This window comes from Saccharopolyspora montiporae, from assembly GCF_015209505.1.
GTDB lineage: Bacteria > Actinomycetota > Actinomycetes > Mycobacteriales > Pseudonocardiaceae > Saccharopolyspora > Saccharopolyspora montiporae.
On record NZ_JADEYC010000041.1, the window covers coordinates 1 to 48,859 of the forward strand.

Sequence of the window (48,859 nt, forward strand, 5' to 3'; positions counted from 1 at the left end):
CAGCACCGCTTGGTGCTTCATCCGCCGCATGTGGTCGAGCGTGACGATGTCCTTGTTGCCGGTGGCGGTGATCAGCACATCGGCCTGTCCGATCACGGTGTCCAAACGCGCCACCTGGTAGCCCTCCAGCTGGGCCTGCAGCGCGTTGATCGGATCGGATTCGGTGACGATGACCCGGGCACCCTGGCCGCGCAACGCCTCCGCCGAACCCTTGCCGACGTCGCCGTATCCGCACACCACGGCGACTTTGCCGCCGATGAGCACATCGGTGGCGCGGTTGAGGCCGTCCAGGAGCGAATGCCGGATGCCGTACTTGTTGTCGAACTTCGACTTGGTGACCGAGTCGTTGACGTTGATCGCGGGGAAGAGCAGATCCCCCTGCGCCGCCAACCGGTAGAGCCGGTTCACGCCGGTCGTGGTCTCCTCGGTGACCCCACGGATCTCCGCCGCCGCCCGCCGCCACTTCTGCGGGTCGGTGTCCAGGGCGGCGCGCAGCCGGTGCAGGAACGCCTTGAGCTCGTCGGGGTCTTCCTCGGCCGGCGGTGGTACGACGCCGGCCGACTCGTACTGCACCCCGCGGTGCACGAGGAGGGTCGCGTCGCCGCCGTCGTCGAGGATCATGTTCGGTTCCCGGCCGTTCGGCCAGGTCAGCATCTGCTCGGTGCACCACCAGTACTCGTCCAGCGTCTCCCCGCGCCAGGCGAATACCGGCACACCGCGCGGTTCGTCGGGTGTGCCGTAGCGCCCCACCACCGCTGCGGCTGCTGCAGCGTCGTCGGTGGAGAAGATGTTGCAGGAGGCCCAGCGGACTTCGGCGCCGAGCGAAACCAGCGTCTCGATGAGCACGGCGGTCTGCACCGTCATGTGCAGCGACCCGGAGATCCGCGCACCCCGCAGTGGCTCGACCTCGGCATATTCGCGCCGAAGCTCCACCAGGCCCGGCATCTCGTGCTCGGCCAACCGGATCTGCTCGCGTCCCGCGTGCGCGGCATCGAGATCCGCAACGGCGAAGTCGATCCCGTTGCGCGTCTGCCGTTCGGTGCTCATGATCACGCCCTTCCGCATCGGTGCATGCGCATGCCGCGTTGCCGCGCAACGGTACGCTCCGTGCACGTTCGATCGCTTTCCGCGCTCGATCCCGCGGTACGGCGCGGCGAAACCCGGGACAACGGGGCCTCCGGGAGATCACAATCGGGGGCGGAACTCGCCAGATGTCGATCAGCGGTGGACAATCGCCACGGCGGCGGACAACCCGAATGCGCAGGAGGATCCAGTGCAGGTACCCGGGCCCGACACCCGCGTGGTGGAGCTGCGGGTGCACGGCGTTCTCGGCACCACGCCGGACGAGCTCACCGATGCGGTCGCGTCGGTCGACGTCGCCGGAGACGGGGTGGGGCGACTCGTCCGTCCCGCGGACCGGCTCCGGCGGCCGGTTCCCGGTCCGGTACTGGCCACCGGTGATCGCTCCGTGCCGCGCATCGTGGAGGGCTACGTCTGGGGCGGCATGACCTCGGGCGGTTCGGCGAAAGCCACCTGGGCACTGCTCTTCCCGTTCGCACTGGCGAACGTGGCCGCATGGATGCTGCCGCCCGCGCGGTCGGACAGCCGCACGAGCCTGGTGTTGTCCTCCGTGCTGCGCGGCCTGATGCGGGTTTCCGCGCTGCTGCTGACCATGCTGTTCGTCGCGCAGTTGTCGGTGGTGACGCTGGATCTGGTCGCAGCGCAGTGCCTCGGTCCCGGCGCGCAGTGCCTGTCGTTCGTGCCGACCGCGGTGCGCGAGCTCGACGTGCTCCGTTCGCTGCTCGCGCTCGCTCCGGTCGGCTTGGTCGTCCTGCTCATGCACCGGCTGTCCAGCGTGTCCTGGCGCGTGGCCGCGGAGAAGGACGACGCACCGCACCACTCGGCCCTGGCCCCGATGCTGCCGGGGACCAACGTGGTCGCCGATCCGGATACCCCCGCGCTGCGCGCGATGCACGTGATCGCAGCACTGTCCACTGTGGCTCTGCTGGCCCTCGGCGGGCCGTTGACCCCCGCGGCCGATCCGCGCTGGTGGTGCGCCGCAGCACTGCTCGTGGTCGCGGTGGTGGGCACGGTGCTGCACGACGATCCGTCCGCCAGGCGGCATACCCTCCCGGAACAGGCGTTGCGCGCGGCGTTCGGACGCATTCCCCGCCGGGCACTGATGTCGGCGGCTGCCGCGGTACTGACCGCAGCTGCGGTCCTGCCCGGCGAACTGAGCGGCCCCCTCCCCGGCTCGGGATCCACTGTGGACCTGATCACCGCGGCGCTGGTGGTGTCCTGCCTGGCGGTCTGCATCGTGCTGCTGCCCGCGGCACTGCTGGCCCGGCCGAGCTGGAAATCCAGCCCGCGGAACCTGCGCCCGTGGGCGGGCGGCTGGATGAGCGCCCCGGTGCTCATGTCGGCCGGCCTGCTCGGCACCGGGTTCGGCGCGGGACTCGCACTGAGCGTGCGCCGCGCGCTGAACGAATCCGGGCTGCAACTGCCTGCCGCCTACGACGACGTCGCGGTCTTCTGGGGCTCGACGACCATCCTGCTGATCGTGGCCGCCGTGGCCACGATCCCGTGGGTCGTGCTCGCCCGGCGTCGCGCGGCACGCGGCGAGGGCGTGATCCCCGATGAGGTCGCGCTGCTGCATGCCGGGCGACCACAGGACCAGAGCGCCGCGGCGGACGCCTGGAAGTGGGCCGGTCTGCAGCGCCGGTACTCGCACCTGGTGCTGCTGGTGGTCTCCGGAATCCTCGCGGTGAGCACCGTCCTCACGGTGGTCGCGCGCATCATCGGCCTGCCCCGGGTGACCTGGTCCGATTGGCTCGTCGGCGTCGGGGTGGTCGGCCTTGCCTCGCTGGCCATCGGGCTGCTGCGGTTGGTGTTCCTGGCCGCCACGAAACGGGAAGCGGCCCGATACCTGGGCGTGCTGTGCGACCTGGCGCTCTTCTGGCCGCGCGAGGCGCACCCGGTGGTACCGCCGTGCTACGCGCTCAAGGTCGTCCCCGAGGTGGCCGACCGGGCGGCCGAGCACCTGGCCGACCCGGACACCCGGGTGGTGATCGTCGGGCACAGCCAGGGCAGCCTGCTCGCCGCGGTCGCGACCGCTCGGCTGCTGGAGTCGCTGCCCGAGGCCGACCGGCAGCGGGTGGGCCTGGTGACCGCGGGTTCGCAGCTCCAGTGGGCCTATTCCCGGGCATTCCCCGGGGTCGTGCCGCACGACTCGCTGCGCGATCTGGCCGGAGCGCTCGGCGGGCGCTGGCGCGCGCTGTGCCGCGGGACGGATCCGATCGGCGGGGGGGTCACCAGCTGGAATCGCCAGGTGTACGGCGGGATGCTGCTCGGCGTCGGATTCCGGCCCGACGGCACGGAAGGGCCGCTTCCCGCGGCGACCCGCGGCCCGACGGGAGCCCTCGTGCTGGGCTCCGACCACTGGCTCCCGGACCCGCAACGGGGTCCGTTCGAGTGCCGCCGCTGGGTTCCCGGCGTACTCGGGCATGCGGACTATCGCGGCGATCCGGAATGGGACCGCGCGGTAGCGATGGCCGCGGGCCTGGAGAGCCCCAGCCGATCCGCCGCCCTGCCGCTGCACTCGGACAGCCCGACCACCCAGCTGTGCGCGACTTCCGCAGAGGAGGCCGCTGCCCAGGCGCAGCCTGCCGTGCACGGCGGGGACGGCGGAGCGCTGCCGGTGGACGATCTGCGGCGCTCTCCCCAGGAGGACGGTGCCGCCGACGCCACCGACGAGCCGACCGACAGTGGCTCCCGCGAGGCAGGCGCCACGGAACCGCATCGACCCGGCCCCGCGGTACTGCCCGAGATCACCGAACCGCGCGGACGCACCGCCCCGTGGGAGCGCGGCCTGTCCCTGCGCACCTCGCAGGACCGCTGACCGGGGCGCCCGCCCTGCGGCTGTTCGACCGCACGGCCACGCCGACCGGTCGTGAGCACGCCCCTGCGCACCCGCACGGTCGCCTCGACCCTGAGGCGAGGCGACCCAGCACGGTATGCAGGCGGCGCGGCCAGGTATGCAGGCGGCGTGGCCGGGTATGCAGGCGGCGCGGCCGCGGGATCGCCATGCGCTGTGCCCACTCGTCATGAGATCCATGATCCGGAGCTCTACCCGCGATTTCATCACTCGACGTGGCGAACTTTTGTTCGAATGAGCGGGCGAAAAGGGAGCGGCGCCTCCACACCGGGAAGCCCCGCTCTGCCACGACACCGGCGCCGCACCGTTCGGACCTGCGCACGCACCGGTACCACCCGCGAGCGCGCGCCCGCCCCGGCCGGCCCGGGTCCCTCCGGAACCGGCCGGGGCGGTGCGGGATCAGGACTGCTCGTCGGAGACCCCGCCGCCGGAAGCGACGTCCCCGCGCTCGGCCTTGGCCAAACGCGAGTTCCGGTGGCCCCACGCGAAGTAGACGACCACACCGAGGGCCATCCACGCCAGGAACCGGACCCAGGTCAACGCGGTCAGGTTCAGCATCAGCCAGATGCAGGCCAGGATCGCCAGGATCGGCACCAGCGGCACGAACGGCACCCGGAAGCCCCGCGGCAGGTCCGGACGGGTCCGCCGCAGCACGATCACACCTGCCGAGACCAGAACGAACGCGAACAGCGTCCCGACGTTGACCATCTCTTCGAGCTTGTCGGCGGGGAAGAGGCCCGCCGCGATCACCACGACAGCACCCACCAGGATCGTGGCCCGCTTCGGCGTACCGCGCTCCGGGTCGGTCTTGGCCAACGAGCGGGAGACCAGCCCGTCGCGCGACATCGCGAACAGGATCCGGACCTGCCCGAGCAGCATCACCATGACCACGGTGATCAGACCGATCAGGGCACCGACGGAGATCAGCGCGGCGGCCCAGGTGATCCCGTTCTGTTCGAAGGCGGTGGCCAGCGTGGACTGCGTGCCGTCCTCGGTCGTCGCCAGGTCCGTGTAGTGCGACATGCCGGTGATCACCAGCGCGACACCCACATAGAGCACGGTGACGATGGCCAGCGAGCCGAAGATCCCGCGCGGGGCGTTCTTCTGCGGGTTGCGCGTCTCCTCCGCGGTCGTGGCGACCACGTCGAACCCGATGAAGGCGAAGAAGAGCAGCGAAGCGCCCGCGAGCAGGCCGAACACGCCGAAGTTGCTGGTCTCACCGCCGAGCAGCAGCGAGAGCAGCGACTGCTCGATGGCCGGATCGGTCTCGGTGGACGACTCGGCGGGCGGGATGAACGGCGTGTAGTTGCCCGGGTCGATGAAGGCGATGCCGAACACGATCACGAAGACCACGACGGCGACCTTGAGCGTGGTGATCACCAGGCTCACCCGCGCGGAGAGCTTGGTACCCAGCGCGAGTAGCACGGTCAGCACCGCGACCAGCAGCACCGCACCCCAGTCGAACTGCAGCCAGCCGAGGTCCCAGCTCGTCGAGGTGCCGAAACCCAGCAGGCCGAGCACCTGCTCCAGGTAGGTGGACCAGCCCTTGCTGACCGCTGCCGCGGCGACCGCGAATTCGAGGATCAGGTCCCAGCCGATGATCCAGGCGACGAACTCGCCGAAGGTGGCGTAGGAGTAGGTGTAGGCGCTGCCCGCGACCGGGACCGTGGAGGCGAACTCCGCGTAGCACAGCGCCGCGAGCCCGCAAGCGATCGCCGCCAGCACGAATCCGAGCGAAACGGAGGGCCCGGAGATGTCCCCGGCGGTGCGCGCGGCGAGCGTGAAGATGCCCGCACCGACCACGACCGACACACCGAAGACGATCAAGTCCCAGGTGCCGAGATTCTTCCGGAGTTTGGTGTCCGGCTCGTCGGTCTCCAAGATGGATTGCTCGACCGACTTGGTTCGCCACAGCCCAGTACCTGGCACTGCCGCCTCCCTCATTCGTCCCAAAGGTGGACCGCACCCTAGCGGGGCAGTGTTGCAATCCCGACTCCCGGACCGAGCTCGCCCGCGGACTTCGTTAACGCCTTGTGATGCACAGGCTCAAAAGTGTCAACGCACGGTGCAGTTCGCACTCCGAGTCGCCCCAAAGATTGCTCGACTGCCGCGCGAACCCTAATCAACCGGCTCCGAGCAGCACGAACGCGGTCCGGTCGGCCACTCGACGTACCCGCTGCGGGTCGGTGCGTGATCAACCGGTGCGCGGATGCCCCAGCGCCCCCGCCGCGGCGCGAAACGCCTGGGCGGTTCCCTGCTCGTCGAGCTCGACGGGCGCGGTCAGCACCGCGGGGTCACCTGCGGGCAGCCAGACCGACTGCCCGCGGCTGAGCAGCACCTCGCGCTCACCGCCGCCGGGAACGTCCCGCACGAAGCGCAGCGTCCCCTTCGTGCACAGCAGGATCTGCGGGCCAGCGGAATCGATGCGCACCGCAGCGGATTCGGCGGGCGACCAGTCCAACCGGGACAGTTCGAACTCCTCCGCCGGTGTCCGGTAGACGGTCCGGTTCGCGTCCAGCGACTCGCCCTTGAGCACCCGCATGTCCCCGCAGGCGAAGTCCAGCACCCGCAGCAGTTCCGGCACGTCCACGTGCTTCGGGGTCAACCCGCAGCGCAGGATGTTGTCCGAGTTGGCCAGGATCTCCACCCCGGTGCCGTGCAGGTAGGCGTGCAGGTTGCCCGCGGGCAGGAAGATGGCTTCGCCCGGCTGCAGGACCAGCCGATTCAGCAGCAGGCTGGCCAGCACACCGGCATCGTCCGGGTACGCCTCGCCGAGTTCCAGCACGGTGCGGCACTCCAGCGCGAACTCGCCGCGGGCGCGGACGTGCCGCACGCAGGCATCCAGCAGCTCCGGCAGGATCTCCTGCAGGCGGTGCGCGGGCAGCGTGATCCACGTGGTGAACAGCGCGCGCAGGCCGTCGGCGTCGGGTTGCGCGGCCAGCAACGCTCGATGCGCCCGCAGGCTGGGCACCCCCAGCTCGTCCAACAGCCGCACGGTGCGCTGGGCGTCCCGGAATCCGGCCAGCGCGTGGAATTCGGTCAGCGCGCAGATCAGCTCCGGCTTGGCCGTGGGATCCGGGTAGTTGCGGTGCGCGGCGGTGCGCGGAATCCCCGCGTGCTCTTCCCTACCGAACCCCTCGGACGCCTGCTCGGCGGAGGGATGCGCCTGCAGGCTCAACGCCTCGTCGGCGGCGAGCACCTTGAACAGGTACGGCAGCCGACCGCCCCAACGCTGCACGCACTCCTCGCCCAGGTGGTGCTCCGGATCGTCGGCCAGCAGCGCGAGCAGCGACTCCTCGCCGCCGTCGCCGCGCACGACCTTCGACGGGTCGCCCGGGTGGGCACCCATCCACAGCTCCGCCTCAGGATGCGGGGTGGGGACTGGTCGGCCGAGCAGATCGGCAATAGCGGTACGCGAGCCCCACGCGTAGGGGCGCACCGCGTTCCGCAGTAGCTCCACAGTCCTTCTCGCTTCCTCGTCGTGCGCGTGCCGTCACACCGGTGTCCAGCAAATCAGCCGCCCACCGGTGCGGGCATCGGGGGCGCCCGCCGGCACTCCCCGTGGCGGAACGGTGGCTCAGCGCATCGCCATCGCCGACCGGCCGGGCCCGCCGAGCGTGCCGGCGGCCAGCCCCAGGTATACCGAAGCGAGATCGAACCTCGTGGCCACGACGGCGGCTCTCGCGACCGGATCGTTGCCGACCGGGTCGGCGGGGGCCACCAAGTCGGCCCCCGGGAAGTCCCGCTCGGCGGCCTGCACCCGACGCTCGGCGGCTTCACCTGCGCCGACGGCGATCAGGCACACGCGGTACGCGGCGCCGCCCTCGCCGGGATCGGCGAACAGGTCGGCCTCCGACCCGCCGGATGCGGCGGCGCGGTGCAGCGCGGGCTGCTTGGTCGCTTGCGCGTAGGAGGTGTCCTGCCCGGCCACCGCCGCGTGTGCGGCCAAGGCGAACGCCGCGTGCCCGGCCACCGCGGCACCGGGCTCGTCGGTACCGCACAGCAGCGGGGTCCGGTCGGCCAGGCGCAGCGCCAGGGTCTTGGCGGGATTGGACAGGGATTCGTGGCTGAGGTGCGCCCGTTCGGCCTCGCGGTCGAGCTCGTCGGCCAGCGCCCCCAGATCCGCGTCGACCAGGTTCAGCGCGCCGAACACGCCCAGGCCCGCGGCGAGGACATAGCCGAAGGACAGCTCCGGCGGGACGGATACCCGCGGGGGCAGCAACCGGGCGCGACCTTCACCGGCCGCGGCCACCGGGCCTTCGTCCGGGGCGGCCAGCACGACCGAGGCGCCTCTGCGCGCGGCGGTGGCGACGTCCTCGGCGAGCTGCTGGTCACCGCCGTCGTGCGCATGGGCGAAGACCACGTCCAGCGCGCCGACCCACGCGGGCAGTACCTCGGTGACCAAGACCGGGACCGGGCAGCGGGGGCCGGCCAGCGCGGCCAGCAGCCGGCACGCGGCCGGGCCGACACCGGGGCGGGCCAGCAGCACCACCGCGCGCGGTCTGCCGTCGGCGAGACCGTCCAGACCCGCGTCGGAAATCGCTTCGGCGGTCGAGCGCACCTGCGCGCCGGCCAGGGCGGCCGCACGCAGCAGGCCGCGCACATCGGCGTCGGCGAGCCGGCCGGGATCGTCGAACAGCGTGTCGTCCAGCACGCGGATCATTCCTCCCCGGAGGTTCCCTGCGCCGGTCCGCCGACGGCCTCTTCGAGCAGCAGCACCGGGATGCCGTCCCGGACCGGAAACGACCGCTGGCACTCCACACAGGTCAGGTAGTCGGCCTGCGGATCATCGTCGGTACCGGGGCGCAGCTGGGCGTGCGCCGGGCACGGGCAGGCCAGGATCTCCAGCAGCTGCGGTTCCAGGTCAACGGCCACTCTTCCTCCCAAACTCACCGGGTCGGCTCCGGCGGCACTGCTGGCCGTCGCCGAGCGTCAGCCCCGCACCACGGCGAGGACCTCGTCGCGGAGCGCGGCCATCGCACCAGTGTCCTCCGCCTCGACGTTGAGCCGGAGCAGCGGTTCGGTGTTCGACGGACGCAGGTTGAACCACGCACCGCCCGCAAGTTCCACGGTAAGCCCGTCCAGCTCGTCGACACGAGCGCCGTTTCGGTCACCGAACTCGGCGGCGACCGCGCGCATCCGGGCCTGCTGGTCGTCGACGGTGGAGTTGATCTCCCCGGAGGCCGCGTACCGGTCGTAGTCGCTCATCAGCTCGGACAGCGGCTGCTGCTGCCCGCCGAGCGCGGCGAGCACGTGCAGGGCCGCGAGCATCCCGGAATCGGCTCGCCAGAACTCGCGGAAGTAGTAGTGCGCCGAGTGCTCACCGCCGAAGACGGCGCCGGTATCGGCCATCGTCTGCTTGATGAACGAGTGCCCGACCCGGGTGCGCACCGGCTTGCCCCCGTGCTCGGCGACGATCTCCGGCACGGCACGGGACGTGATGAGGTTGTGGATGACCGTCGCGCCGGGTTCCTTGCCCAGTTCACGCACCGCGACCAGCGCGGTGATCGCGCTCGGCGAAACCGGTTCGGCCCGCTCGTCGACGACGAAGCAGCGGTCGGCGTCGCCGTCGAAGGCCAGTCCCGCGTCCGCGCCGACCTCGCGCACCTTGGCCTGCAGATCGACGAGGTTGGCCGGGTCCAGCGGGTTGGCCTCGTGGTGCGGGAACGTGCCGTCGAGCTCGAAGTACATCGGCACGATCTCCACCGGGAGCCCGTCGAACACGGTGGGCACGGTGTGTCCACCCATGCCGTTGCCCGCGTCCACGACCACCTTGAGCGGGCGGATGCCGGTCAGATCGACCAGGCCGCGCAGGAAGTCCGCGTACTCCCCGACCATGTCGCGCTGGGTCGCCGCGCCCTGGGCACCGAGGAATTCCGGCACGCCCTGCGCGACGAGCTCGCTGATCTCGGACAGCCCGCTGTCCTGGCCCACCGGAGCGGCACCTGCCCGGCAGAACTTGATCCCGTTGTACTGGGCCGGGTTGTGGCTGGCGGTGAACATGGCGGCGGGCAGGTCGAGGTGGCCGGACGCGAAGTAGAGCAGGTCGGTGCTGGCCAGGCCGATGTCGATCACGTCAACGCCCTGCCCGAGCACGCCGTCGGCGAACGCCTGCGCCAGACCGGGCGAGGACTCGCGCATGTCGTGCCCGACCACCACCGCCGGACCGCCGACCAGCCGGGTGAAGGCGGCGCCGATCTCGGTCACCACCTCGGCGTCCAGACCATCGCCGACCACCCCGCGGATGTCGTACGCCTTGACGATCCCCGACAGGTCCCGCACGCCTTGCCCTCCTGACATCGAGTCTCCCGCGATGAGGTCGCCGAGCCTACCCGTGATCGATTCGGCGAGGGGCCCCGCGGCGTTCGTCACGACGCGCACCGCCGGCCGGGTCACTCCTCGCCCGGGTCGGGCAGTGCCCGCAAGTGCCCGCGGCGGCTGCCGCCCGACGTACCGGCATCGGCGGGTTCCACCGGCCGGTCCGCTCTGCCCGCTTCCCGGACGGCTTCGGCCAGCGCCGTCAGGTCGTCATCGGACGGCTCCGGCATCTCGAACTCGCCTTCGTGTCGCACGACCTCCCACCCCTTGGGCACCGTGAGCCGTAGCGCATGCGCCTCGCACAGGTCGTAGCTGTGCGGCTCGGCATACGTGGCCAGCGGGCCGACCACCGCGGTGGAGTCCGCATAGGCATAGGTGAGCGTCGCAACAGCCGGGTTCACGCACCCGGTCCGCGAGCACCGCCTCACGCTCCGCACGACACGCACGATAGCGCCCCCGGTCCAGCGGGCGCCGCAGGCACGCGGAATCGGACGCGGCCGGCCGGGTACGACACCGCCGGAACGGCTTGTCCCCGAAGCGGGCGATGAGGCGTACCCTCCAGCCCGTGGTGACCGCACGTGGATCTCGGCGCCGAAGCCGCCTCCGGCGCGACCGCCGGGGCCGCGGCCTGCGCGGACCGCTCTACCCCTCGTCGGTACCGGTGTCGCGCAGCCGCTCCGAGCGGTTCGACGCGCTGGTGCTGGAGGCTCTGGAGCCGATCGAGCAGCGCTGGCACGCCGAGCTGACCGAGCTCGACGTCGCCGTGGACGAAGTGCCGGAGGTCGGCGCGACCGCACCGGAGAAGGTCGTCTGGGACGACGATGTGGTGGTCGACGCGAACGTCCCGCTCGCCCGGCTGGTGCCCGCCGGCGTGGACCGGCGCGGCCTGCCCACGCGGCCCCGGATCGTGCTGTACCGGCGTCCGCTGGAGGCCCGGGCCCGGGACGGCGCCGATATGGCCGACCTGCTGCACGACGTGCTCGTCGAGCAGATCGCGACCTACCTGGGGTTGGATCCGGGCGTCGTCGACGGCCAGTGAGGCCCGCGCCGGCTGACCCGGCCTCATCGGGAACCCGTGCTGCGCCGTGCGGGCGGCAGCGCCCCGACGACCGCGAACAGCAGCGCACCGGCTTGCACGGCCAGCAGCGCGGTCCGCGGGCCCTCCGCGTAGCCGATGCGCACCTCCGCGGCGCGTTCCGGCAGCGGGACCGCGACCTGGTTGCCCCACGCGTCGGCGAGTCCGACCGGCCGGCCGTCCACCAGCGCGTACCAGCCCGGCTGCTGCTGGGCGCCCAGCACGAGGGCGCGCCCCTCGCCGCCCGCGGTCACCCGCACCGTCACATCCGGGGGCAGCGCGTCGACGGGGAGCGGTGCCGCCTGCGGGGGCGGAGCGTGTCCGGTGCGCGCCTGGCGGGTCAGATCGGGTCCGAGCAGCTGCACGCGGGCCGCGCCGTCCGGCAGCTGCAGGACCCCGCCCGGCCGTTCCCGCACCAGCTCGCGGGCCCGTTCGGGCAGGTTGAAGCCGTCCGGGACGCGGAGGAACTCCACCCCGCGCGCAGTTGCCGCGCGCACGCCGGCGAGCACCCGCCCGTCGTCGGCTGAGGTCAGATCGCTCGCGACCCCGCGGACCCACTGCGCAGCGCCCGGGGCCGGGACGAGGTCGTCGTCGCCGAACCGCCCGGCGGCACCGTCGCCGAGCCGCGGCGGGTGCTGGTCGAGGGCCAGCACCGAGCCGGGCAGCTCCGGTTGCGGGGCTGCGTGCAGCGGGCCGGTGAGCGCGGCGGTTCCCGCGGCTGCGGCGAGGACCGCGAGCACTCCCGCGGCTGCGGCCCTGCCCCACCGAGCTTGCACCGGTCGGGTGGCCAGCAGTGCCCAGCAGCAGCCGGTCGCTGCCAGCACCAGCGGCGTTCCGGTCCACGCCGCACTGGCGGGACCGCCGGCGAGCGGCTCCACCGGGATCGCGGCCACCAGCAGGGCCAGCGCGATGCCCGCGGCGGCCAGGGCCAGACCGGGCAGCTGGGGACGCAGCGGTCCGCGAACGGCGGCGACGAGGGCAGCGATCAGCAGCAGACCGCCGAGGAGTGCGGGCACCGACCCGTCCGGGCTCAGCAGCAGCGGCCAACCACCGGCTGCGGGCTCCACCGCGGACGCTCCCGGTCCGTGCAGCAGCAGCCGCGGCTGTTCCAGCACGACCAGCGGCCAGGGCAGCAGGCAGGCGACCGGGAGCAGCACGAGCACGGCCAGGCCCGCGATCCGGCGGCGGAACCGGTCCTCCCGACCGGGCACCGCCACGAACGCGCCGAGCATGAGCACCACCAGCACCACGTGCGCCAGCGGGGCGAACGCGCCGAGCAGCGCCAGACCCAGGGCGGTCAGGCATGCCGGGCCGAGCCACAGCCCGCCGGCGCGGGTCCGCCGCAGCACCCGGGCGATCCCGGCCAGCAGGACCGGCAGCAGCACGTGCACGACGACCACGTCCAGGCGTCCCTGCCCGGCCGACAGCGCTGCGGCGGGCAGCAGCGCGTACGCACCGGCGACCAGCGATCGGCGGACCCGGCCACCGCCCAGCGGCCGCGTCGCCAGATACGCGCTGAGTCCGGCGAGCGGCACCGCCAGCAGCACCAGCAGTCCCACCGCGGCGGGCGGGCCACCGAGCACCGCGCCGAGCAGGCCGAACACCAGCAGCCCGGGTGTGGCCGGGGATGCCGCGCCGCCGCCTGCCGGATGCCAGGCGGCGAGGTAGCTGCCCCAGGTCTCGACCAGATCGCCGATGGGCAGCAGCCGCCCGCCCTGCGGGGTGCCACCGCGCAGCACCTCCAGGAACCAGCCCCCGCAGGTGAGCACGCCGAACACCAGCAGCACCACGAGCAGCACGGCGGGTGGATCGACCAGCAGGCCGCGCAGCAGCCGGCGCGCGCCCGCGCGGACCAGCCGCGGTTCGCGCGCGCCCTCCCGCGGGCCGGGTGCCGGTCGGCCGGGATCGGCCAGCACGACGACCGGATCCCCGGGCCGTCGCAGCGACGGGACCCCGCGCCGGCGGTGGGCCGGTACCTGCGTGTCGGGTGCGAGCGCGGTTTCCGGCACCGGGTCCAGCAGTGCCGGATCGCGGCGCGCGCGTGCCGCGGCGAACCGTTCGAAGATCCGCCTGCGCGTCCACCGCAGCCGGTCGAGCGGGCCGACCAGCAGACCGCGCACCGGTCGGCGCTCCGGGATCGCGGTGGACCGGGCGGCCCGGCCCGGGCGCAGTCCGAATCCGCCGCGCAGCAGGGTGACGAGCAGGGCTGCTTCCGCAGCCGCATCGGCAGGCCTGCGGGCCAGCAGGAATCCGGGCGCACGCAGCAGGGCCGACAGCAGCAGCCGCAGCGCGGCCAGCGGGAGGACGCGTGCCGGGACGTCGAGCAGCAGGGTGCGGGCACCGTCGGAGCGCCGGGTGCGCGGGCGGCTGCCGTCCGCCCGGGCGCTGCGTTGCGCGCGGGCGCGCGGGGCGAGCAGCACGGCGTTGCCGTCAGCGTTGATCCGCCAGCCGAGATCGACATCGGCCGCGTCGCCGCGCAGCGCGGGATCGTGCCCGCCGATGCGTTCGTAGACCTCGCGGCGCAGCAGCACCCCGGCGGATGCCACGGCCAGCAGTTCGGTGTCCGGGGACTCCTGCCCGCGCAGCAGCACGGGGTCCACTTCGGACGGAGAGGCGCCGGTGCGCACCCGGCCGCCGCGGTCGATGGACAGTCCGGCGTCGAGCACGAACCGCGGGTCCGCCGCGTCCAGCACGAGCGGTCCGATCGCAGCGGCGTCCGGTTCCCGCTCGGCGGCGGCGAGAAGTTCGCCGAGGCACCCCGATTCCGGGGCGGTGTCCGCGGTGAGCAGCCACAGCCACTCCTCGCGGACCTCCTCTTCCCGGGTCGCGGCGGCGATCGCCTCGCTGACCGCCGCCGTGACCGGTCCCGATGCGGTGAGCACCTCGTCGACGAGCTCCTCGGCGACCGCCTCGTCGAGCAGCCGCGCGGTCTCGGCCGATTCCCCGGTGCGCACGGCCAGGACCCGCGCGGGACCCGCGGCCGACCCGCGCAGCGCATCCAGCGCCTGCCGTAATCGGGTGTGCTCGTCAGCGCAGACCAGCACGGCCAGAACCGAGGCGGTCGCGGCCAAAACGCCCTCCAAGATCGCGTCGTCGCACACCGGACGGTAGTGCACGCGCGATCCGGGCCCGGACCCCGCGCAGCGGCAGCGCGCGGATCCGAGCGCGCTTCAGCCCGCGCGCCGCTTGAGCTTGCGCCGCTCCCGCTCGGAAAGTCCACCCCAGATGCCGAAGCGCTCGTCGTGCTCCAGCGCGTACTCCAGGCACTCGGAGCGGACTTCGCACCCCGCGCAGATGCGCTTGGCTTCCCGCGTGGAACCGCCCTTTTCCGGGAAGAACGCTTCCGGATCGGTTTGCGCGCACAATGCGCGCTCCTGCCATTCCTGCTCCTCGTCGCCCATTTCGAACAACTCGGACAGGACGTCGATTTCCGCGACGGCGGCGTCCCCACGCCCCGAAAAGCGGTCCTCTCCTGACTCCCACATTCGTTTTTCCCCCGATTCTCCCGTTCCCACCGGCCCTCCCCAGGACCGGAACAGGATGCACTCCTGGCCGCGCTCGGTTCGCGTCGTCGCCGCACCGAGCGCGCATCGACGGCAAACGGCCGTCGCCGAACGGATTTCCGCTTCAGCCCGCGGAGGATCCGATCGACCGATATCTCAGCCGGAACTCCCGGACCCGACCGGCGACCACGGGGATCGCGCGCACCGACCGCGCACCTGGCGAGCGCTCCGGGCAGCGAATGACATCGCTGTGATTACACCTGTGTAGCTCCTTGCGGTCAAGCGGAGACCTTCCGTAGAGGGACAATTCGCGACCCGCCGCCAACCGGTCCCGCGCCGGGCGCACGTTCAGCGCACCGGCGTGCTCCTTGTGGCGGTACGAGCTCATGATCAATGCATACCACCCCGCAGCCGACCTCGCCGCGCGAAGGACCATGGACACTGGGGAACGTGACGACTGCTGCGACGCGGGTGAGCCCGCTGTTCTTGTCCCTGGTCGGCGCGACCGCGCTGGGTTGCGTGCTCGCCACGTTGGAGCCCCAACCGGCGCGCATCGCCGGAGTCGTGCTCATCGTGATCGGTGGCTGGGCCACGTCGCTGTGCCTGCACGAGTTCGGCCACGCGGTCACCGCCTTCCGCGGCGGCGACCGCTCGGTGCGCGCGAAGGGCTACCTGACGCTGGACCCGCGGCGCTACACCGACCCCGCGCTGAGCCTGGTGTTGCCGCTGCTGTTCGTCGTGCTGGGCGGGATCCCGCTGCCCGGCGGCGCGGTCTGGATCGACCAGCACGCGCTGCGCTCGCGGCGCACCCGCTCGCTCGTCTCGGCGGCCGGACCGCTGACCAATCTCGTGCTGGGACTGCTGCTGGCGCTGGTGGTGAGCGTCGCGAACCTGCCGATGGCGTTGGCGGCCGGGCTGTCCTACCTGGCTTTCCTGCAGGTGATCGCGTTCGTGCTGAACATCCTGCCCATCCCCGGGCTGGACGGGTACGGGGTGATCGAGCCGTGGCTGTCCCGACAGGCGCAGGACTTCGGGCGCCGGGCGCGCCCGTGGGCCCCGCTGGTGCTGGTCGGCGTGCTGTTCCTGTCGCCGCAGCTCGGGCTGTCGTTCATCACCCAGGGCTTCTTCGGCATCGCCTACGGCGTGTTCGGGCTGGTCGGCGGAGATCCGCTGCACGCCAGCCTCGGGATGAGCATGTTCCGCTTCTGGCTGTGAGCCGCACCGCACCGCTCCCGCCCAGGGCCAGGTACGCCTGCCCCGGCGGGTAGCGGGCGTGCGAGGATCGAACACGTGAAGGTCGTAGTTCTGGTCGGCGGGGTCGGTGGCGCCCGGTTCCTGCTGGGTGCGAAGACAGCGCTGGGTCTGCCCGCGCGCGGCGAGCCCGCGGACGGGTCCGGTGAGCACGAGGTGACCGCCGTCGTCAACACCGGCGATGACGTGTGGCTGCACGGGTTGCGGGTGTGCCCCGACCTGGACACCTGCATGTACACGCTCGGCGGGGGCATCGACGAGGCGAAGGGCTGGGGACGGCTCGACGAGACCTGGTCGGTCAAGGAGGAGCTGGCCGCCTACGGCGCGGAACCCGGCTGGTTCGGGCTCGGCGACCGGGACATCGCCACGCACCTGATCCGCTCCCGCATGCTGCGCGCCGGGTATCCGCTCACCGCCGTCACCGAGGCGCTGTGCGACCGGTGGCGCCCGGGCGCACAGCTGCTGCCGGTGACCGATGAGCGGGTCGAGACGCACGTGGCGATCGAGGACCCCGAGCTGGCGGAGCAGCGTGCGGTGCACTTCCAGGAGTGGTGGGTGCGCTACGGCGCGGAACCGGACGCGCGGGCCATCGCCCCGGTCGGTGCGGACGAGGCGAAACCGACCCCCGCGGTGCTGGACGCGTTGGCGCAGGCCGACATCGTGCTCATCGCCCCGTCGAACCCGGTGGTCAGCATCGGGACGCTGCTGGCGGTGCCCGGGTTCACCGGCGCACTGCGCGAGGCCCCGGCACCGGTGATCGGGGTGTCACCGATCATCGGCGACCGGCCGCTGCGCGGGATGGCCGACAAGTGCCTGTCCGCGATCGGGGTGGACACCACGGCCGAGGCGGTGGGCAAGCACTACGGCGCGCGGTCGACGGATCCGGAGGGCCTGCTGGACGGGTGGCTGGTGCACACCGGCGACACCGCCGAGGTGCCGGGCGTGCAGGTGCGCGACGTCCCGCTGCTGATGTCCGATGTGGACGCGACCGCCGACATGGTGCGCGCCGCGTTCGACCTCGCGGGGGTGCGACCGTGACCGACCACGCCGCCGCGGGCGACCTGCAGCTGTTCGCCGTGCGGGGACTGCCCGAATTCCGGGACGGTGACGACCTGGCCGCCGCCCTGGCCGAGGCCGCGCCGTGGCTGGCCGACGGGGACGTCGTCGTGGTGACCAGCAAGATCGTGTCCAAGGTGGAGGGACGGATGGTCACCGCCCCCGCCGATCCCGAGCAGCGGGACACGCTGCGCAGGCAGCTGGTGCTGTCCGAGGCCACCGAGGTGCTGGCCCGCAAGGGGCGCACGCTGATCACGCAGAACAAGCTCGGCATCGTGCAGGCCGCGTCCGGGGTGGACGCGTCCAACGTGCCGCAGGACCAGATCGGGCTGCTGCCGGAGGATCCGGACGCCTCGGCGGAACGGCTGCGGGCCGGGCTGGCCGAGCTCCTCGGGATTCGGGTGGCGGTGCTGGTGACCGACACGATGGGCCGCGCGTGGCGGATGGGTCAGACCGACGTGGCCATCGGCGCCGCCGGTACGAGCGTGCTGCACGGCTACGCGGGAGCGGTGGACGCGCAGGGCAACGAGCTGGCGGTCACCGAGATCGCGGTCGCCGACGAGATCGCCGCGGCCGGCGACCTGGTGAAGGGCAAGCTCGGTTCGACGCCGGTCGCCGTGCTGCGCGGGCTGCCTGGCGAGGACGACGGCAGCACAGCCCGCGACCTGGTGCGCACCGTCGACGAGGACCTGTTCTACCTGGGCACCGAGGAAGCGCTGGACCGCGGTCGGCGCGAGGCGGTGCTGCTGCGCCGCTCGGTGCGCGAGTTCACCGCGGACCCGGTGGATCCGGAGGCGCTGCGCCGGGCGGTCGGGACCGCGCTGACCGCGCCCGCGCCGCACCACACCCGGCCGGTGCGCTTCGTCCGGCTGCGTGACCGTCCACTTCGGACGAAGCTGCTGGATGCGATGCGCACCGCGTGGCTGGAGGACCTGCGCGCCGACGGTATGTCCGAGCAGGCCGCCCAGCGCCGCACCGAGCGCGGCGGGCTGCTCTACGCGGCCCCCGAGGTGCTGCTGCCGTTCCTCGTGCTCGACGGGGCGCACGACTACCCGGATGCGCGGCGCAGCGCGGCCGAGCGGACCATGTTCACCGTCGCGGGCGGGGCGGCGGTGCAGGGCCTGCTCGTGGCGCTGGCCACCGAAGAGCTCGGCTCCTGCTGGGTCTCCTCCACGCTGTTCTGCCCCGACGTGGTGCGCACCGAACTGGACCTGCCCGCGAACTGGGAACCGCTGGGCGCGGTGGCCGTCGGCCACCCGGTGCAGGCCGCGTCCGGCCCGCGCGAACCTCGGGACCTCGCCGACGGGCTGGTGGAGCTGTGAGCGCCCCGTCCGGCGTCGATCTGCACGGCGATGCGCAGCGGGTGCTGTCCGGCTGGCGGCCCGCGGACCGGCAGCAGCAGGCGCTGCGCGAAGCGTTCGGCGCGCTGCTGGCCGCGCGGGCGGACGCGTGCTCGCGCTCCTGCGCGCCCGGGCACCTGACCGCCTCGGCGATCGTGCTGGACGCGGACGCCGAGCACGTGTTGCTGACCCTGCATCCGCGGGTCGGGGCCTGGCTGCAGCTCGGCGGGCACTGCGAACCCGAGGACTCCTCGCTGGCCGGTGCCGCGCTGCGCGAGGCCACCGAGGAGTCCGGCATCGCGGGGCTGGAGATCGTCCCGGATCCGGTGCACCTGGACGTGCACGGCATCACCTGTTCGCTGGGTAGTCCGACCCGGCACTTCGACGTCCGGTACGCGGTGCGCGCTCCGCGCGGGGCGACCGCGGTGCGCAGCGCCGAGTCCGACGATCTGCGCTGGTGGCCGGTGCGGGACCTACCCGCGGACTCCGACCTGCGCGAACCGGTGGCCGCCGCGCTGGCCGCCGCTCAGATCGACCGGTAGTCGCGGGCCGGCATCCGCGGCCCGTAGCGCGGCCGGCTCGCCCCCGCGGCCTTGAGGTAGCGCACGGCGCGGTGCCGGTGCCCGGTGTAGGGCTGCAGCACGTCGAGCATGCCCGCGTCGTCCAGCGATCCGCCGGTCAGCGCGAGCCCGACGATGGTGGGCAGGTGGTAGTCCCCGACGCTGACCGCGTCCGGATCACCCCACGCCCGCTGGGCCACCTCGGCCGCGGTCCACGGGCCGATACCGGGCACGTGCTGCAGCAGGGCGCACCCGTCGGTGCCGCCGAGCTGCACGGCGCGCTCCAGCCGGCCGGCCACCGAGGCCGCGGCCAGCAGGGTGCGCCTGCGGGCGCCGTCCACACCCGCCCGGTGCCACTCCCAATCGCGCACGGCGCGCAGCTGCTGGGCGTCCGGCGGTACCCGCAGGCCCTGCGGCACCGGCCCCGGGGCGGTGCTGCCGAACCGGTGGCACAGCTGGCGCCAGGAGCGCCAGGCCTCGCGGTTGGTGACCTTCTGCTCCAGCACCGCGGCGACCAGCACGTCCCACACCCGCCCGCAGGCCCCCTGCGGGACCGCGCGGCAGGCGCGCTGCCCGCGGGCGACGATGTCGTGCGCCGGCTGGAATCCGGACGGGTCGTCGGCCGCCCCGAGCAGCGCGGGCAGGCCGTCCAGCACCAGGTGGGCACCGGGTCCCCAGGCGTGCGCGCGCACCTGCCCGCCGCGGGCGGACACCCGCAGCGACGCCGGTCCGGTGCGGGTGGTGCTGGCCCACCACAGCGCACCGCGGTCACCGACGTGCCACGTCGGGTCGCCGGTGCCCCGGCGCAGCGGTGCCAGCACGGCGCCCAGGTCCAGCGGCCCGGGCGGTGTCCACGTGCGGGACAGCCCGTCCTCGGTCGGGACGGTCCCCTCGTTCGGGACGCCCCCGGTCATCTCAGTCAGCGGAGAACCGCACCCCTCCCGGCGGCAGCTCGACACCCGGCCACACGCGCGCTCCGTCCAGCAGTTCACATCCGGCGCCGATGCGCGCACCGTCCCCGATGACGGCGCCGCGCAGCACCGCGCCCGCGCCGACCTCGGCGCCGGCCCCGAGCACGCTGCGCTCCACCACGGCTTCGCCGGCGACGCGAGCCGCGTCGAAGAGCGTCGAGCCGTGCACGGCGGCCCCGGCCTCGACGACGGAACCGGCACCGACGGTACTCCCGCCGTCGACGACGGCGTCCGCGTCCACCCGCGCCCCGGGCAGCAGCAATGATTCGCCGGGCGCACCGGGCAGCGCATCGGACGGGGCGATCCCGCGCACGAGATCGGCGCTGCCGCGCACGAACGCCGCCGGGGTGCCCAGGTCCAGCCAGTACGACTCGTCCACGTAACCCTGCAGGCGCGCCCCGGAGGCCAGCAGGCCGGGGAAGGTCTCCCGCTCCACCGAAACCGGCCGCCCTGCGGGAATGTCCTCGATCACCTCGCGCCGGAACACGTAGCAGCCCGCGTTGATCTGGTCGACCGGCGGATCGTCGGTCTTCTCCAGGAACGCGGTCACCCGCCCGTCGGCATCGGTGGGCACGCAGCCGAAGCTGCGCGGGTCGGCGACCCGCACCAGGTGCAGCGTGACGTCGGCGGCAGCGTCGCGGTGGGTGCGCACCAACTCCGGCAGATCCACCCCGCACAGGATGTCGCCGTTGAACACGAGCACGTCCGGTTCGCGCAGCCGGTCGGCCACGTTGCGGATCGCGCCGGCGGTGTCCAGCGGCTCGTCCTCCACCACGTACTCGATCTCCAGGCCCAGGTCCGCTCCGTCGCCGAAGTGCTCGGCGAAGACTTCGGACTTGTAGGAGGTGCCGAGCACCACGTGCTCGATCCCGGCGGCGCGGATCCGGGAGAGCAGGTGGCTCAGGAACGGCACGCCCGCGGTGGGCAGCATCGGCTTGGGCGCCGACAGGGTCAGCGGGCGCAACCGGACTCCGCGCCCCCCGACGAGGACGACCGCCTCGGCCCCGCGCACCGGCGCGGGCGGAGGCTGCGGATCGGCGGTCATGGGCGGTGCGCCTCCTCTACCTGACGGACTTCCGGGACGAGAACCCATTGGGGGGAATACTGTGGCAGGTGCACCGGCATAATGGACAACGGGTTCCCGGTTCGCGCCGTCGCACGCCCACCCGCGAAATCGCCGAAGGACTTGAGAGGGCATCCCTATGGACCCGCGTCATCGAGCCGACGAGGCACTTGCTCGCGCGCGGGCACGCGGTGCGTTCGTCGTCACCCCGGACAACGCCACCTCGCCCATGGACGCCGCCAGCACCGTGCGCATACCGCGCGAGATGATCGCCGGGTCCGAGGAGACGACCCCGCCCACCGACACCTTCCCGGTCCCCGGCGGCGCGCAGCACGGTCCGGAGCCCGTCCTGGGCGGCTGGCCGACCGAAGACTACGGCTTCGAGGGCAATTACGGGTTCGACGGCTCCGGCCCACTGGGCTCCCGGCTCAACCCCGGCGAGTGAGACGTTCCGCGCGCCCGGTCGAAGGACGCCTCAGTTCCGCCGACCCGCGCGGACCTCGGCTCGGGCGCGGACTTCCAGCGCGGCGCGCAGTCCCGCGCGCAGCGGAGCCCAGGCGGCGCCCGGATGCCGGTCGGCCAGGTAGCGGTAGGCGCTGCGGTGGTGCTCGTGCAGCATCCGCTCCGAGGAACCCGAGGTCGCGTGCCCGCCGATGTGCATGATCTCCGCGGAGGGCACGTACACGTTGAGCCAGCCCGCCCGGCCGAGCCGATCGCCCAGGTCGACGTCCTCGAAGTACATGAAGTACCGCGGGTCGAACCCGTCCACCGAGTCGAACGCCTCGCGGCGCAGCAGCAGGCAGGATCCGGACAGCCAGCCCGCCGCTCGCTCGGTGATCGCGGCCTCGGACTGGCGGTAGGCGCGGGAGAACGGGTTCGACGCCCACACCTTGCTCAGCAGCGCGTGGCCCGTCCCGCGGCCCAGCGACGGCAACAGCCGCGCCGAGGGGTAGATCTCCCCGTCCGGTTCGCGGATCAGCGGACCGAACGCACCGCCGCGCGGCCAACGCTGGGCTGCGGCCAGCAGTTCGTCCAGGCTGCCCGGGCGCCATTGCAGATCGGCGTTGGCGACCACCACCCAGCCGTACTCGCCGCCCAGCTCGGCCACACCGCGGTTGGCCCCGCCGCCGTAGCCGAGGTTGCCGCCGGTGGGCACCAGCTGCACGTTGTCGTGCTCGGCCGCGGCGCGCTCCGGTGCGCCGTCGGTGGATCCGTTGTCCGCCAGCACGACCCGCACCCCGCGTTCGGTGGCGTCGTCCAGCGTGCGCAGGAACTCCTGCAGCGTCTCGCCCGGGGAGTAGGTCACGATGACGACGGCGATCTCGTCGCCGTAGGTGCGCGGCTCGGTCACGTCCGCCGATTGTGCCGAACGCCGCCGCGCGCCCTCCGCCGGGGACCGGCGGTGATCATCGGTGGAGTTCACCTGGAGCCGGTGCGCCGCGGAGACGGTGCGCGCCTACCGGATAGCGGACGGGTGCGCCGCCGGGTCAGCGGAACTCGTGCAGTGCCACGCCGAGCGCTTCGCGCCAGGGGCGCAGCGGGGTGAGCCCGGCTTCCCGCCAGGCCCGGTCGGACAGCACCGAGTAGCCGGGGCGCGGTGCGGGGCGCGGGAACTGGGCGCTGCTGCACGGCTGCACCCGCTCCTCGTCCAGGCCGCTGCCGGCGAACACCGCGCGGGCGAGCTCGAACCAGCTGGCACTGCCGGTGTTGGTGCAGTGCAGGACGCGCTGGTCGGGACCGTGCCTGCGGGCGATCTGCCCGGCCAGTTCGAGCAGTCCGCGCGCGAGGTCGGCGGCCCAGGTGGGCGTGCCGACCTGGTCGTCCACCACGGACAGGGTCTCCCGCTCGGCGGCGAGCCGGAGCATGGTGCGCACGAAGTTCTGCCCGCCCGCGCTGTAGACCCAGGCGGTGCGCACCACCCAGGCCCGGGCACCGGAGTCCAGCACCGCGTGCTCACCGTCCAGCTTGGTCCGGCCGTAGGCGGTCTTCGGGCCGGTCTCGTCGGTGGGCTCGTACGGGCGGTCGGCGTCACCGGGGAAGACGTAGTCGGTGGACACGTGCACCAGACCGGCACCGCTGTCCCGGCAGGCCGCGGCGACCTGCGCAGCACCGGTGGTGTTGATCCGCTCGGCCTGCCGCTGGTCCTCCTCCGCGGCGTCGACGGCGGTGAACGCGGCCGCGTTGACGACCACCGGGCGCAGGCCGGCGTCCTTGGCCGATGCGGTGAACGAGCTGACCGCGTCGCCGACCACCTCGCCATCGGTGACGTCGAGCTCCCCGGAACCGGGTGCGTGCACCAGCGCGCCGGGGACACCGCGCAGCACGCGGGCGAGTTCGGCGCCCAGCTGGCCACGTCCGCCGGGGACGAGCACCGCCAGCCGCTTCACCGCGCGCCTCCCGCGGTGTCGGCAGGGCTTCCCGCGGTGTCGGCAGGACTTTCGGCGGCCCGTTTCAACGGTTCCCACCAGGAGCGGTTCTGTCGGTACCAGTCCACGGTCGCGGCCAGTCCCTCGGCGAAGTCGACGGCGGGCGCGTAGCCGAGCTCGCGGACGATCTTGGTGTGATCGACCGAATAGCGGCGGTCGTGCCCCTTCCGGTCGGCGACCGGCTGCACCGCGGACCAGTCCAGCCCGAACACGCGGAGCAGGTGTTCGGTGAGCTCCCGGTTGGTGAGCTCGGTACCGCCGCCGATGTTGTAGACCTCGCCGGGGGTGCCGGATTCGGCGACCAGCTGCACGGCGCGGCAGTGGTCGTCGACGTGCAACCAGTCGCGCACGTTGCCGCCGTCGCCGTAGAGCGGGACGGGCCGGTCGTCGAGCAGGTTCGTGATGAACCGCGGCAGCATCTTCTCCGGGTACTGGTACGGACCGTAGTTGTTCGAGCAGCGGGTGATGCACACCGGCAGCCCGTGCGTGCGGTGGTAGGCGCGGGCCAGCAGGTCCGAGCCCGCTTTGGCCGCGGAGTACGGCGAATTCGGTTCCAGCGCGTGCTCCTCGGGCCAGGACCCGGTGTCGATGGAGCCGTAGACCTCGTCGGTGGACACGTGCACGAACCTGCCGACCCCGGCGTCCAGGGCCGCGCGCAGCAGAGCGTCGGTGCCGACGAGGTTGGTCATCACGAAGGCGTCGGACCCCTCGATCGACCGGTCCACGTGCGTTTCGGCGGCGAAGTGCAGCACCACGTCCACCCCGCCCATCGAGCGGGCGAGCAGGTCGCGGTCGCAGATGTCGCCGTGCACGAACTCCAGCCGCGGATCGGCGGCGACCGGATCGAGGTTCTCCCGGCTGCCCGCGTAGGTGAGCTTGTCCAGCACGACCACCTTCGCGTCGGCGAAGCCCGGGTAGGCTCCGGCGAGCAGTCGCCGCACGTAGTGCGAGCCGATGAACCCGGCCCCACCCGTTACCAGAATCCGCATCGTGGCCGCTCCCGCCGAGATGGTCCGCGCACCCGCGTCCGGGCACACGGCAGTCTGCCACGAGTCGGACGAGCTCGGTCAGCCCTCCTGTGACAACTGAGAGTAACCGCACTGCTTCACTCGTATGAGTGAAGTCACCACTTACGCAGGGACCTGACCCGGCCGCAGAGGATCACCGCTAGCCTCCCGGGACAGGACCAATATCACTGGACAACCGTGTAACGCTCGCAAAACGCCCAAGGAGGATCCGGCGTGGAGGAACGGCCGAGGCCAGGTAACGGCCGGGGGCAGCCCGGTAGACCGGTCCCGCCGCGTGGCCCCGGCAACACGCCGCGGCCACCGGCCGGCGGCCCGAACCCTCCGCAACCGCCGCGTCCCGCAGGGCGCCCAGGTGGCGCACCTCCGCCGAGCGGGCGCGGCCAGCAGCCCCCGTCCGGCAACGCCCCCCGCGGCGGCGAGCCCGCCCGGGAGAACGAGCCGCGCGGCGGCGAGCACCGGAGTCCGGACCGGCAGAGCAAGCGGGCAACCGCGCAGGGCGCCGGCGCATCCGGCCGTTCCGCGGCCAGAACGCCGGGCGCCGCACCGGAACCTCCGCAGGACGACACCTGGGCGCGCCGCCGCAGCGGGCGCCGCGGCCGCTACCTCGGCCGCACCCTGGTCGCCCTGCTGTCGGTGATCGTGCTGAGCACCACGGGCTACGGCTGGGCGATGCTGCGCGGGTTCGAGGGCAGCTCCACGTCCGGCAGCGTGCTCGGTGGCGGGCTCAACGCGCCGGACGGCGCCACCGACATCCTGCTGATCGGCAACGACTCGCGCACCGACGCGCAGGGCAACCCGCTGCCGCCGGAGGTCCTGGAGAAGCTGGGCGCCAGCGACGACGAGGGCGGCGACCTCACCGACGCGATGATCCTGGTGCGCATCCCCAACGACGGCAAGAGCGCCAGTGCGATCTCCTTCCCCCGCGACACGCTCGTCGACCTGGACATGGGTATGGGCGAGACCAAGCTCACCGAGACGCTTAACGCGGGCAAGGCCGAAAAGCGCGCCGAAATGGAGGAGTCCGGCGAGACCGACGACGCCAAGCTGGAGGAGGAGTCCCAGGACGCGGGCCGCCAGCTGCTGGTGCAGACGCTGGAGAAGATGTCCGGGGTCACCATCGACCACTTCGCCGAGGTCAACCTGCTCGGCTTCTACGAGGTCACCAATGCGGTGGGCGGTGTCGAGGTGTGCCTGAACGAGCCCACCCAGGACGACGCGTCCGGCGCGGACTTCCAGGCCGGAAGGCAGACCGTCCAGGGCACCGACGCGTTGGCGTTCGTCCGGCAGCGCAAGGGCCTGGTGAACGAGCTGGAACGCGGTGTGCGCCAGCAGGTGTTCATGACCGGCCTGTCGCAGAAGATCCTGTCCTCCGGCACGCTGGCCAACCCGGCGAAGCTCTCCGCGCTGATCGACTCGATCCAGAAGTCGGTGACCCTGGACGAGGACCTCGCGGGCAACATCCTGGAGTTCGCGGAGCAGATGCAGGGTGTGGCCGGTGGCGACGTGGAGTTCGTCGGCGCCCCGGTGCACCTGGTCGGCGAGTCCGGCGAAGAGGACGTGACGCTGAACATCCCGGAAATGCACCAGTTCGCCGAGGACCTGCTGCTCCCGCCCGCCGAACGGCAGCAGAAGGAGCAGCAGCGCGAGGCCGCCGAGCAGGCCCGCGCGCAGACCACGGTCAGCGTCTACAACGCCTCCGGGGTCAGCGGGCTGGCCGCGAACGTGCTCGACGAGCTGTCCACGCAGGGCTTCACCGCGGGCGGCAGCGAGAACGCCGAGGCCACGAACTCCGTCGTTTACTACGCCCCCGGTCAGCAGCAGGCGGGCCAGGACCTGGCCACCGCGCTGGGCGGCCTGCCCGCCGAGGAGAGCCCGAACCTGACCGCGGGCAGCGCCGAGGTCTACCTCGGGGAGGACTACCAGGGGCCGGGTGCGCAGAGCTTCGCCCCGCAGCAGGGCGTGCAGCTGGACGGTGCCCAGCAGGGGCCGGGTGCGCTGCAGGGGCCGTCCCCGGCACCGATGCAGTCCACCGATGCGGAATCCGAGCGCTTCACCGCCGACGGCATCCCGTGCGTGAACTGATCCACCGTCGGGGTCCGCAGGACGAACCGATCGTCGCCGACGGCGAGATCCCCTGCGTCAACTGACGTTCCGCCGCGCCCGGGGCCGGGCGCACGCGGTCCCGGGCCGTAGGCTCGGCGCATGACCGTCACGCAGGCACTGCTCGGGCCGCTGCTGAATGCGTCCGCCAAGCCGCTGATCACGTACTACGACGACGCGACCGGTGCGCGGATCGAACTGTCCCGCGCCACCGCGGCGAACTGGGCCGCCAAGACCGCCAACTGGCTGGTCGACGAGCACGACCTGGAACCGGGCACCCGGGTCTCGGTCGCGCTGCCCGCGCACTGGCAGACGGTCGGCGTGCTGCTGGGCTCCTGGTGGTGCGGGGCGCACGTGGTCGACGATCCGCAGGGCGCCGAGGTGGCCTTCGTGCCCGCCGACCGACCCGCCGCACCGGGGGCGTTCACCACCGCCGTGGTCGGTCTGGACGCGCTGGGCGCCCCGGTGCGCGACCTGCCCGCCGACGCCGTGGACTACGTCTCGGACATCCGGGTGCACGGCGATGAGTTCCACCCGCTGGCACCGGTTTCCGGAACGGATCCCGCCCTGCTCGACGGCTCGGTCGACGAGGTGGTGCAGCGGGCGCGGACCCGCGCGCAGGAGCTGGAGCTCACCGCGGCGGACCGTGTTCTGTCCACAGCGGACTGGGACCTGCCCCGCGGCGCGGTGGACGGCCTGCTGGCGGTGCTGGCCGCCGGGGCACACCTGGTGCAGTGCGCGAACCCGGACCCGGCGCAGCTGCCCGCGCGCCGCGAGGCGGAGAAGATCACCCGGGAGCTCGGCGCGTGATCCGCGGGGTCACACCTGCTGCGGTTCGGCCACGCGGGACCGGTTGCCGGACAGCAGCGCGGTGTCCAGCGCGTAGCGCGGGGAGCTGAACCCGAGCGCGAGGCTCACCACCGCCAGCACCAGCACGTACTCGAAACCGCCGTCGGTGACGTAGAAACCCGCACCGGTGTGCGCGATCGCCCAGGCGCCGAGCATCACCGCGGCCAGCAGCACACCGGCCACCGGCAGCAGCGCACCGAGCACCAGCGCGATGCCACCGAGGCCCTCGACCAGCATCGCGAACCACGCGGCGGCGGTGGGCAGCGGAATGCCCATCTCCGCGAAACCGGTTGCGGTGGCGCCCATTCCATTGGTGACGAGTTTCTGGTAGGCGTGCGCCAGGAAGGTGGCGCCGATCACCACGCGGGCGAGCAGCAGCGTCAGCTCGCGCAGCTGCGGCATCGGGAGCTTCTCGGACATCGGGGACCTCTCGGGTCGGGAGAACGGCAGCGCCCACTTTACGTGAACCTTCAACTATTTACCCCGCACGTGAGGTGCATTACGCCGCGACCTGACCTACCCGCGGGTAACATACTGCCGTGCTGGATGACGACGCTCTGTTCGTGCAGGACGGCGAGACCTTCCTGCCCACCGACTCGGCCGGCAATCCCTGGGGCGAGCTGACCGGCGGCGGACCGGTGGCCGGGCTGCTGGCCAGGGCCTTGGAACGCGCCGCCGGGGATCCGGACCTGTTCACGGCGCGGCTGACCGTGGACCTGATGCGCCCGGTACCGCGCGTCCCGCTGACCATCAGCACCCGGCCGCTGCGCACCGGCAAGCGGGTCAAGGTCTGGGAAGCCGTGCTCAGCACGGGCGACCACGTCGTCACCCGCGCGGTCGGCCAACTGGTCGCCCGCACGAACGTGGACGGCCCGGAAGCCGGACCGGTCCCACAATTCGCCGGCCCCGACGACGTCGCGGACGGGCGCCTGATCCCGCCGGAGCTTGAACTGCGCGAAGGCGTGCACGACATCGTGCAGGCGCGCTGGGTCGACGACCAGGTATCCGGGCCGACCAGCCGGGTGTGGCTGCGGATGCCGCTGCCGCTGCTGGCCGGTGAGTCGATCAGCCCGCTGGCGCATGTGGCGGTGCTGGTCGACTGCATCAGCGCGGCCAGCCCGCTCGGCGAGATCTTCGGCCCGTGGATCAACACCGACATCACGCTGTACCTGCACCGCGAGCTGGAAGGCGAGTGGCTCGGCCTGGAGATCGAGCGTGACCTGCAGCCCACCGGGATCGGGGTCGTGCGCTCCCGGCTGCACGACCGGCGCGGCCCCATCGGCACCGCGGGTGAAGCGGTCGTGGTCAGCCAGTTCGGCTGATCCGGCGCTAGACCTGGCCGCGGAGGTGCTCGTGCTTGGCCAGGACCGAGGACTCCAGCTCGGCCTGAAACGAGCTCATCGCCGCGCGCAGCCGCGTGCCGAGCTCGCCGCTATCGGCCGACAGCGTGCGCACCGCCAGCAGCCCCGCGTTGCGCGCACCGCCCACGGACACCGTCGCGACCGGAACCCCGGCGGGCATCTGCACGATCGACAGCAGCGAGTCCATGCCGTCCAGGTACTTGAGCGGCACCGGAACACCGATCACCGGCAGCACGGTCGACGCGGCGACCATCCCGGGCAGGTGGGCGGCGCCCCCGGCACCGGCGATGACCACCCGGATCCCGCGCTCGGCGGCGCGCGCCGCGTAGTCCAGCATCCGCTGCGGGGTCCGGTGCGCCGAGTAGACGCCGACCTCCCACGGCACGTCGAACTCGGTGAGCGCCTGACCGGCCGCCTCCATGACCGGCCAGTCCGAATCGCTGCCCATGATCACGCCGACCAGCGGGTGTCCGTCCGTCACCTGTGCTCCTCCTCGCGATCGACGCGCGAGCCCGGGAATGCCCCGGGGCTCGGAAGTATCCGTCTTCGCCGGCCAGCTCGACCCGCGCCAGCCCGGAACCCGCCCCTAGTGGATCTCGTGGCCGTCCGCCCACTCGGCGTGCGACAGCCAATGCGCGGCCAACCGGGCCTGCTCGCGGATCTCGTCCATCCGGTCGCCGAGCAGGTTGACGTGGCCGAGCTTGCGGCCCGGCCGCTCGCCCTTGCCGTAGAGGTGCACCTTCGCGTGCGGATAGCGGGCGAACAGGTGGTGCAGCCGCTCGTCCACGCTCATCGCCGGTGTCTCCGGCGCACCGATCACGTTGCCCATCACCACCGCGGGCGCCGTCGGCTCGGTGCTGCCCAGCGGGTAGTCCAGCACCGCGCGCAGGTGCTGCTCGAACTGCGACGTGCGCGAGCCGTCGATCGTCCAGTGCCCGGAGTTGTGCGGGCGCATCGCCAGTTCGTTGACCACCAGGCCGGAGGCGGTCTCGAACAGCTCCACCGCCAGCACGCCGGTCACGTCCAGCGCATCGGCGATCTGCAGCGCCATGTCCTGCGCCTGCCGGATCAGGTCCGCCGAGGCGTCCGGCGCGGGCGCGAGGGTCTGCACGCAGATCCCGTCCTGCTGCACCGTCTCCACCAGCGGCCAGCAGGCTCCCTGGCCGAACGGCGACCGGGCCACCAGGGCGGCGAGCTCCCGGCGCAGCGCCACCCGCTGCTCCACGAGCAGCACGGCCCCGCTCTCCAGCAGCTCGGCGGCGGTGCTGCGCGCCTCGTCCGGGCCGTCCAGTACCCAGACCCCGCGGCCGTCGTAACCGCCGCGGGCGGTCTTGAGCACGCACGGCCAGCCGTGCTCGGCACCGAACTCCAGCACATCAGCGACCGAGGTGACCTCGGCGAACGGCGGCACCGGAACGCCCAGCTCGGCTAGCTTGCGACGCATCACCAGCTTGTCCTGCGCGTGCAGCAGCGCGTCCGGCCCCGGCTGCACGGACGTGCCGGACGCGGCCAGCACGCGGAGCAGGTCGCCGGGCACGTGCTCGTGGTCGAAGGTCAGCACGTCGCAGCCCTGCGCGAAGTTCTTCAGCGCGTCCAGGTCCGTGTGCTGCCCGATCTCGACCCGCGGCGCCACCAGGGCCGCCGAATCCTCGGGCGAGGTGGCCAGCACCTTCAGCGACTGGCCCAGCGGGACGGCCGCCTGATGGGTCATCCGGGCCAACTGGCCGCCACCGATCATGCCGACGACTGGGGTTCCGGTGCGCTGGTCCACCCGTCCAGCTTAAGTTCCGCAGCGCGCCGCTCCAGCGCGAGGGTCGCCCGCCCGGACCGGTGCGCGGAACGCAGATCCTCACTCGGCCGGGCGTGTCGCCGGGGCCAGCTGGTCCAGCAGCCGGAACGGATCCGCCGGGAACTCCGCCTCCCACGCGGTCACCTGCGCAGCACCCAGCGATCCGTCGGCGGCGAAGCGGTGCCGGATCCGCGCCAGGGCGAGTTCGCAGCGCGGTCGCAGCCCCGGTTCCCGCGGCGCGAGGACCGCCGCCGCGGACGGCCGCACCAGCGCCGCGGTCTCCCCGCCGCAGAACACCGCGCCGAGCACATCACCGACCAGCACCATGCCCGGCGAGCGGACCGGCCCGGAGCACGGGTCCAGCGAGAACACGACCAGCGCGTGCGACTCGGACACCGCTCGACCGCGCACCCGGGCCGCCCGCTGCACTTCGGCGAGCCGCCCGCCCAGGTACCCGGCGGTGGCCAGCCCGGTCAGCGGATCCCGGACCTCGCCGCCCACCACCTGCGCCAGCAGCGCCTCGGACCAGCCGACCGACAGCGCCCGCACCATCCAGGACGGCACCCCGTCCGGATCGGCCGGCGCGGGACCGGCTCGCTCGTCCGCCGACACCGCGTGCAGCGCGGCCACGTCCTGCAGCGCGGACCGCAGGCCCACCCCGGCTGCGGCGCGGGCCGCGCCCAGCCCCGCCAGCACGTCCGCGAGCTGCTCCCCGGCCACCACCGCCGCGCAGACCTCCTCGACCGCTTCCGCGTCCCAGTCGCTCGGGAACGGCCAGCCCGCGGCCAGGCTCGCCGCCCACCAGCGCGACCGCAGCGCCCGGCGGCCACCCCGGGAAGCGGGTCCGTCGCACGCAGTCGAACCGTCCCGCACGGCCCCTCCCTTCATCGATCCTGCGCGAGGGGGACGCACCGGGCACTGGTCCATGACGGTGCGGGTCGTGGCGCAGCCGGAGCGCCGTAGCTCACAATGATCGGCGGCAGCGGGATGATCATGGTTCCCGGATCCGGTGCGCGGCGGCCCGGCAGGTGCGAACGGGAAGGACAGGTGTGGCGGCAGACCCGACGGAGGTTGCGGGCCCCGGCGACGCTGAACTGCTGGAGGCGGTTCGGACCGGATCGACCCAGGCGTACGCGACGCTCTACGAACGGCACGTGGCGGCCGCGCGGAACATGGCCAGGCAGGTCGCCCGCTCCCCCGGCGAGGCGGATGACCTGATCTCCGAGGCGTTCGCGAAGGTGCTGGACGCGCTGCGCGGCGGGGGCGGACCGACCAGCGCCTTCCGCGCCTACCTGCTCACCTCGGTGCGCAACGCCGCGTACGACCGCACCCGCCGGGAGAGCAAGGTGCGGCCCGCCGAGGACGTGGCCGAGGTGCCTGGCGCCGACATCAGCGTCCCGTTCACCGACCCGGCCGTGGCCGGCCTGGAGCGCTCGCTGGCCGCGCAGGCGTTCGCTGCGCTGCCGGAGCGCTGGCAGACCGTGCTGTGGCACGTCGAGGTGGAGGGCCAGACCCCGGCGGACGTCGCCCCGCTGCTGGGGCTGACGCCGAACGGCGTCTCCGCGCTGGCCTACCGCGCGCGCGAGCGGCTGCGCCAGGAGTACCTGCAGGTGCACCTCGGCCGCCTGGACGAGCAGGACGGACCCGAGCAGTGCCGGGCGATCGCCGACCGGCTCGGCGCCTGGACCCGGCACGGGCTGTCCAAGCGGGAGACGGCGCAGGTCGAGGCGCACCTGGACCGCTGCGACCGGTGCCGCGCGCTGGCCGCCGAACTCAGCGACGTGAACGGGGCGCTGCGGGTGTTCGTCGCCCCGCTACTGCTGGGCGCGGCCGCGACGGGGTACCTGGCCGCCTCCTCGGCCGGTGCGGGCGCGGCGGGTGCCGCCGGGGCCGCGGGAGCGGGCGGCGGTGCGGTCGGTGCCGCGAGCGCCGCACCGCGCCAGGGTGCCGTGGCCGGGGTCTCCACCAGCGCGCTGGTCGCGGCGGTCGCCGTCGGGCTCACCGCCGGGCCCGCCGAGATGCCCACCGCGGCGCCGCCTCCGCCGCCCCCCGCCGAACGGCCCGCACCGCAACCGCAACCTCCGCGACCCGAGCCACCAGCGCCCCCGGCACCGGAACAGCCGCCGCCCGCACCGGCCCCGCCGCCAGAACCGGAACTGGACGCGACCTCACCCGCCGCGCCGATCCGGCTCGTGCCCGGCGGAGATCCCGCCGAGCTGCCGATCACGGTGCGCAACAGCGGGTCCGCACCGTCCGAGCCGGTGACCACGACGATCGCCGTGCCGCCCGGGGTGACCGCGCACATCCCCGGGGCTTCGGCCGACCGGCCCGCGGGACCGGCGAGCACCGCACCGCAGAGCGCGACCCCGCGCGTCGCGACGGCCGCCACCTCCCGCACAACGGCACCCGGGGAACCGGGCGTGACCTGCGAGGACACCGCCGGTTCGGTCAGCTGCCGCACGGACCGCGGGCTGCAGCCCGGCGAGTCGTTCACCTTCGCCTTCCGCCTGCGGGCGAGCCCGGAAGCCCGCAGCGGGACCGTCGAGGCCGAGGTCGATGCCGGGCGCCGGGTGCAGCTGGCGCTGCCGGTGGTCCCGGTGCGCGTCCAGCCGCCGGAGCCCGTCGACGGCGTGCGGGTGCGCGCCGCGGTGTGGGATCCCGTCCCGTGGCTGGACAGCCGGGTCGAGTTCGACGTGCGCAACACCGGGCGCGCGCCGGGACGCGCGCAGACCGAGGTGCGATTGCCCGCCGGGGTCGCTGCGATCGGTGTCCCGCCGGGGTGCGAGGCGTTGCCCGCCGAACCCGGACTGCTGCGCTGCTCGGCGGAACTGGATCCGGACGAATCGTTCACCGGCCGGGTGTGGGTGGGCACGCTGCCCGGCTTCACCCGGCCGCTGCGCGCGGTGCCGGACGAGCCGTACCGGGAGTTCCCGGTCGAGGTCACGGCGCAACTGGGCGCCGCGACCGACCGCGACGCGGTGGGCGTGCGGCTGTGGTTCCCGTGGATCCCGCCGCTACCGGACCCTCCCGGGCCGGAACCGACGGAATCCGAACCGCCGCCCCGGCCCGAACCGACGGAGTCCGAACCGACGGAGTCCGAACCATCGGAGTCCGAACCGGGAGGGCCGCCGACGAGCTCGGTGCCCCCGACGCCGCCGAGCGGTAGCGAACCCACCGGCGAACCGTCCGAGAGCGAACCCACCGGCAGCGAACCGAGCACGAGCGGGAGCGCCCCGACGACCCCGGACCGGCCGATCGACACCGCACCACCGTCGAGCGACGACCGGCCGTCCTGGTCGGACGAGGAACCACCGACGCCCTGGGGCCGCGATCCCGCCGAGGAGACCGGCCGCAGCACCGAGGACGGGGATCGCGCCGGGCGCGGATGACCGGCGTCACGGGGCGCGTCCGCGGAGAACGGCGCGGGAGGCTCCGTAGACTCGCACGCGTGTCCGTCGTCGATTCGGCCCTCGCGCGCCTGCCCGAGGTGTACCGGTCGCTGGTCGTGCGCCACCACGAGTTCCTCAAGTTCGGGACCGTGGGCGCGATCACCTTCGTGCTGGACACCGGCATCTTCTACCTGCTCAAGCTGAGCGTGCTGGCCGCGCACCCGGTCACCGCGAAGGTGCTGGCCGTGCTGTGCGCCACCGCGCTGTCCTACGTGCTCAACCGGGAGTGGTCCTTCCGCACCCGGGGCGGGCGGCGGCGACCGCAGGAAGCCGCGCTGTACTTCGCGGTGAGCGCGATGGGCGTGGCCCTGTACTCGGCACCGCTGTGGGTATCCCGGTACGTGCTGCTGCTGGCCACCCCGCACACCAGCAGGCTGGTCGAGGAGATCGCCGACTTCACCGCAGGTCAGGTGGTGGGGCTGCTGGTCGGCATGGCCTTCCGCTGGTGGGCGTTCCGGCGCTGGGTGTTCCCGCGCGAGGCCCGCGAGCAGCACCGCGAACTCCAGCCCAGCGCCCCGGCCTGACCGGAACCGCGGGCTACCGCGGGGTGGACTGGATCTTCCACGAGATGCCCAGGACGTCGTCCGCGCGGGCCATCGGCAGGAAGATCTCGAACATCGCCGGGCGGGCCTTGCCCAGTTCCAGCCGCCCGCCGTCGGCTTCGATGAGTGCCCGGGCCAACGCCAAGCCCACCCCGGTCGAGCCGTGCCCGGAGAACCCGCGCTCGAAGACGTACGGGATCAGCTGGTCCGGCACGCCCGGTCCGGCATCGCTGACCTCGACCACGACCGTGCCCGCGCTCTGCTTGCCGACGAGCGTCACCGTGCCTTGGCCGTGCCGCAGCGCGTTGTCCAGCAGCACGCCGATCGCCTCGCGCAGCCGGGCCGGCGTGGCCCGGGCCAGCAGCTCATCGGCGATGCGCGTGCGCAGCGTGCGTCCCGCCGCCCGCATCGGGTCCCGCCATTCGGCGGCCACGTCGGTCAACAGCCCGGAGACGTCCAGCGGTTCGGCATCCTTGGCCCGCGCCTCGATCGCGGCCGCCAGCAGGTCGTCGAGCACCCCGGAGAGCCGTTCGGCCTGCTCCAGCGCGGCCGTCGCCTCCTCGGCGGTGTCCTCGTCCCCGGTCGCGGCCAGCGTCTCCAACCGCAGCTGCAGCGCGGTGAGCCTGCTGCGCAGCTGGTGCGAGACATCGCCGACGAGGTCCCGCTCGCGCTGCACCAGCTGGGACAGCGCAGCACCGGACGCGTCCAGCGCATCGGCCACCCGGTCCAGCTCCGGGACGGCGTGCCGCTGCGGATCGGCCCGAAAGTCGCCCGCGCCGAGGCGGGCGGCCCGGGCGGCGACGTGCCGCAGCGGATCGGCCAGGCGGCGGGCGGTCACGCTGGCCACGATCATCCCGGTGCCCGCCGACAGCACCACCAGCAGCACCACCAGCCCGGCGACCTGGAACTGCTGGGTGCGCACCGGGCCGCTCGGCGCGGCGATGGTGACGGTCCCGCTCTGCACCATCGGCACCATCTCGACCAGCGGCCGTTCCCCCGGGTCGGGTCCGTAGACGTAGTCGCGGGTCTGCGTGCGCACGATCAGCCGCGCCCCGTCCGGCACGGCCAGCCGAGCGGCGTCCAGGTCGATCTCCTGGTCGGCGGCGATCTGCTCGTCGAGCAGCGTGGCGATCTGCTGGGCGCGGGTGGACAGGTCCCCGGCGGTGAGGTCCTGCACCAGCTTGAGCGCGCTGAAGCCCAGCGGAAGTCCCAGGGCGACGGCGGTCACGGCGACCGCCAGCAAGGTGGCCTGCAGGATTCGTCTGCGCATCGCGGGGTCAGCCCGAGTTGAACCGGAACCCGACACCGCGGACCGTGGCGATCCGCGTTTCGTCGAGCCTGCCGTTGCTGTCGCCGAGTTTGCGGCGCAGCCAGGAGATGTGCATGTCCAGCGTCTTGCTGCCCTTGCGGTCGGACTCCGGCCAGACCTCCTCCAGGATGTCTTCCCTGGTCACCACCTGCCCCGCATGCCGCATCAGCACCCGCAGCAGCTCGAACTCCTTGTTGGCCAGCTGCACCTCGTGCTCGTCGACGAGCACCCGCCGAGCGGTGAGGTCGAGCCGCACCCCGGACGCCTCCAGCGTCTCCGGCGCCCCGCGGCGCAGCAGCGCGCGGATCCGGGCCATGAGCTCGGCGAGCCGGAACGGTTTGGCGACGTAGTCGTCGGCACCGGCGTCCAGGCCGACCACGAAGTCGACCTCGTCGGTGCGCGCGGTGAGCATGAGCACCGGCAGTCCGCGCCCCTGGGCGCGCAACCTGCGGCAGACCTCCAGGCCGTCCATCTCCGGCAGGCCGAGATCGAGCACCAGCAGATCGACCCCTCCCGCAGCGGCGGCCTCCAGCGTCTCGTTCCCGTCCTCGATCACCTGAACCGAGTAGCCCTCGCGCTGCAGCGCTCGGGACAACGGCACAGCGATGGCCGGGTCGTCTTCTGCCAGCAGCACCACGCTCACACCCCCAGACTAGTGGGCCCCGGAGATCGCGTCCGTCCTCCTCGGGGAACGGGCCGGGCCACCCGCACGACCGCACTGCCGTGCACCACTAGAGTCGGGGCGTGCGCAGCGATCTCGATCTCGGACTGCAGCTGGCCGACGTCGCCGACCGGATCACCACCCACCGGTTCCGGGCGCGTGACCTGCAGGTGGACAGCAAACCCGACCGTACCCCGGTGACCGATGCCGACGTGGCGGTGGAAGACGCGGTGCGCGCGGTGCTCGCCGAGCAGCGGCCGGCCGACGGGGTCGCCGGGGAAGAACGCGGCGGCGGCACCGGCGCGGGCCGCACCTGGGTGCTGGATCCCATCGACGGCACGAAGAACTTCCTGCGCGGGGTGCCCGCGTGGGCGACGCTGATCGCGCTGGTGGACGAGGGCAGCCCGGTGGTCGGGGTGATCAGCGCGCCGGCGCTGGGCAGGCGCTGGTGGGCCGCGCGTGGCGAGGGCGCCCGGGCGCGGACCGGCGGCGGCGAGGCCGAGCGAATCAGCGTCTCCGCGGTGCGCGATCCGGCCGACGCCTACGTCTCCACCACCCACCTGACGACCTGGGTGGAGCACCACTCGCGGGAGTCCTACCTGCGGCTGGTGGACGCCTGCTGGGAGAACCGGGCGTTCGGCGACTTCTGGAGCCACTGCCTGGTCGCCGAAGGCGCGATCGACATCGCCGCCGAACCGGTCGTCAACCCGTGGGACGTGGCCGCGGCGCAGGTGATCGTCGAGGAGGCCGGCGGGCGGTTCACCGACCTGACCGGAGCGCCGCGCTACGACGGGGGCAGCGCGCTGTCCACCAACGGGCACCTGCACGACACCGCTCTCGACCTGCTGCGCCGGTAGCGGAACCGCGTCACCTGCCGCTTCCGGTTGGTCACCCGGCCCGCAGGCCGGTCACGAGGCCTGGTTGCGCGGGAGCGGGGTGCCGTCGGGTGGGGTGCTGGTGCTGTCCACCGGTCCTACGGCGCCGCGCAGGACCTGGGTCCAGGTGAGCCTGCCGAACAGGTAGAAGCAGGCGACGTGCTCGCTGGTGAATCGCGCCCAGTCGTAGCGGTTGCCCTGCTCGCTCCAGTACACCTCCCAGGCGGGAGCGCCCTCCGAGTCGTCGCGCACCAGGCACCAGGCGTCGTCGGCGTCCGCGCCGACCGACACCAGTTCGGCCGGGACCTGCATCGCGGTCAGCCAGCCCAGCACCGACTCGGTGTTCATGTGGCCTCCTCCGGTGCGCTGCGTCCGATCCGCAGGGTCGCCGCGTCGGCAGCGCTTCGGGCGGTCTTCCATTCCACCAGGTAGCCCAAGCCGACCAGATCGATGATCGGGCAGGTGGTGCGGTAGCGCACACCGCCGCCGGGGTGCCCGTGACCGGGTCGCGCGATGCTGCGCCAGGCGGGCAGTGCGCGCACCACCCGGTAGCGGCGGTAATCGCGGTGCAGGTGCCCGTCCGGCAGCGAGCGCCGGTCGAACCGCGTGCCGGCGGCGAAGGCGATGCGTCCGGCACCGCTGCCGAACAGGTCCAGCTCCTGGTCCGGTTCCAGCAGCACCGCGACCGCGTCCCGCTCCGCGGAGTCGGGCGGGTCGTCCCGCCCGTTCTGTTCCCACACCCCGGCGGTGACCTCGGCAGGCGGTTCGACCGGGCCGGCGTCGACCGGGCCGACCTGGCCGGATGCCGCCCGGCGCAACGCATCCGCGTCGCCGACCAGTCCGGCCCGCGGGTGGTCCTGCGGCCGGTGGGACTGCGCGGTACCGCCCGCGCAGTCCTGCGCGCTGGGCCGCGACGCCGCGACCGGGAGGTAGCCGATCGGGAACTGGTGCAGCGCGATCGCGATCGCGTCCGGTCCGCGACTGCTGCGCAGCGGGCGCTGGCCCGGCCCGTCCTGGCGCACCGGGAGCGGGCGCAGCGGGGAGCGGCGGTTGCGCTGCTCGGCCCGGTGATCCGGGACCGCCGGGGCGAACCGGATCGGTCCGGTGTCCCGCGCCCCCACGATGTCCCGCGTTGCCCCGATGTCCCGGGTTGCCCCGCCGTCCCGAGCTGCCCCGCCGTCTGCGGCATCCCGGCCGCTCACCTCGTCCGCCGCGGGGATGCGCACACCGGACGAGGGATCCACCGCCGCGCACAGGGCCTGCCGGATCCGCTCGGCCTGCGCGCTCGCGTCGCGCACCGCCCGCTCCAGCGCGGCCGGGGTGGCCGCACCGGTGGACACCGCCTCGGCGAATCCGGCCAGGGCGGCGAGTTCGGCCACCAACCTGCCCTTGGCTGCCGCGACCTGGCGGGCCGCGTGGTCGAGGCGGTCCGCCGCGGCACGACATTCCTGCGCGGCGGCCGCGAATTCGTCGGCCACGGCCCGCAGTTCGCCGTCCGCCGCGCGTTCGGCCGACCGGGCTGCCCGAGCCGCGAGATCCGCCTCGGCAGCGGCCGCGTCCCGCCAGGCCCGTGCCGCCCGGTGCATGGCGCGCTCATCGGCCTGCGGCCAGCGCACCCCGCACCAGGTGGCGGCACGACCCAGCTCGGGCGGCAGCGCGCTCATCGGATCAGCCCCGCTCGCCGGTCCGGCCGGGTGCACCGGCGCGCAGCCGCGCGGGCGCCGCGTCCAGCCGCTCCAGCAGCTGCCGGGCGCGCGCCGCGTGTACCCGGGCGAAGGCCGTCCCCGCTTCGTCGGCTCCCCAGCAGGCACCGGTCGCCCGCAGCTGCGCGTGGAGCCCGTCGGCCACCTGCCGGGCGCGGTCGGCGAGCTCGGCCCGCACATCAGCCGGGTCCTCGGCACTGCCCCGCATCTCGTTCATGACCACGTCCCGTTCCACCCGGTGATCGATGCCGCCCGCCGCTGCCCGGCGGGAACGGTCGCCGAGCCCGCTGCGGCGACCGCGATCAATCGTTCCACGGGAAAGCGGTCCGGGTCGCGTCGCCCGGCGGGGTGCACCGGATGTCCGCAGCCGCCGACCGGGCGTGAGCGACGGCACGTGCCGGCGACCAGCGGCTTCCCGCTCGCGTGATCAGCGCGACGCCGAACGCGCGGCATCGCGGTGCGACCATCGGGACATGGCCACGATCGCGTACGAAGACCTCGAACCGGGAACCGTCGTCGACCTCGGCGAGGTGGAGATCGACCGCACCGAAATGCTGGATTTCGCCCGGCGGTTCGACCCGCAGCCCTTCCACCTCGACGCGGAGGCCGGTCGGCGTTCCGTCCTGGGCGGGCTGTGCGCCTCGGGCTGGTACACGGCGTCGCTGTGGATGCGCGCCTACGTGGACCGGGTGCTGGCCGACTCGACGGCCCAGGGATCGCCCGGCGGCAACGAGCTCAGCTGGCAGGCGCCGGTGTACCCGGGCGATGTGCTGCACTTCCAGCTGGAGGTCCTGGACAGGCGGCGTTCGCGCAGCAAGCCGGGTCTGGGGCTGGTGGATCTCACCGGGACCGCTGACCGGGGCGCCGACCGGGTGCTGCGCTTCTCGTTCGTCGGCCTGTTCGGCACCCGCGAGCAGGACTGAGCCTCACCGGCCGGTGATCAGCGGATCGCCGAACAGCTCCGGCGGGTGACCGATGCGCAGCCCGCCGGACACGGCGGTGCGCACGGCACGGGCGAGGCTCGACCCGATCAGCGAGCGCGGACCCGCGTAGTCCTCGACGGGTCCGTCCGCCGGGCACAGCACCGCGGTCGCGTCGGTGACCGTCCCGGTACCGGGCACGCCCGCTTCCAGCAGCGCCTGCACTTTGGCCTCGGCGACCGTGGCCACCGCGTTGACCAGTGCCCCTTCGCTGAGCCGCACCGGGGAGAAGCACACCGCGTTGATGGTGCCCGCGTGCTCGGCCGGGGTGCGCAGTTCCGGGGCGGGCGCGGAGCTCGCCGCCCAGACCGGCTGACCGGCACCGGTGGTCACGGTGGCGCGTACCCCGCCGTCCTCGGCGCTGACCCGGTCCGCGACGTCGACCGCGGTGAGCAGGCCGATCCCGTCCCCGGCGAGACCGAGTCCGGCCGCGAGCCCGTCGAGGTGCGCGCGCGGCTGCGGGTCGTCGTAGTCGTAGGACACGGTCGCGTTGAGCACCCAGGACCGGGTGCCGATACCGCCGCCGGACACCGCGGAGGAGATCGCCAGCAGCGGCCGCCGCGAGCGCCAGACCAGCACCGGCCTGCCCCGCACCTGGTGCAGGGCCGGTTCCGGCGCGGTCACGAGCCCAGCGCCCGGACCACCCCGGACGGGCTGGGCCTGCCGAGCTGTTCGGCCATCCACCGGCTGGTGTCCACCAGCGCGCGCAGGTCGACGCCGTGCTCGATGCCCATGCCGTCCAGCATCCAGACCAGGTCCTCGGTGGCCAGGTTGCCGGTCGCCGACTTCGCGTAGGGGCAGCCGCCCAGCCCGCCCGCGGAGGAGTCCACCGTGCGCACCCCGGAGCGCAGCGCGGCCGCGGTGTTGGCCAGCGCCTGGCCGTAGGTGTCGTGGAAATGCACGGCCAGCCGGTCCAGGTCGATCCCGGCCGCGGTGAACGCGCGCAGCAGCGCGGTCACGTGCCCCGGCGTGGCCACCCCGATGGTGTCCCCGAGGGACAGCTGGGTGCAGCCCATCTCCAGCAGCCGCTTGCCCACGGACACGACCTGCTCGATCGGCACGGGGCCTTCCCACGGATCGCCGAAGCACATCGAGACGTACCCGCGCACGGACAGCCCGTCGGCGGCGGCGCGGCGCACTACCGGGTCGAACATGACGAACTGCTCGTCCAGCCCGCGGTTGAGGTTGCGCCGGGTGAACGATTCGGTGGCCGCGGCGAACACGGCCACATCGGACACCCCGGCTTCCAGCGCCCGGTCCAGCCCGCGCATGTTCGGCACGAGCACCGGGTAGCGCACCCCGGGCACCCGGTGCAGCCGGTCGAGCAGCTCGGTGGCGTCGGCCAGCTGCGGAACCCATTCGGGACGCACGAAGCTGGTGGCTTCCAGCACCGCGAGCCCGGAAGCGGCGAGGCGGTCCAGGAATTCGAGCTTGACTCGAAGCGGGACGACCTCCTGCTCGTTCTGCAGGCCGTCGCGGGCGCCGACCTCCCAGATGGTCACCGCGTCGGGCAACGCGTCCGGGACCGGGTCCGGAACCCGCATCGGCAAACCGGTTTCGCGCGCGTCCATCACCACTCCTGCCCGGCGTCGCGGTCCCGCGACCAATCCTGGTTGACCTCCCGGTAGAGCAGGGTGTGCACCCGCTCGACGTCCGGGATGTCGTCGAACTCCAGCGGCTCGTCCGCCGCCGACTCCACGACCAGGGTCCCGCAGCCGAGCAGCCGGTCCACGAACCCGTGCCGGAAGCGCACCGAGTTGATCCGGGACATCGGGATGTCCACGCCGCTGCGGGTGAACACGCCCTCGCGCACCATCAGCCGGTGCGTGGTGATCACGAAGTGGGTGGTCCGCCAGCGCACCACGGGGGCGAGGGTGAGCCAGACCAGCAGCACCGCGCCGACCACGGCCAGCGCCGACCAGCCGATGACGTGCCAGCTGGTCGGAGCGATCAGCGCGGCCGCGTACGAACCGCCCCCCGCCACCACGAACAGCACCACCACCGGCAGGACCAGCATCTTCCAATGCGGGTGCCGGTGCACCACGACGTGCTCGTCCTCACCGAGCAACCCGTCTGGGTACGCCACGCCGAACCCCTCCTCAACCCGTCCGGTCGCCGATCACCGTACCGGTCGAAACCGGCGGCTGGTGCTCATCGGACGGTTGACGTGCGCACGTGCACCACGTCCCCGGCCGAAACCTCCCGCACCGAGCCGTCCGCGCCGCGCACCACGAGCCGCCCGCTGTCGTCCACATCGGTCGCGGTGCCCTCGAAGCTGCCGGATCCCAGGTGCACCCGCACCTGCCGGCCGAGGGTGCCGCAGCGCGCGCGGTAGCGATCGGCCAGCCCGGAGGCCGACACATCACCACCGTGCGCCCGCCACAGGTCGTCGAGCTCGGCGAGCGCGGTGAGCAGGGACACCGCCAGCTCCGCGCGATCCACCTCGGCGCCTTCCACGGCCAGCGAGGTGCCGGGCAGGCCGCTGGATCCGCTGGGCAGGTCCGCGGACCGGTGGTGCACGTTCAGCCCGATGCCGATCACGATCGCCGGTGCGTCGCGGCCGGTGACCAGCTCACCCAGGATCCCGGCCGCCTTGCGCTGCTCGTCGCCGAGCAGCAGGTCGTTGGGCCACTTCAGGCAGGCGGGCACGCCCGCAGCTCGGTCCACGGCCTGGACCGCGGCGATCCCGGTCAGCAGCGGCACCCAGCTCAGCACCGCGGTCGGCACCGGAGGGCGGAGCAGCACGCTCAGCTGCAGCCCGTACCCGCGCGGGGAGTGCCACTGCCGCTGCAACCGGCCGCGCCCCTGGGCCTGCTCCTCGGCGAGCAGCACCGTGCGGTCGACGGCTCCGCGCGCGGCGGCGGCCATGAGGTCGCTGTTCGTCGACCCGGTCAGCCCGACCACGTCCAGCGCGGCGTACGGGCCCGCCTCGACGAGCCGCGAACGCAACCACTCCTGATCCAGTTCAGCGGGGTTCAGCACCACCCCAGCCTAGTCGCGCCGCCCAGCAGCGCCGCCGGTCACCGCTGCTGCCAGTACTGCGGCGGCAGGTTGAGCCCGAGGAAGTCCTTGGCCAACTTGTTGGTCTCGGCACCGCCCAGGTACACCGAGTGCAAGATCCCGTTGTACACGAGATCCCAGAGTTCCCGGTTACGTTGAATGTCGTTGAGCTGCGTAGAAAACGCGTTCCCGTACCGATCCTTCAGCTCGATGGATCGCGCTGTCCCGCTGACAGAAGCTGTCACCTCGGTCAATTCGTAGGTGTTGACAAACGAACGCTTGCCGCCGCATACCCAGTCAGCACCGGCGGAAACGCGGACGTTCCGCTCGGTCAGCATGAACAGGAAGGGCCAAGGGAGGATGAACAGCCACATCCACCACACGGCCATCCAGCCGACCCCGCCATCTTTGAACATCAGGAAGACGACGACGATCACCGAGAGAATCAACCCGGATACGGCCGAATTCTTGCTTTTCGGGTAGAACCACTCCAGCATCGGCCCTTCGCCCTCCGGTGGGCGTGGGACCTTCTTCGCACTGTTCTTGTGCTTCTGGTCCGGCCCGGACCAGTCACGTTCGAGCGGCGCATGCGGAGGGCGTGGCTCCCCGGTCACCACGTCCGGCTTCGGCGGCAGGTCGACCTCACGCATGATCTTCTCCCGGCTCAGAAGAGATCGCCGGCCCAGTCACCGACGGCTCCGGCCGCGTCACCGACGGCACCTGCGACGTCATCGCCCCACTCCTCGATGGCGAACCCTGCACCGACGGAAGCGACGACACCGAGTCCGATAGCCCAGCCCACCGGTCCGCCCGCTGCGAACACCAGAGCCCCGGTAGCGGCACCGGCCGCATACCCACCGAGCCCGGACGCGACGCTCGTCGTGGGGTCCTTCTCGGCGATCCCGACATCGTATCCAATTCCAGCACCGGTGATGACCAGTCCGGCCACCGGAAGCTTGCTACCGACCTTCAAAGACCCCCGAAGAAGCTTGTTCCCAGCCTGTTCCGGCCTTACCCCAAAGTTGAGATTTCGCTGGAGGAGGGACTTGGTCTTCGGGCCGAGCCTGTCGACGAACTGCGCGGTTCTCGTCGCCGTGGCCTTGCGGGTCGACTCGGCCATGTTGACCGAGTTCCGGGCGTGGATGGCGGCGGCCCGCGTCTGGTGCTGCAAGCTGAGGTACGGGCTGTGCATGAGGCTGCCGGCCCGTTCGAGCTTCCCGCTCTCGGCGATCGTCGCCGCAGCTGTGCGGAAGGCGCTGCTCTGCGCAGCGGTCGCACCGGCGAGGCCGGTCATCGCGTCGGCGATGTTGAACGGGCTCTTCTCCGCGACTCCGCTGATGAACCTGTTCAGCACCGCGAGCGAGCTGTTCTCCAGCTTTCGGGCGTCGTCGATGGTCTGCGAGCACTCCTGGTACGCCTGGACCTTGCGGGCGTAAGCGGCTTGGGCCTGGGTACCCGCCGCATAGGTTCGCTGCTGCTCGGGCGTGGCCGGTTCGTCCGACGGCAGCGGTGTCGGTGGGGTCGGTTCGGGCCCTGGCTCCATGATCCGGTTCCCGTGCACCGTCAACCCGGCCTCACTCGCGTGCTGACGCGCTTGCGCGATCCGCTGCTTGACCGTGTCGAGGTTGTCCGCGTGCTCGTTCAGTTCACGGCACATCGCGGTGTGGTCGGTCGAGACCTCGTCGATCTCCGGGCCGACTCGCGACATGCCACCGCGAAACGAGTCCCCGGCCGAGCTCGTCCAGGTGGGCTCGGAAGAACTGCTCGCCTGATGTCCACGGGTTCCTGCGGTGTCGATTCGCTGCGTCACCTGGCTCAGCCACCGAGCACTGGCGCGGATGCCCGCGGGATCGCCTTCGACTTCGGTGTTCAACGGCATCGGTCACCCCAGTTGATCGTCACCGCGGACCGCTGTCGTGCAGGTCTTCGGCGCTGATCTGATCGGATTCCTGGTAGAGGTCTCGGCTGGACGTGATCGCGTCGCCGATCACGGTCAGCGCCTCGGAGATGGCAGCGGTGTTGGACGTCAGCATGGCCAAGGCTCCGGCCACGGCTTGAGTGGCCACCCCGACATCGGGAGCAGGTGGCGCTGCAGCAGCCTCTTCGAGCTGACTGCTGCCTCCGCGCAGCTTGCTCGCGATTGCTTCGAGCTCATCGAGATCGGCGTTCGTCCCGCTCATCGGTGCGTTTCCCCCTCGGAGTCCTTCCGCTGCTCGGCCGGAAGTGCGGCATCCCACAACAGCACTTCCGCACCGCTGCTCTCCTGGATGTGCTGCACCTTGTCCGACGGCAACGATGCCCAGGGCTGCAGATCGCCGCAGTTCTCCACGAGCGCGTCGAGCGAGGTATAGGCCAGCACGGCCGTGCGCCCATCCTCCAGTTGGCGCAGCTCCACCGTCACTTCGGTGTCGCCGCGCAGCACGCGCTCGCACGGCACGTACACGACCACAGCGGGTTCACCGTTCACCTCCGCCATGTAATCGGCACCGATCACCGACGGCGCGGCGTCACCCTGCCCCTGCATGGCCTCCCCTGCTCTACCCGGAAAAGCGTCGATCGATCCCACCATATCGACCATCCGGGTGTACGGAAGCGGCTTTCGCGCATCGGCACCGACGCTCCGGGAACCGCGTTCGCGGCGCCCCGCGGGCGGGGCTCGGGGTGGCGGTGCTTAGCATCCCGGCGTGCGATTCGTGCTGGCATCGGCCTCCCCCGCCCGGCTGTCCGTGCTGCGTGCGGCGGGCGTCGAACCCGTGGTTCGGGTGTCCGGAGTGGACGAAAACGCGGTGACGGCGGGCCTGTCCGACCCGTCGCCCGCCGAGCAGGTCACCGCGCTGGCGCGGGCCAAAGCGGAGGCGGTGAGCGCGGAGATCGCCGCGGAGGAACCGGACGCGGTCGTCGTGGGCTGCGATTCGATGCTCTTCGCCGGGGGCGAGCTCGCGGGCAAGCCGGGGACGCCGGCCACCGCGCTGGAGCGCTGGCGGCGCAACGCGGGCGGCACCGGGGAACTGCTCACCGGACACGCGGTGGTGCTGCTGACCGGCGGCGAAGTCCGGGACAGCACCTGCGGTCACCTCAGCACGACCGTGCGCTTCGGCGAACCGACCGAGCACGAGCTGCAGGCGTACGTGGCCACCGGCGAGCCGTTGCACGTCGCGGGCGGCTTCACCCTGGAAGGGTTCGGCGGCTGGTTCGTCGAGGGCGTGGACGGCGACCCCTCCGGTGTGCTCGGGATCAGCCTGCCGCTGACCCGCAAGCTGCTCGCCGGGGTCGGGGTCGGGGTCGGCGTCGTCGACCTGTGGCAGCAGGGCTGACCTCGATCAATCACGGAGCACGGCCCTCCGAGCCGCGGCGGCGACCGTAGGATGACCGGTGTGGGCAACGGGTGGCGCGGTAAGGACCTGCGGATCGGCGATCCGGAGCGGCAGGCCGCGCTGCGCATGCTCGGCGAGCACATGTCGGTGGGCCGGCTGGACATCACCGAGTACGAGGAGCGTTCCCGCAGCGCAGCAGCCGCCCGCTTCCGCTCGGAACTGGACGGGCTGTTCCACGACCTGCCCGGCCCGCACCCGGGTGACCAGTCCCCGCAACCGCAATCCGCTGGGCGCGCGCCGATGGGCACCGCGAGCCGGATCGCGGTGGTGCTGCTGGCCGTGGCCGCGGGGGTCGCCCTGCTGATCACGGCTCGGCAGTTCGGCCTGCTGGTGATCGTCCTCGGGCTCGTGCTGTGGCTTTCCTGGCGCCGCTGATCACGTCGCGCAGCAGGGTGGCTACGGTGTGCCCATGGCCAGCTCGCGTACCGGGGTAGCCCGGTTGACCGCCGCGGTGGCCGCCGCGGCCGGTCTCGTCGGCTGCGGAGCGCCGCAGTCGGCGGACTCGTCGGCGACCGGAACACCCGCCACCCCGCCGCCGACGAGCAGCGCGCAACCACCCCCGCCGCGCCCGGCCGAGTTGAGCCTGCACGACGTCGACCCGTGCTCCCTGCTGGACGACGGCCAGCGCGCCCAGCTCGGGTTCGACCGCCGGCCGATCGCCGACTCCGACGCAGGTTTCGGCGACGCGGCCACCTGCAGCCACCGGAACACCACCGCGAAGATCGGCACCCGGCTGGCGCTGATCACCACCGAGAGCATCGGCGTGTGGACCGGGGACACCGCGCAGGTCGAAGCCGAACCTCAGGTCATCGGCGGGTTTCCATCGCTGGTCATCAAGACCCCGGGCTTGGACCTGTCCTGCAACGTCGCGGTCGACGTCGCCGAGGGCCAACACCTGGATGTGCTGTACCGGGACGACGGCGGCCGCCCCGCGCCACCGCTGGACCAGTTGTGCGCCGGGGCGCAGCGCGTCGCCGAAGAGGCCGTCGCGGGCCTGTCCGCGGCACACCCCGAGCTCGGCCCGGACGGCGCCACCGGCCCGTGACCGCAGGCCCGCACCCACCGGGGTGTGGCACGAGCCGCGTTCGGAGCACTCCCCAGCGTCACGAATGGTGACTACAGTGATCGACGGCCGTGGCCTGACGGCTCGCGCATCCGCGCGGTGCCGCGCCGCCGGAACGCGGCGGGCAGCGGCGGGCGTTGCCGCCAGGCCGGCGTTCGCGCACCGGAGCCCGGTTGCGGGCTCCACCTGTGGGAGGGGAGAACGTGCCGCTCAGTGCTCCGTCGGGCGATGATTCGCCCGAAACAACGCCGGGCGCCGCCGGCGGATCCGTGGAGATCGAACCTTCATCCATCCCGAAGCTGGTCAGCGCGCTGCAGGAGTCGCTGGACTCGGTGGGCCTGCAGATCGAGCACGCGATCACCGAACTGCGCATCCGCCCGTGGGCGGGTGATCCGGTCAGCACCTCGGCCGCGCAGGAGTTCAACGACCGCTCGATCGGCGGCGGCGAGGACGCGCTCACCGCGCTGTGCGGCTACCGGGACCAACTGCAGGCGGCGGCGGAGTCGCTGGATCGCGCCGGGGACCAGTACCGGCGGATCGACGAGGACGGTGCCGCGGGCATGAGCGGGGGTTGCTGACTCGATGGGCGAGCACCGGTGGGAGGGCTACCGCCATCCCGAACTCTTCGATCTGATCAACGACGGACCGGGGCCGGACGGGTCGCTGACCAGCGTCCGGCGCTGGGAGGAGCTGACCCGGGCGCTCGGCGAGATCGATTCCGGACTGGCCGGAGCGGTGGCCGCGGCCGCGGCGGGCTGGCGCGGTGCGGCGGCCGACAGCGCGCAGGAGGGCCTCCGTCCGCTGGGCGCGTGGGCCGAGCAGGCCCGGCAGGCCGCCGCCGACATGCGGGAGCGTGCCGAGCAGCAGGCCGAGTTCATCGGCAAAGCGCGGCGGGACATGCCGCCGCCGGTGCCGGTCACCAGCGAGGAACCGGGCGCGGCGATGACGCTGCTGACCCATCTGTTCGGCGGGCAGACCGACCACGAGGTGCAGGAAGCCGAGCGGGATGCCGCCGAACGCCGCGCGTTCGAGGTGATGCGCACCTACGAGTCCGCGACGCGCACGAACACCACCTCGCTGGCTTCGTTCGTCCCGCCGCCGCAGGTCGTGGTGGACACGCCCGGTTCCGCTGGTGGCGGCGGGGTTCCGGGGCAGCAGCAGCCGATCACGATGAGCTGGGGCGGCGCGGCCGCCGCCGGTGGTGCGGCGGGCGGCGCACTCGCCGGCGGATCCGCCGCGGCGGGCGCGGCGACCGGGCGGTCCGGGTCCGGGCGGACCC

General features: G+C 73.0%; 50 protein-coding genes. 19 read left to right on the forward strand and 31 right to left on the reverse strand.

All coding sequences use genetic code 11. The features are described 5' to 3' along the window. A partial coding sequence (locus IQ251_RS18040) for an adenosylhomocysteinase (protein WP_193929945.1) occupies positions 1-1,047 on the reverse strand: 1,047 nt, incomplete at its 3' end. Between the two features lie 226 nt (positions 1,048-1,273). On the opposite strand from IQ251_RS18040, the gene IQ251_RS18045 reads away from it, so the two are divergent. Further along, positions 1,274-3,898, forward strand: a complete 2,625-nt coding sequence (locus tag IQ251_RS18045) for a hypothetical protein (RefSeq protein ID WP_193929947.1) — start codon at positions 1,274-1,276, stop codon at positions 3,896-3,898. 435 nt (positions 3,899-4,333) lie between these two features. On the opposite strand, the gene IQ251_RS18050 is transcribed toward IQ251_RS18045, so the two are convergent. The 6 genes from IQ251_RS18050 to IQ251_RS18075 form a co-directional block, all read right to left on the reverse strand. Continuing rightward, a complete protein-coding gene (locus IQ251_RS18050; protein WP_193929949.1) occupies positions 4,334-5,863 on the reverse strand; it encodes an amino acid permease in 1,530 nt (509 codons plus the stop codon). 265 nt (positions 5,864-6,128) lie between these two features. After that, a complete protein-coding gene (gene manA, locus IQ251_RS18055; RefSeq protein WP_193929951.1) occupies positions 6,129-7,394 on the reverse strand; it encodes a mannose-6-phosphate isomerase, class I in 1,266 nt (421 codons plus the stop codon). 117 nt (positions 7,395-7,511) lie between these two features. Next, a complete protein-coding gene (locus tag IQ251_RS18060) occupies positions 7,512-8,597 on the reverse strand; it encodes an SIS domain-containing protein (RefSeq protein ID WP_193929952.1) in 1,086 nt (361 codons plus the stop codon). Next, entirely contained in the window at positions 8,594-8,809 is a 216-nt protein-coding gene (locus IQ251_RS18065; protein ID WP_193929953.1) for a Trm112 family protein, read from the reverse strand. Before IQ251_RS18065 ends, IQ251_RS18060 begins: the two co-directional genes overlap by 4 nt. A gap of 57 nt (positions 8,810-8,866) precedes the next feature. Then, entirely contained in the window at positions 8,867-10,216 is a 1,350-nt protein-coding gene (locus IQ251_RS18070) for a phosphomannomutase/phosphoglucomutase (RefSeq protein ID WP_193929954.1), read from the reverse strand. A 110-nt stretch (positions 10,217-10,326) separates the two neighbouring features. Next, complete coding sequence (locus IQ251_RS18075; RefSeq protein WP_193929955.1) at positions 10,327-10,689, reverse strand: DUF3499 domain-containing protein; 363 nt, start codon at positions 10,687-10,689, stop codon at positions 10,327-10,329. Between the two features lie 107 nt (positions 10,690-10,796). On the opposite strand from IQ251_RS18075, the gene IQ251_RS18080 reads away from it, so the two are divergent. Further along, positions 10,797-11,291, forward strand: coding sequence for a metallopeptidase family protein (locus IQ251_RS18080; RefSeq protein ID WP_193929956.1), 495 nt, complete (start codon positions 10,797-10,799; stop codon positions 11,289-11,291). A gap of 23 nt (positions 11,292-11,314) precedes the next feature. On the opposite strand, the gene IQ251_RS18085 is transcribed toward IQ251_RS18080, so the two are convergent. Together IQ251_RS18085 and IQ251_RS18090 are read right to left on the reverse strand one after the other, a co-directional pair. Then, entirely contained in the window at positions 11,315-14,443 is a 3,129-nt protein-coding gene (locus IQ251_RS18085) for a glycosyltransferase (RefSeq protein WP_370591487.1), read from the reverse strand. Between the two features lie 54 nt (positions 14,444-14,497). Beyond that, positions 14,498-14,728, reverse strand: coding sequence for a WhiB family transcriptional regulator (locus tag IQ251_RS18090; RefSeq protein ID WP_193930033.1), 231 nt, complete (start codon positions 14,726-14,728; stop codon positions 14,498-14,500). 552 nt (positions 14,729-15,280) lie between these two features. Here IQ251_RS18090 and IQ251_RS18095 point away from each other — a divergent pair. The 4 genes from IQ251_RS18095 to IQ251_RS18110 all read left to right on the forward strand — a co-directional run bounded on the left by IQ251_RS18095 (position 15,281) and on the right by IQ251_RS18110 (position 19,019). Next, on the forward strand, positions 15,281-16,045 hold the full coding sequence (locus tag IQ251_RS18095; RefSeq protein ID WP_193929957.1) for a site-2 protease family protein: 765 nt from the start codon (positions 15,281-15,283) through the stop codon (positions 16,043-16,045). Positions 16,046-16,120: 75 nt separating this feature from the next. Then, a complete protein-coding gene (gene cofD / locus IQ251_RS18100) occupies positions 16,121-17,119 on the forward strand; it encodes a 2-phospho-L-lactate transferase (protein ID WP_193929959.1) in 999 nt (332 codons plus the stop codon). After that, a complete protein-coding gene (locus tag IQ251_RS18105; protein ID WP_193929961.1) occupies positions 17,116-18,459 on the forward strand; it encodes a coenzyme F420-0:L-glutamate ligase in 1,344 nt (447 codons plus the stop codon). The genes cofD and IQ251_RS18105 overlap by 4 nt, the downstream gene beginning before the upstream one ends. Continuing rightward, positions 18,456-19,019, forward strand: a complete 564-nt coding sequence (locus IQ251_RS18110) for an NUDIX hydrolase (RefSeq protein WP_193929963.1) — start codon at positions 18,456-18,458, stop codon at positions 19,017-19,019. The genes IQ251_RS18105 and IQ251_RS18110 overlap by 4 nt, the downstream gene beginning before the upstream one ends. Here the strand turns inward: IQ251_RS18110 and IQ251_RS18115 are convergent. Together IQ251_RS18115 and manB are read right to left on the reverse strand one after the other, a co-directional pair. After that, on the reverse strand, positions 19,004-19,951 hold the full coding sequence (locus IQ251_RS18115) for a DNA-3-methyladenine glycosylase family protein (protein WP_193929965.1): 948 nt from the start codon (positions 19,949-19,951) through the stop codon (positions 19,004-19,006). The two genes, IQ251_RS18110 and IQ251_RS18115, sit on opposite strands and share 16 nt — an antisense overlap. 1 nt (position 19,952) lies before the next feature. Beyond that, positions 19,953-21,053: a mannose-1-phosphate guanylyltransferase gene (manB, locus tag IQ251_RS18120; RefSeq protein ID WP_193929966.1), complete on the reverse strand. Its 1,101-nt coding sequence runs from the start codon at positions 21,051-21,053 to the stop codon at positions 19,953-19,955. A gap of 157 nt (positions 21,054-21,210) precedes the next feature. On the opposite strand from manB, the gene IQ251_RS18125 reads away from it, so the two are divergent. Continuing rightward, positions 21,211-21,516, forward strand: a complete 306-nt coding sequence (locus tag IQ251_RS18125) for a hypothetical protein (protein WP_193930043.1) — start codon at positions 21,211-21,213, stop codon at positions 21,514-21,516. 30 nt (positions 21,517-21,546) lie between these two features. On the opposite strand, the gene IQ251_RS18130 is transcribed toward IQ251_RS18125, so the two are convergent. From IQ251_RS18130 to rfbB, 3 genes are all read right to left on the reverse strand, one after another. Then, entirely contained in the window at positions 21,547-22,422 is an 876-nt protein-coding gene (locus IQ251_RS18130; RefSeq protein ID WP_193929968.1) for a glycosyltransferase family 2 protein, read from the reverse strand. 136 nt (positions 22,423-22,558) lie between these two features. Continuing rightward, positions 22,559-23,458 carry a dTDP-4-dehydrorhamnose reductase gene (gene rfbD / locus IQ251_RS18135; RefSeq protein ID WP_193929970.1) on the reverse strand — a complete coding sequence of 300 codons (900 nt, stop codon included), beginning with the start codon at positions 23,456-23,458 and terminating at the stop codon, positions 22,559-22,561. After that, complete coding sequence (gene rfbB / locus IQ251_RS18140; RefSeq protein ID WP_193929972.1) at positions 23,455-24,486, reverse strand: dTDP-glucose 4,6-dehydratase; 1,032 nt, start codon at positions 24,484-24,486, stop codon at positions 23,455-23,457. The genes rfbD and rfbB overlap by 4 nt, the downstream gene beginning before the upstream one ends. A gap of 678 nt (positions 24,487-25,164) precedes the next feature. Between rfbB and IQ251_RS18145 the strand changes: the two genes are divergently transcribed. Both IQ251_RS18145 and IQ251_RS18150 read left to right on the forward strand, forming a co-directional pair. Further along, positions 25,165-26,607 carry an LCP family protein gene (locus IQ251_RS18145; RefSeq protein ID WP_370591488.1) on the forward strand — a complete coding sequence of 481 codons (1,443 nt, stop codon included), beginning with the start codon at positions 25,165-25,167 and terminating at the stop codon, positions 26,605-26,607. A gap of 120 nt (positions 26,608-26,727) precedes the next feature. Next, entirely contained in the window at positions 26,728-27,435 is a 708-nt protein-coding gene (locus IQ251_RS18150; protein WP_193929974.1) for a TIGR03089 family protein, read from the forward strand. A 9-nt stretch (positions 27,436-27,444) separates the two neighbouring features. Here the strand turns inward: IQ251_RS18150 and IQ251_RS18155 are convergent, their stop codons facing one another. After that, positions 27,445-27,894 carry a DoxX family protein gene (locus IQ251_RS18155; RefSeq protein WP_193929976.1) on the reverse strand — a complete coding sequence of 150 codons (450 nt, stop codon included), beginning with the start codon at positions 27,892-27,894 and terminating at the stop codon, positions 27,445-27,447. Between the two features lie 119 nt (positions 27,895-28,013). On the opposite strand from IQ251_RS18155, the gene IQ251_RS18160 reads away from it, so the two are divergent. Beyond that, a complete protein-coding gene (locus tag IQ251_RS18160; RefSeq protein ID WP_193929978.1) occupies positions 28,014-28,796 on the forward strand; it encodes a thioesterase family protein in 783 nt (260 codons plus the stop codon). Between the two features lie 7 nt (positions 28,797-28,803). Here the strand turns inward: IQ251_RS18160 and purE are convergent, their stop codons facing one another. The 3 genes from purE to IQ251_RS18175 all read right to left on the reverse strand — a co-directional run bounded on the left by purE (position 28,804) and on the right by IQ251_RS18175 (position 31,512). Next, the gene (gene purE / locus IQ251_RS18165; protein WP_193930037.1) at positions 28,804-29,283 is read right to left on the reverse strand and encodes a 5-(carboxyamino)imidazole ribonucleotide mutase; all 480 of its coding nucleotides are present in this window, start codon (positions 29,281-29,283) and stop codon (positions 28,804-28,806) included. Positions 29,284-29,421: 138 nt separating this feature from the next. Beyond that, entirely contained in the window at positions 29,422-30,606 is a 1,185-nt protein-coding gene (locus IQ251_RS18170) for a 5-(carboxyamino)imidazole ribonucleotide synthase (RefSeq protein WP_193929980.1), read from the reverse strand. Positions 30,607-30,684: 78 nt separating this feature from the next. After that, the gene (locus tag IQ251_RS18175) at positions 30,685-31,512 is read right to left on the reverse strand and encodes a hypothetical protein (RefSeq protein ID WP_193929981.1); all 828 of its coding nucleotides are present in this window, start codon (positions 31,510-31,512) and stop codon (positions 30,685-30,687) included. Positions 31,513-31,673: 161 nt separating this feature from the next. Here IQ251_RS18175 and IQ251_RS18180 point away from each other — a divergent pair, with 161 nt between their 5' ends. Together IQ251_RS18180 and IQ251_RS18185 are read left to right on the forward strand one after the other, a co-directional pair. Beyond that, entirely contained in the window at positions 31,674-34,013 is a 2,340-nt protein-coding gene (locus tag IQ251_RS18180) for a sigma-70 family RNA polymerase sigma factor (protein ID WP_193929982.1), read from the forward strand. Between the two features lie 59 nt (positions 34,014-34,072). Then, a complete protein-coding gene (locus tag IQ251_RS18185; RefSeq protein ID WP_193929983.1) occupies positions 34,073-34,597 on the forward strand; it encodes a GtrA family protein in 525 nt (174 codons plus the stop codon). Between the two features lie 13 nt (positions 34,598-34,610). Here IQ251_RS18185 and IQ251_RS18190 read toward each other — a convergent pair whose 3' ends face one another. Beyond that, positions 34,611-35,885 (reverse strand): sensor histidine kinase, encoded by a 1,275-nt coding sequence (locus IQ251_RS18190; RefSeq protein ID WP_193929985.1) that lies wholly within the window; start codon positions 35,883-35,885, stop codon positions 34,611-34,613. 7 nt (positions 35,886-35,892) lie between these two features. After that, positions 35,893-36,567, reverse strand: coding sequence for a response regulator transcription factor (locus IQ251_RS18195; protein ID WP_193929987.1), 675 nt, complete (start codon positions 36,565-36,567; stop codon positions 35,893-35,895). Between the two features lie 101 nt (positions 36,568-36,668). Between IQ251_RS18195 and hisN the strand changes: the two genes are divergently transcribed. After that, positions 36,669-37,442 carry a histidinol-phosphatase gene (hisN, locus tag IQ251_RS18200; protein ID WP_193929989.1) on the forward strand — a complete coding sequence of 258 codons (774 nt, stop codon included), beginning with the start codon at positions 36,669-36,671 and terminating at the stop codon, positions 37,440-37,442. Between the two features lie 51 nt (positions 37,443-37,493). Here the strand turns inward: hisN and IQ251_RS18205 are convergent, their stop codons facing one another. The 3 genes from IQ251_RS18205 to IQ251_RS18215 are packed head-to-tail and all read right to left on the reverse strand — an operon-like array spanning position 37,494 to position 39,398. Beyond that, positions 37,494-37,808 carry a hypothetical protein gene (locus IQ251_RS18205; protein ID WP_193929991.1) on the reverse strand — a complete coding sequence of 105 codons (315 nt, stop codon included), beginning with the start codon at positions 37,806-37,808 and terminating at the stop codon, positions 37,494-37,496. Beyond that, positions 37,805-39,124, reverse strand: coding sequence for a glycohydrolase toxin TNT-related protein (locus tag IQ251_RS18210; RefSeq protein WP_193929998.1), 1,320 nt, complete (start codon positions 39,122-39,124; stop codon positions 37,805-37,807). The genes IQ251_RS18205 and IQ251_RS18210 overlap by 4 nt, the downstream gene beginning before the upstream one ends. 4 nt (positions 39,125-39,128) lie before the next feature. Further along, on the reverse strand, positions 39,129-39,398 hold the full coding sequence (locus tag IQ251_RS18215; protein WP_193930000.1) for a hypothetical protein: 270 nt from the start codon (positions 39,396-39,398) through the stop codon (positions 39,129-39,131). 238 nt (positions 39,399-39,636) lie between these two features. On the opposite strand from IQ251_RS18215, the gene IQ251_RS18220 reads away from it, so the two are divergent. Further along, the gene (locus IQ251_RS18220) at positions 39,637-40,086 is read left to right on the forward strand and encodes a MaoC family dehydratase (protein WP_193930002.1); all 450 of its coding nucleotides are present in this window, start codon (positions 39,637-39,639) and stop codon (positions 40,084-40,086) included. Positions 40,087-40,089: 3 nt separating this feature from the next. On the opposite strand, the gene IQ251_RS18225 is transcribed toward IQ251_RS18220, so the two are convergent. The 8 genes from IQ251_RS18225 to IQ251_RS18260 form a co-directional block, all read right to left on the reverse strand. Continuing rightward, complete coding sequence (locus tag IQ251_RS18225) at positions 40,090-40,767, reverse strand: adenosylcobinamide amidohydrolase (RefSeq protein ID WP_193930004.1); 678 nt, start codon at positions 40,765-40,767, stop codon at positions 40,090-40,092. Further along, the gene (locus tag IQ251_RS18230) at positions 40,764-41,714 is read right to left on the reverse strand and encodes a hydroxymethylglutaryl-CoA lyase (RefSeq protein WP_193930006.1); all 951 of its coding nucleotides are present in this window, start codon (positions 41,712-41,714) and stop codon (positions 40,764-40,766) included. The genes IQ251_RS18225 and IQ251_RS18230 overlap by 4 nt, the downstream gene beginning before the upstream one ends. Then, complete coding sequence (locus tag IQ251_RS18235) at positions 41,714-42,229, reverse strand: PH domain-containing protein (RefSeq protein ID WP_193930008.1); 516 nt, start codon at positions 42,227-42,229, stop codon at positions 41,714-41,716. Before IQ251_RS18235 ends, IQ251_RS18230 begins: the two co-directional genes overlap by 1 nt. A gap of 65 nt (positions 42,230-42,294) precedes the next feature. Then, complete coding sequence (locus tag IQ251_RS18240) at positions 42,295-43,125, reverse strand: biotin--[acetyl-CoA-carboxylase] ligase (protein WP_193930010.1); 831 nt, start codon at positions 43,123-43,125, stop codon at positions 42,295-42,297. Positions 43,126-43,163: 38 nt separating this feature from the next. After that, positions 43,164-43,793 (reverse strand): hypothetical protein, encoded by a 630-nt coding sequence (locus IQ251_RS18245; protein ID WP_228047491.1) that lies wholly within the window; start codon positions 43,791-43,793, stop codon positions 43,164-43,166. A gap of 14 nt (positions 43,794-43,807) precedes the next feature. Further along, positions 43,808-45,022, reverse strand: a complete 1,215-nt coding sequence (locus tag IQ251_RS18250) for a WXG100 family type VII secretion target (RefSeq protein WP_193930012.1) — start codon at positions 45,020-45,022, stop codon at positions 43,808-43,810. 19 nt (positions 45,023-45,041) lie between these two features. Next, the gene (locus IQ251_RS18255; protein ID WP_193930014.1) at positions 45,042-45,323 is read right to left on the reverse strand and encodes a hypothetical protein; all 282 of its coding nucleotides are present in this window, start codon (positions 45,321-45,323) and stop codon (positions 45,042-45,044) included. Further along, positions 45,320-45,721 (reverse strand): SAV_915 family protein, encoded by a 402-nt coding sequence (locus tag IQ251_RS18260; protein ID WP_228047493.1) that lies wholly within the window; start codon positions 45,719-45,721, stop codon positions 45,320-45,322. Before IQ251_RS18260 ends, IQ251_RS18255 begins: the two co-directional genes overlap by 4 nt. 106 nt (positions 45,722-45,827) lie before the next feature. Here IQ251_RS18260 and IQ251_RS18265 point away from each other — a divergent pair, with 106 nt between their 5' ends. From IQ251_RS18265 to IQ251_RS18285, 5 genes are all read left to right on the forward strand, one after another. Next, entirely contained in the window at positions 45,828-46,457 is a 630-nt protein-coding gene (locus IQ251_RS18265; protein WP_193930016.1) for a Maf family protein, read from the forward strand. 60 nt (positions 46,458-46,517) lie between these two features. Continuing rightward, complete coding sequence (locus IQ251_RS18270) at positions 46,518-46,892, forward strand: DUF1707 SHOCT-like domain-containing protein (RefSeq protein WP_370591489.1); 375 nt, start codon at positions 46,518-46,520, stop codon at positions 46,890-46,892. A 34-nt stretch (positions 46,893-46,926) separates the two neighbouring features. Further along, a complete protein-coding gene (locus IQ251_RS18275) occupies positions 46,927-47,562 on the forward strand; it encodes a DUF3558 domain-containing protein (protein ID WP_193930020.1) in 636 nt (211 codons plus the stop codon). A 287-nt stretch (positions 47,563-47,849) separates the two neighbouring features. Next, positions 47,850-48,158: a hypothetical protein gene (locus IQ251_RS18280; RefSeq protein ID WP_370591490.1), complete on the forward strand. Its 309-nt coding sequence runs from the start codon at positions 47,850-47,852 to the stop codon at positions 48,156-48,158. Between the two features lie 4 nt (positions 48,159-48,162). Then, positions 48,163-48,859: PPE domain-containing protein (locus tag IQ251_RS18285; RefSeq protein WP_193930029.1), on the forward strand; the 697-nt coding region annotated here is incomplete at its 3' end.

What these genes read in the sequence shown, in the direction of transcription:
- IQ251_RS18060 (WP_193929952.1), bottom strand. Translation starts at nt 8,597, where the DNA reads ATGATCCGCGTGCTGGACGACACGCTGTTCGACGATCCCGGCCGGCTC.
- IQ251_RS18080 (WP_193929956.1), top strand. Translation starts at nt 10,797, where the DNA reads ATGAGGCGTACCCTCCAGCCCGTGGTGACCGCACGTGGATCTCGGCGC.
- IQ251_RS18090 (WP_193930033.1), bottom strand. Translation starts at nt 14,728, where the DNA reads ATGGGCGACGAGGAGCAGGAATGGCAGGAGCGCGCATTGTGCGCGCAA.
- IQ251_RS18115 (WP_193929965.1), bottom strand. Translation starts at nt 19,951, where the DNA reads ATGACCGGGGGCGTCCCGAACGAGGGGACCGTCCCGACCGAGGACGGG.
- manB (WP_193929966.1), bottom strand. Translation starts at nt 21,053, where the DNA reads ATGACCGCCGATCCGCAGCCTCCGCCCGCGCCGGTGCGCGGGGCCGAG.
- IQ251_RS18125 (WP_193930043.1), top strand. Translation starts at nt 21,211, where the DNA reads ATGGACCCGCGTCATCGAGCCGACGAGGCACTTGCTCGCGCGCGGGCA.
- rfbB (WP_193929972.1), bottom strand. Translation starts at nt 24,486, where the DNA reads ATGCGGATTCTGGTAACGGGTGGGGCCGGGTTCATCGGCTCGCACTAC.
- IQ251_RS18150 (WP_193929974.1), top strand. Translation starts at nt 26,728, where the DNA reads ATGACCGTCACGCAGGCACTGCTCGGGCCGCTGCTGAATGCGTCCGCC.
- IQ251_RS18155 (WP_193929976.1), bottom strand. Translation starts at nt 27,894, where the DNA reads ATGTCCGAGAAGCTCCCGATGCCGCAGCTGCGCGAGCTGACGCTGCTG.
- purE (WP_193930037.1), bottom strand. Translation starts at nt 29,283, where the DNA reads ATGGGCAGCGATTCGGACTGGCCGGTCATGGAGGCGGCCGGTCAGGCG.
- IQ251_RS18175 (WP_193929981.1), bottom strand. Translation starts at nt 31,512, where the DNA reads ATGAAGGGAGGGGCCGTGCGGGACGGTTCGACTGCGTGCGACGGACCC.
- IQ251_RS18190 (WP_193929985.1), bottom strand. Translation starts at nt 35,885, where the DNA reads ATGCGCAGACGAATCCTGCAGGCCACCTTGCTGGCGGTCGCCGTGACC.
- IQ251_RS18205 (WP_193929991.1), bottom strand. Translation starts at nt 37,808, where the DNA reads ATGAACACCGAGTCGGTGCTGGGCTGGCTGACCGCGATGCAGGTCCCG.
- IQ251_RS18210 (WP_193929998.1), bottom strand. Translation starts at nt 39,124, where the DNA reads ATGAGCGCGCTGCCGCCCGAGCTGGGTCGTGCCGCCACCTGGTGCGGG.
- IQ251_RS18220 (WP_193930002.1), top strand. Translation starts at nt 39,637, where the DNA reads ATGGCCACGATCGCGTACGAAGACCTCGAACCGGGAACCGTCGTCGAC.
- IQ251_RS18230 (WP_193930006.1), bottom strand. Translation starts at nt 41,714, where the DNA reads ATGGACGCGCGCGAAACCGGTTTGCCGATGCGGGTTCCGGACCCGGTC.
- IQ251_RS18245 (WP_228047491.1), bottom strand. Translation starts at nt 43,793, where the DNA reads ATGCGTGAGGTCGACCTGCCGCCGAAGCCGGACGTGGTGACCGGGGAG.
- IQ251_RS18250 (WP_193930012.1), bottom strand. Translation starts at nt 45,022, where the DNA reads ATGCCGTTGAACACCGAAGTCGAAGGCGATCCCGCGGGCATCCGCGCC.
- IQ251_RS18255 (WP_193930014.1), bottom strand. Translation starts at nt 45,323, where the DNA reads ATGAGCGGGACGAACGCCGATCTCGATGAGCTCGAAGCAATCGCGAGC.
- IQ251_RS18260 (WP_228047493.1), bottom strand. Translation starts at nt 45,721, where the DNA reads ATGGTCGATATGGTGGGATCGATCGACGCTTTTCCGGGTAGAGCAGGG.
- IQ251_RS18275 (WP_193930020.1), top strand. Translation starts at nt 46,927, where the DNA reads ATGGCCAGCTCGCGTACCGGGGTAGCCCGGTTGACCGCCGCGGTGGCC.